This is a genomic window from Nocardia sp. NPDC051900 (assembly GCF_044452545.1).
GTDB lineage: Bacteria > Actinomycetota > Actinomycetes > Mycobacteriales > Mycobacteriaceae > Nocardia > Nocardia sichangensis.
In genome coordinates this window covers 56,466-113,420 of the sequence record NZ_JBITBU010000012.1, presented here as the reverse complement: position 1 = coordinate 113,420, position 56,955 = coordinate 56,466, and the positions used below count along the sequence as shown (strand labels likewise).

50 protein-coding genes and 1 pseudogene (1 of these 51 cut by a window edge) are annotated in these 56,955 nt (G+C 69.6%); 27 read left to right on the top strand and 24 right to left on the bottom strand.

The features are described from left to right. On the top strand, positions 1-2,049 hold the 3' portion of the coding sequence (locus ACIA5H_RS21725) for an ABC transporter permease (protein WP_397077166.1). It extends 480 nt beyond the left edge of the window; 2,049 of the gene's 2,529 nt are visible here — the last part of the coding sequence; its start codon lies beyond the left edge, outside the window; the stop codon is at positions 2,047-2,049. Positions 2,050-2,169: 120 nt separating this feature from the next. Here ACIA5H_RS21725 and ACIA5H_RS21720 read toward each other — a convergent pair. Beyond that, positions 2,170-2,421, bottom strand: a pseudogene (locus tag ACIA5H_RS21720) (NUDIX domain-containing protein); the annotation flags it as partial. A 564-nt stretch (positions 2,422-2,985) separates the two neighbouring features. On the opposite strand from ACIA5H_RS21720, the gene ACIA5H_RS21715 reads away from it, so the two are divergent. Beyond that, positions 2,986-3,687, top strand: coding sequence for a hypothetical protein (locus tag ACIA5H_RS21715; protein WP_397077165.1), 702 nt, complete (start codon positions 2,986-2,988; stop codon positions 3,685-3,687). Between the two features lie 188 nt (positions 3,688-3,875). Further along, complete coding sequence (locus tag ACIA5H_RS21710; RefSeq protein WP_397077164.1) at positions 3,876-4,151, top strand: hypothetical protein; 276 nt, start codon at positions 3,876-3,878, stop codon at positions 4,149-4,151. A gap of 416 nt (positions 4,152-4,567) precedes the next feature. Here the strand turns inward: ACIA5H_RS21710 and ACIA5H_RS21705 are convergent, their stop codons facing one another. Further along, entirely contained in the window at positions 4,568-4,777 is a 210-nt protein-coding gene (locus tag ACIA5H_RS21705; RefSeq protein WP_356967283.1) for a DUF397 domain-containing protein, read from the bottom strand. After that, positions 4,774-5,661 carry a helix-turn-helix transcriptional regulator gene (locus ACIA5H_RS21700; protein WP_356967285.1) on the bottom strand — a complete coding sequence of 296 codons (888 nt, stop codon included), beginning with the start codon at positions 5,659-5,661 and terminating at the stop codon, positions 4,774-4,776. Before ACIA5H_RS21700 ends, ACIA5H_RS21705 begins: the two co-directional genes overlap by 4 nt. A gap of 49 nt (positions 5,662-5,710) precedes the next feature. Between ACIA5H_RS21700 and ACIA5H_RS21695 the strand changes: the two genes are divergently transcribed. The 3 genes from ACIA5H_RS21695 (at position 5,711) to ACIA5H_RS21685 (ending at position 7,964) form a co-directional block, all read left to right on the top strand. Further along, positions 5,711-6,187: a hypothetical protein gene (locus ACIA5H_RS21695; protein ID WP_397077163.1), complete on the top strand. Its 477-nt coding sequence runs from the start codon at positions 5,711-5,713 to the stop codon at positions 6,185-6,187. Next, on the top strand, positions 6,187-6,531 hold the full coding sequence (locus ACIA5H_RS21690; RefSeq protein ID WP_397077162.1) for a hypothetical protein: 345 nt from the start codon (positions 6,187-6,189) through the stop codon (positions 6,529-6,531). Before ACIA5H_RS21695 ends, ACIA5H_RS21690 begins: the two co-directional genes overlap by 1 nt. A gap of 602 nt (positions 6,532-7,133) precedes the next feature. Next, positions 7,134-7,964, top strand: coding sequence for a phosphatase PAP2 family protein (locus ACIA5H_RS21685; protein WP_397077161.1), 831 nt, complete (start codon positions 7,134-7,136; stop codon positions 7,962-7,964). A 178-nt stretch (positions 7,965-8,142) separates the two neighbouring features. On the opposite strand, the gene ACIA5H_RS21680 is transcribed toward ACIA5H_RS21685, so the two are convergent. Beyond that, positions 8,143-8,295, bottom strand: a complete 153-nt coding sequence (locus ACIA5H_RS21680) for a hypothetical protein (RefSeq protein ID WP_397077160.1) — start codon at positions 8,293-8,295, stop codon at positions 8,143-8,145. A gap of 154 nt (positions 8,296-8,449) precedes the next feature. Here ACIA5H_RS21680 and ACIA5H_RS21675 point away from each other — a divergent pair, with 154 nt between their 5' ends. Next, a complete protein-coding gene (locus tag ACIA5H_RS21675; protein ID WP_397077159.1) occupies positions 8,450-9,664 on the top strand; it encodes an MFS transporter in 1,215 nt (404 codons plus the stop codon). Positions 9,665-9,669: 5 nt separating this feature from the next. Here ACIA5H_RS21675 and ACIA5H_RS21670 read toward each other — a convergent pair whose 3' ends face one another. Beyond that, positions 9,670-10,107: an SRPBCC family protein gene (locus ACIA5H_RS21670; RefSeq protein ID WP_397077158.1), complete on the bottom strand. Its 438-nt coding sequence runs from the start codon at positions 10,105-10,107 to the stop codon at positions 9,670-9,672. 122 nt (positions 10,108-10,229) lie between these two features. Between ACIA5H_RS21670 and ACIA5H_RS21665 the strand changes: the two genes are divergently transcribed. Then, positions 10,230-11,018, top strand: coding sequence for a helix-turn-helix domain-containing protein (locus tag ACIA5H_RS21665; RefSeq protein ID WP_397077157.1), 789 nt, complete (start codon positions 10,230-10,232; stop codon positions 11,016-11,018). Positions 11,019-11,271: 253 nt separating this feature from the next. On the opposite strand, the gene ACIA5H_RS21660 is transcribed toward ACIA5H_RS21665, so the two are convergent. The 5 genes from ACIA5H_RS21660 to ACIA5H_RS21640 form a co-directional block, all read right to left on the bottom strand. Beyond that, positions 11,272-12,429 (bottom strand): VWA domain-containing protein, encoded by a 1,158-nt coding sequence (locus tag ACIA5H_RS21660; protein ID WP_355077210.1) that lies wholly within the window; start codon positions 12,427-12,429, stop codon positions 11,272-11,274. Positions 12,430-12,487: 58 nt separating this feature from the next. Beyond that, positions 12,488-12,634 carry a hypothetical protein gene (locus ACIA5H_RS21655; protein WP_397077156.1) on the bottom strand — a complete coding sequence of 49 codons (147 nt, stop codon included), beginning with the start codon at positions 12,632-12,634 and terminating at the stop codon, positions 12,488-12,490. A 146-nt stretch (positions 12,635-12,780) separates the two neighbouring features. Further along, complete coding sequence (locus ACIA5H_RS21650; protein WP_397077155.1) at positions 12,781-15,231, bottom strand: DUF5682 family protein; 2,451 nt, start codon at positions 15,229-15,231, stop codon at positions 12,781-12,783. After that, on the bottom strand, positions 15,228-16,328 hold the full coding sequence (locus ACIA5H_RS21645) for an AAA family ATPase (RefSeq protein ID WP_397077154.1): 1,101 nt from the start codon (positions 16,326-16,328) through the stop codon (positions 15,228-15,230). The genes ACIA5H_RS21650 and ACIA5H_RS21645 overlap by 4 nt, the downstream gene beginning before the upstream one ends. Continuing rightward, positions 16,325-19,180, bottom strand: coding sequence for a DUF5691 domain-containing protein (locus ACIA5H_RS21640; protein WP_397077153.1), 2,856 nt, complete (start codon positions 19,178-19,180; stop codon positions 16,325-16,327). Before ACIA5H_RS21640 ends, ACIA5H_RS21645 begins: the two co-directional genes overlap by 4 nt. A gap of 438 nt (positions 19,181-19,618) precedes the next feature. Between ACIA5H_RS21640 and ACIA5H_RS21635 the strand changes: the two genes are divergently transcribed. The 4 genes from ACIA5H_RS21635 to ACIA5H_RS21620 are packed head-to-tail and all read left to right on the top strand — an operon-like array spanning position 19,619 to position 23,267. Continuing rightward, positions 19,619-22,063, top strand: coding sequence for an AAA family ATPase (locus tag ACIA5H_RS21635; protein WP_397077152.1), 2,445 nt, complete (start codon positions 19,619-19,621; stop codon positions 22,061-22,063). A gap of 7 nt (positions 22,064-22,070) precedes the next feature. After that, positions 22,071-22,562 carry a hypothetical protein gene (locus tag ACIA5H_RS21630; RefSeq protein ID WP_355077200.1) on the top strand — a complete coding sequence of 164 codons (492 nt, stop codon included), beginning with the start codon at positions 22,071-22,073 and terminating at the stop codon, positions 22,560-22,562. A gap of 21 nt (positions 22,563-22,583) precedes the next feature. After that, entirely contained in the window at positions 22,584-22,973 is a 390-nt protein-coding gene (locus ACIA5H_RS21625; RefSeq protein ID WP_356967304.1) for a YchJ family protein, read from the top strand. An 18-nt stretch (positions 22,974-22,991) separates the two neighbouring features. Beyond that, entirely contained in the window at positions 22,992-23,267 is a 276-nt protein-coding gene (locus tag ACIA5H_RS21620) for a SelT/SelW/SelH family protein (RefSeq protein WP_379254892.1), read from the top strand. A 15-nt stretch (positions 23,268-23,282) separates the two neighbouring features. On the opposite strand, the gene ACIA5H_RS21615 is transcribed toward ACIA5H_RS21620, so the two are convergent. Beyond that, entirely contained in the window at positions 23,283-23,510 is a 228-nt protein-coding gene (locus tag ACIA5H_RS21615) for a zinc ribbon domain-containing protein (RefSeq protein WP_379254894.1), read from the bottom strand. A 119-nt stretch (positions 23,511-23,629) separates the two neighbouring features. On the opposite strand from ACIA5H_RS21615, the gene ACIA5H_RS21610 reads away from it, so the two are divergent. The 7 genes from ACIA5H_RS21610 (at position 23,630) to ACIA5H_RS21580 (ending at position 34,495) form a co-directional block, all read left to right on the top strand. Continuing rightward, on the top strand, positions 23,630-24,766 hold the full coding sequence (locus ACIA5H_RS21610; protein WP_379254896.1) for an ROK family protein: 1,137 nt from the start codon (positions 23,630-23,632) through the stop codon (positions 24,764-24,766). Positions 24,767-24,934: 168 nt separating this feature from the next. Beyond that, a complete protein-coding gene (locus tag ACIA5H_RS21605; RefSeq protein ID WP_364432540.1) occupies positions 24,935-25,978 on the top strand; it encodes an ABC transporter substrate-binding protein in 1,044 nt (347 codons plus the stop codon). Between the two features lie 34 nt (positions 25,979-26,012). Then, on the top strand, positions 26,013-26,861 hold the full coding sequence (locus ACIA5H_RS21600) for an ABC transporter permease (RefSeq protein ID WP_355077189.1): 849 nt from the start codon (positions 26,013-26,015) through the stop codon (positions 26,859-26,861). Continuing rightward, on the top strand, positions 26,837-27,559 hold the full coding sequence (locus ACIA5H_RS21595; RefSeq protein WP_379254898.1) for an ABC transporter ATP-binding protein: 723 nt from the start codon (positions 26,837-26,839) through the stop codon (positions 27,557-27,559). Before ACIA5H_RS21600 ends, ACIA5H_RS21595 begins: the two co-directional genes overlap by 25 nt. 12 nt (positions 27,560-27,571) lie before the next feature. Then, positions 27,572-28,918, top strand: a complete 1,347-nt coding sequence (locus ACIA5H_RS21590) for an LLM class flavin-dependent oxidoreductase (RefSeq protein WP_355077185.1) — start codon at positions 27,572-27,574, stop codon at positions 28,916-28,918. After that, a complete protein-coding gene (locus tag ACIA5H_RS21585; protein ID WP_397077151.1) occupies positions 28,915-32,688 on the top strand; it encodes an ABC transporter ATP-binding protein in 3,774 nt (1,257 codons plus the stop codon). Before ACIA5H_RS21590 ends, ACIA5H_RS21585 begins: the two co-directional genes overlap by 4 nt. A gap of 211 nt (positions 32,689-32,899) precedes the next feature. Continuing rightward, entirely contained in the window at positions 32,900-34,495 is a 1,596-nt protein-coding gene (locus tag ACIA5H_RS21580) for a carboxylesterase/lipase family protein (RefSeq protein ID WP_397077150.1), read from the top strand. Positions 34,496-34,629: 134 nt separating this feature from the next. Here ACIA5H_RS21580 and ACIA5H_RS21575 read toward each other — a convergent pair whose 3' ends face one another. The 3 genes from ACIA5H_RS21575 to rfbD form a co-directional block, all read right to left on the bottom strand. Next, a complete protein-coding gene (locus ACIA5H_RS21575) occupies positions 34,630-35,709 on the bottom strand; it encodes an NDP-sugar synthase (protein ID WP_356967317.1) in 1,080 nt (359 codons plus the stop codon). Positions 35,710-35,753: 44 nt separating this feature from the next. After that, the gene (locus ACIA5H_RS21570) at positions 35,754-36,650 is read right to left on the bottom strand and encodes a glycosyltransferase family 2 protein (protein WP_355077177.1); all 897 of its coding nucleotides are present in this window, start codon (positions 36,648-36,650) and stop codon (positions 35,754-35,756) included. A gap of 433 nt (positions 36,651-37,083) precedes the next feature. Next, complete coding sequence (rfbD, locus tag ACIA5H_RS21565) at positions 37,084-37,902, bottom strand: dTDP-4-dehydrorhamnose reductase (RefSeq protein WP_355077381.1); 819 nt, start codon at positions 37,900-37,902, stop codon at positions 37,084-37,086. 162 nt (positions 37,903-38,064) lie between these two features. On the opposite strand from rfbD, the gene ACIA5H_RS21560 reads away from it, so the two are divergent. From ACIA5H_RS21560 to ACIA5H_RS21550, 3 genes are all read left to right on the top strand, one after another. Continuing rightward, positions 38,065-39,621, top strand: coding sequence for an LCP family protein (locus tag ACIA5H_RS21560; RefSeq protein WP_379254903.1), 1,557 nt, complete (start codon positions 38,065-38,067; stop codon positions 39,619-39,621). A 3-nt stretch (positions 39,622-39,624) separates the two neighbouring features. After that, positions 39,625-40,347 (top strand): TIGR03089 family protein, encoded by a 723-nt coding sequence (locus ACIA5H_RS21555; RefSeq protein WP_356967321.1) that lies wholly within the window; start codon positions 39,625-39,627, stop codon positions 40,345-40,347. A gap of 106 nt (positions 40,348-40,453) precedes the next feature. Further along, the gene (locus ACIA5H_RS21550) at positions 40,454-41,755 is read left to right on the top strand and encodes a cytochrome P450 (protein ID WP_379254906.1); all 1,302 of its coding nucleotides are present in this window, start codon (positions 40,454-40,456) and stop codon (positions 41,753-41,755) included. Here the strand turns inward: ACIA5H_RS21550 and ACIA5H_RS21545 are convergent, their stop codons facing one another. Continuing rightward, the gene (locus ACIA5H_RS21545; protein WP_379254908.1) at positions 41,756-42,457 is read right to left on the bottom strand and encodes a response regulator; all 702 of its coding nucleotides are present in this window, start codon (positions 42,455-42,457) and stop codon (positions 41,756-41,758) included. Continuing rightward, the gene (locus ACIA5H_RS21540) at positions 42,454-44,025 is read right to left on the bottom strand and encodes an ATP-binding protein (RefSeq protein WP_356967325.1); all 1,572 of its coding nucleotides are present in this window, start codon (positions 44,023-44,025) and stop codon (positions 42,454-42,456) included. Before ACIA5H_RS21540 ends, ACIA5H_RS21545 begins: the two co-directional genes overlap by 4 nt. A 122-nt stretch (positions 44,026-44,147) precedes the next feature. On the opposite strand from ACIA5H_RS21540, the gene ACIA5H_RS21535 reads away from it, so the two are divergent. Further along, positions 44,148-45,506 (top strand): cation:dicarboxylate symporter family transporter, encoded by a 1,359-nt coding sequence (locus ACIA5H_RS21535; RefSeq protein ID WP_355077168.1) that lies wholly within the window; start codon positions 44,148-44,150, stop codon positions 45,504-45,506. A 54-nt stretch (positions 45,507-45,560) separates the two neighbouring features. On the opposite strand, the gene ACIA5H_RS21530 is transcribed toward ACIA5H_RS21535, so the two are convergent. Next, entirely contained in the window at positions 45,561-45,776 is a 216-nt protein-coding gene (locus tag ACIA5H_RS21530) for a DUF4287 domain-containing protein (RefSeq protein WP_355077166.1), read from the bottom strand. 123 nt (positions 45,777-45,899) lie between these two features. On the opposite strand from ACIA5H_RS21530, the gene ACIA5H_RS21525 reads away from it, so the two are divergent. Next, on the top strand, positions 45,900-46,079 hold the full coding sequence (locus ACIA5H_RS21525; protein ID WP_379254911.1) for a hypothetical protein: 180 nt from the start codon (positions 45,900-45,902) through the stop codon (positions 46,077-46,079). Between the two features lie 39 nt (positions 46,080-46,118). Continuing rightward, complete coding sequence (locus ACIA5H_RS21520; protein WP_379254913.1) at positions 46,119-47,588, top strand: phytoene desaturase family protein; 1,470 nt, start codon at positions 46,119-46,121, stop codon at positions 47,586-47,588. Between the two features lie 23 nt (positions 47,589-47,611). Here the strand turns inward: ACIA5H_RS21520 and ACIA5H_RS21515 are convergent, their stop codons facing one another. The 7 genes from ACIA5H_RS21515 to ACIA5H_RS21485 all read right to left on the bottom strand — a co-directional run bounded on the left by ACIA5H_RS21515 (position 47,612) and on the right by ACIA5H_RS21485 (position 54,097). Next, entirely contained in the window at positions 47,612-48,538 is a 927-nt protein-coding gene (locus tag ACIA5H_RS21515) for a cation diffusion facilitator family transporter (protein WP_356967334.1), read from the bottom strand. Between the two features lie 74 nt (positions 48,539-48,612). Continuing rightward, positions 48,613-49,833 carry a mannose-6-phosphate isomerase, class I gene (manA, locus tag ACIA5H_RS21510; protein ID WP_379254915.1) on the bottom strand — a complete coding sequence of 407 codons (1,221 nt, stop codon included), beginning with the start codon at positions 49,831-49,833 and terminating at the stop codon, positions 48,613-48,615. Then, the gene (locus tag ACIA5H_RS21505; protein WP_355077157.1) at positions 49,833-51,035 is read right to left on the bottom strand and encodes a tobH protein; all 1,203 of its coding nucleotides are present in this window, start codon (positions 51,033-51,035) and stop codon (positions 49,833-49,835) included. Before ACIA5H_RS21505 ends, manA begins: the two co-directional genes overlap by 1 nt. Positions 51,036-51,153: 118 nt before the next feature. Beyond that, positions 51,154-52,530 carry a phosphomannomutase/phosphoglucomutase gene (locus tag ACIA5H_RS21500; RefSeq protein ID WP_355077155.1) on the bottom strand — a complete coding sequence of 459 codons (1,377 nt, stop codon included), beginning with the start codon at positions 52,528-52,530 and terminating at the stop codon, positions 51,154-51,156. 52 nt (positions 52,531-52,582) lie between these two features. Then, complete coding sequence (locus ACIA5H_RS21495) at positions 52,583-52,963, bottom strand: DUF3499 domain-containing protein (RefSeq protein ID WP_039800382.1); 381 nt, start codon at positions 52,961-52,963, stop codon at positions 52,583-52,585. A gap of 296 nt (positions 52,964-53,259) precedes the next feature. After that, the gene (locus ACIA5H_RS21490; protein WP_168434228.1) at positions 53,260-53,739 is read right to left on the bottom strand and encodes a metallopeptidase family protein; all 480 of its coding nucleotides are present in this window, start codon (positions 53,737-53,739) and stop codon (positions 53,260-53,262) included. A gap of 124 nt (positions 53,740-53,863) precedes the next feature. Further along, the gene (locus ACIA5H_RS21485; protein WP_029901515.1) at positions 53,864-54,097 is read right to left on the bottom strand and encodes a WhiB family transcriptional regulator; all 234 of its coding nucleotides are present in this window, start codon (positions 54,095-54,097) and stop codon (positions 53,864-53,866) included. 492 nt (positions 54,098-54,589) lie between these two features. On the opposite strand from ACIA5H_RS21485, the gene cofD reads away from it, so the two are divergent. Beyond that, positions 54,590-55,588 (top strand): 2-phospho-L-lactate transferase, encoded by a 999-nt coding sequence (gene cofD / locus ACIA5H_RS21480; RefSeq protein WP_397077149.1) that lies wholly within the window; start codon positions 54,590-54,592, stop codon positions 55,586-55,588. Next, on the top strand, positions 55,585-56,931 hold the full coding sequence (locus tag ACIA5H_RS21475; RefSeq protein ID WP_397077148.1) for a coenzyme F420-0:L-glutamate ligase: 1,347 nt from the start codon (positions 55,585-55,587) through the stop codon (positions 56,929-56,931). Before cofD ends, ACIA5H_RS21475 begins: the two co-directional genes overlap by 4 nt. Positions 56,932-56,955 lie beyond the last annotated feature (24 nt).

The window sequence follows — 56,955 nt, the reverse complement described above, 5'->3', positions numbered from 1 at the left end:
ATCGGTGACCGCACCAAGATCCTCATCCCCTCCCAGGCCGATCCGATCGACGTGACCCTCACCGGCATCTACGAGGTTCCCTCCGACACAGGTGGGTTCATCGGCGTGCTGTTCGACGACACGCAGGCGCGCAAGCTGTTCACCGACGGCCTGCACGTCGCCTACGTCGACTTGGCGGCCACCGGCATTCCCGGCGACGAGTTGCGCGACAACCTCGCCAAGGCACTGCCCGGCTACAAAGTGCAGAACAGCGATCAGGTGCGTGCCGACCTGAAGAAGGAAATCTCCAACGCGCTCAACTTCATCAACTACTTCCTGCTCGCCTTCGGCGCGATCGCGCTGATCGTCGGCACGTTCATCATCTACAACACGTTCTCGATGATCGTCGCGCAACGCCTGCGGGAGCTCGCGCTGCTGCGCGCGGTCGGCGCGAGCAGGCAGCAGGTCGGCACGTCGGTGGTGGCGGAGGCGTTCGTCATCGGGTTGATCGGCAGCGTGGTCGGCCTCGCGGGCGGCGTCGCCCTGGCGTTCGGATTGTCGGCGGTGCTCAACGCCTTCGATCTCGGCTTGCCGACCGGATCGATGGCGGTGCGGCCGCGCACCGTCGTGGTCGGGCTGCTGGTCGGCCTCGCGGTGACGATGGTCAGCGCCTACGCGCCCGCGCGCCGCGCCTCGCGCATCCCGCCCGTGCAGGCCATGCGCGAGGAATTCGCGTCCATCGGGGAGTCGCTGCGCCTGCGCACGATCTTCGGCGCGGTGCTCGCGGCGCTCGGCGCGGTCCTCGTCGTGCTGGGCGCGCAGCGCACCGGTGGCACGGCGGCCGCCACGGTCGGCGTCGGCGCGCTCGGGTTGATCTTCGCGGTGCTGCTGGCCGCGCCCGCGTTGTCGCGACCGCTGGTCGGCGGGCTCGGCGTGCTGGTGCGCCCGTTCGGGCCGATCGGTCGCATGGCGCGCAACAACGCGTCGCGCAATCCGCGCCGCACCGCCGCGACGGCCTTCGCGCTCACGCTGGGTCTGATGCTCGTCTCGGCGATCGGCATGCTGGGCGCTTCGGCGAAGGAGAGCGTCGGCGTGCTGGTCGACAAGGGCGTGCGGGCCGACTACGTGCTGGCGGGCCCGCAATTGCTCGGGGTGCCGTTCGGTGCCGCCGACGCCGCCCGGACGAAGGTGCCGAACGTGGCGCAGGTGGTCGGAATGCGGGGGGCCGCGTTCAAGCTCGGCGGCGATCAGGTGTTCGCGTCCTCTCCGGACGGTCCGCTGACCGGTGTGCTGAACTACGAGATCGTGCGCGGCAGCGACACTCTCGGCGCCAGGGACGTGCTCGTGTCCGAGGACGAAGCGAACGACCGCGGCTGGAAAGTCGGCGAAGAGGTGACCCCGACCAGCGTCGACGGCAAGAAGGTCCCGCTCACCGTCACCGGTGTGTACAAGAAGAACCCGCTGCTCGGCCCGATGGTGGTGTCGCAGACGGTCTACGACGAGGTGGTCCCGCTCAACTTCCGGACCAACTTCCTCGTGCTGATCAAGGCGCAACCGGGCGCGAATACCAGCGCGATGCGCGCCGACCTGGAGAAGGCCACCGAGCAATTCGTCGTGGTGCAGGTGCAGGACCGTGAGGAATTCAAGGGAGCGCAAGGCAAGCAGATCAACACCCTCTTGGCCATCCTCTACGGCCTGCTCGCCTTGGCGGTGGTGATCGCGATCCTTGGCATCGTCAATACTTTGGCGCTGTCGGTGGTGGAGCGCCGCCGGGAGATCGGCATGCTGCGCGCGGTCGGTATGCAGCGCGCCCAGGTGCGCCGCACGATCTATCTGGAGTCGATGCTGATCGCGGTGTTCGGCGCGGTCGTCGGCATGGTGCTCGGCCTGGGACTCGGCGTCGGATTCCTGCGCACGCTAAGGGATTTGGGTCTCGACCAGATCGCCATCCCGTGGAGCCAGCTGGTCCTGGTCCTGGTCAGCTCGGCGGTCGTCGGAGTACTGGCCGCGCTGTGGCCTGCGGTGCGGGCGGCGCGCACGCCACCATTGGCCGCGATCGCCGATCTCTGACAGGTCCGTGCGGCGCACAATCATTGTGCGCCGCACGGGACTGCGGCGTGTCCTCGCGGAAACTACTGCGAACTCTTGCCGGACCTCTCCGTCCGCGTGTTCGATCACGTGCTCAGGGTCGGTGTATATACCGAGCAAACCAGTGATCTCTATGTCTAACCCGGTCTCTTCGCGGGTCTCCCGAACTGCGCAATCCTCGAGGGTCTCGCCTACTTCCATGATTCCGCCGGGTAGAGACCAGTTACCCGAGTCGCCACGGCGTTGCATCAGCACGCGCCCGTGCTCGTCGGTCACCAACGCGGACGCTCCCGGCTTCAGCGAGTTCGGCCGTGGTGCGTTCGGATCTCGGTAGTAGTCACGCCGTGAGCCCATTGGCGAATCCTTGCGTCGTTGTGTACGGGGTGATCTTCACTTTCGCAGTTTTGGGCGAACGGGTGTTCGACGCGTACGGCGATGTTCTCGGCTACCGACTACGGGCGCGCGGCCAACCCCGCCGGACAGCGTGTAAAGAGTCTTTACAGTCCCGTACTCCACCGCTGACCACCCCGCCACGACCAGGAGAACCCGATCTGTAAGCGGCATGTCAGTTCATGTCGAGATGTCATGCCCCCGAGGCCATGCACTGGCGGATACCCAATGATGGGAAGTTGATCGAGGCCCGGACCCCTAGCCTCGGGACGAGACCGCGCCGGTCCCATCCATCATCGAAATCGAACGTTTCCGCGTTCCTCCAGAGGTTGTTGTATGACTCGCACTACGCCGCCACGTCCGGTCGATCTCGTGGCCGTCTTTCCTGAGCTGGCGCCACTGGCCCGCACCGTGACTCGGTTGCACCCCCGTCCGGGAACACCATCGGCGCACGACAGTTCGATCGGGGGGCCACTGTTGTGGCCGGCGAGCGAGCCATGGCCGTACTGCCACGCTGAGGACCACGATTTGGAACCGGAGTCCGACGGGTCGATTGCGATGGTGCCGGTCGCGCAGTTGTACGTCCGTGACGTGCCCGGTTTGTCTCCGCCCGAGGGGGCGGACCTGCTGCAAGTGTTGTGGTGCCCCTTCGAGCACGACGACGATGGTATGCCCAAGACCGCACTGTTCTGGCGGTTGGCAGCGGCGATCACCGACGTTCTGATGGATCCTCCGGAACCCGCGGAGTACGAGGAAGACCTGGTGCCCGAACCGTGCATGATCGATCCGGAACAAGTGATCGAATACCCGCACTCAGGGGAGCTCGAGGGGGAGCTTCGGCAACGAGTGGACCAGTGGACCATGGCCCAGATTCCCGGAGTCGAGTTCGGCGGTCTCGAAGACGACGATCACCCTTACAACTTCTTGTGTATCGCACCCGGATGGAAGATCGGCGGCTTTATCAGATGGGGCATGCAAGATCCCTATCCGAATCCTTGCCCCACCTGCGGCACCCCGACCGAGCCGCTACTGACGATCGCCAGCCGCGAGTGGCGATCCGACATCCACCACTGGATTCCGTATGAGGACCAAGCCGCCAACATCTCATGGGGCGCTTACCAAGGCGGGCCGAGCACGCCGACCCAGATCTGCGTCTCCGACGTCAACGACCAGATCATCCGAATCTGCCCGGTGTCACATGAGCACCCGCCCATCCAGATGATGCAATAACCAATTACACGCTGAACGTTCACTTCCACGCCTGCGGTGTAACCGTGCTCGGCATTACCGAGCACTATGGTTCAGGATAGTCAGGTAGGTCTGAGCGACCGGAATGGCAGCTGACGTGTGACAGCCGGTGACCTTGTCGGCGTGTCGGGGAATCGGCGGCGGGTGTGTGGGGTGATGATCGGCGGTTTGTGTCGATTCCTGCGGTACCGAAGTCGTTGCAGCCCTTGCTGGATGCGTTCCGGCCGTGTTTCACCACCTCCACCTTCACCACGTTCGTCGCCCTGACGGTCGGGGTGATCGCCGCGCCCACGCGGCGGACGGTGTGCGGCATGCTCACCGCCGCCCGGCTCGGCGGGACGTGGCATCACAGCGCGGGCGACGGGGCCGGCCCCGCACCCGCGGCGAAAGTATCGGCACCCCGGCCGATCTCGCCGCCACCACACCCGGACAGCAGGTCACGGTGACCCGCTACGGTCGCACCGCCACCGTGACCGTGCACGAACGCCGCTGCCTGTGGTACGGCGCGTTCCGATCCCAGCCGGTGCGGGTGCTGGTCGTGCGCGAACCTCGCCGATCCGGTCTGGCGCTGCTGACCACATCCCCAGCTATCCGGACATGCTCGCCAAGCTGCGCCGCACGCTGATCGCTGCCCAATATTGTGCCGACCTACCTGGCGACCCCACCCCTGAACAAATTCACACCATTCGCCTGGCCTGGGCAAACACCGGCACCTGATCGCGAAACACGAGGGGTGATGGTGCCCCAGATCTGTTCGAACTGGTCGGCGAACGACTCGAATATCCCGTGCTGCGACAACCGGCGCACAATCATTGTGCGCCGCACGTGACTGCGGCGTGTCCTCGCGGGAGCTGTTGCGGGCTCAGGCTGCGCCGGTGGAACCGTCGAGTCGAACGGAATTGGTGAATGTGTCCCACTGGCCCGGAGCGAACACCAGGGCGGGACCGTTGGGGTTCTTGCTGTCGCGAACTCCCACCATGCCCCGCTCCAAGAAGGCGACCTCAACGCAATCTTGGCCCATCGAGCTACGGGTGCTCTTGAACCACTCGGCTCCGGATAGGTCGATGTTCACGCCAAGTACTCCTTCATTCTTTGCCGAAGCAGCCTCCTGCTCGCGACTGCGTCCAGCGCGGTATGTCGAATGATCGTGAGGGCCTCGCGATACCGCCGAAGATCCGACTCTCCCTCAAAGTACATCGCACCAGTGAAGCCCTCAACGTAGACAACTGTCGGTTCCGCGACGCCACCTGCGGCGTCGAGGCCGTAGTCGAGGATCGAAAATGGTCCGACGGGTCCGCCGACCGGAAAGCCCGCACCGAACGGAAGAACTCGAATCGTGACGTTCGGGCACGTGCTCAGCTCCGCAAGGTGACGATGTTGCGCGGACATGATCTTGGGATTGCCGACGACCGCGTGCAGGACGGCTTCGCCGAGAATGACGTCGATCGTCGCCGGGTTCGCCTTGCGCGTGATGATCGCTTGACGCTTGGTCTTCAGTTCGATGCGGCGTCGGCGTTCTTCCTCGGAGTCTTTCGGAAAGTAGATCCGGTCGAGCGTCGCCGCGTAGTCGTTGGTCTGCAACAGCCCGGGAATGATGTCGGGTCGAAAGATCTCGATCTGCCGAGCGCTGGCTTCCAAACCGATGTAGACATTGAACGTCTCAGGAATGAGATCGCCGAAGCTATGCCACCAGCTCTTCTCGGCTCCCTGCCTGAACAGGCCGACCATCGCGGCGCTCTTCTCGTGATCCAGACCTAAATTCTGGCAGAGCAATTCGATGTCACGTGCGCGCAGCCGGCCGACATCTCCCCGCTCCAGCCTGGACTGGGTACTCACACTCCAATCCATGATGGTGGCTACCTGTCCCTGCGTCAGGTTCTGCTCCTCGCGCGATTCACGCAGGTAGCGACCCATCTGCCGGCGCGGCAGCGACGCGCTTGTGCCTTGCTTCCCCATTCCGACCCCCTGGTAGGCATTATCAGTTCGATCGCCTTTCACTCTCAGTTTGGCGGTGATCCAGGGGATTTGGGCCAAATTGCTGAAATTTTCTGTTAGACAGCGGCAGCCTGCTCAGGCGGTGGTGTGCTTCCAGTACTCCGACCAGCTTCGAGGGGAATCAATGACCTACGCGAACGCAATCGAGCCGCCCATCGCGGGCAGGCCGAAATCATTGGGATTCATTCGGAATGACCTGTCCGGCATCCATGCCCCACGTCATGCCGCCGAGGTGTGGCGGCATGCTCTCGGACTGGGGCACCACTACGTGTACACCGTTCGTCCACCGGTCGATGTGGACAGTCCGATCGAGTATGTGCTCGGCCTCGCGGCCGGGCTCGGTGTCGATGTGATCGTCGTGTTCGAGTTGGGGCATGTGGATGATCGACCGGCCTTGATCTGCGACAGGGGATTCGATCTCGAGACCGTCAGCCCGCAGGGCACATGGACGCGCTCGTCCGGGCTCGTGCCCGGCGAGGGGGCGTGATGGGGGTCGAGACCGTTGTCGAGCCACCGCTGATCTGCGGTGACGTGGACGTGGAAATCGCTCATCACATCATGCGGCGGCATCGCGCATGCCGCATCGACCGGTGCGCATGGAAACGTCTGGCGTATTACACGCTTGTCGTGCGTGGCCGGATCGTGCCGCAAACGCTCAGTCCGCGTGAGCGTGCCGCCGAGAGGAACATCCCGTTCCCTCCGATGGACGATGTTCGCGCCTCGACCGAGGTCGGTGTGGCGCCGCGAACGTTGCGGCACGTGTTGGACATGCTGAATCAGTCCTTGCTACCGCCAGGACGGGAGGTCGTGCCGCCGCTCGAAGGGGCGTGATGCCTTGAGTGTGTGGGATCTGGTGTGCAGTGCCGCCGCGACTGTCGGCGGCGGATCGTGTGTCGCGCTCGCGTTGGCCTGTCTGTGGCCGACCGGTTCGCCGGGACGCTCCGATGGGCGTCGCCGCCTCCCGGACGCCGCGAAGCGGGTGGCGTTCCGGTGGCCTGCGGAATGGACCTGCACGGCACCGCCGGAGCCCTTCACGGTCGCCGAAGCCCATGTCGCCATGCAGTGGCATCGCGAACACGGGTGTGCCCGCAAAACGCGCCGCCTGGGGTGTGCTGGTGGCCGCAGGGTGGGCCCTCTGCGGCCACATTCGCCCACCGGTTGAGGCAAGCGCGGATCGCGCGTGGAACGGCTGGAGCCGGTGGCCGCACCAGGTCGTCAGCCATGCGTCTGGCGTGCTCGGCGGCGCGGTCGATGGGTAGCGAAAATCGCGAGATCGCCTGTCTTGCAAGCAAACTCGAATTGGCGACAGGCGGCTGTATACCCCGTCACATCTTGCTGAAGTTGTCCGTTCGGTAGTGCTAGTTTAAACGGAGGTTACCACTCCACTTAATTCTCGGTAAACGGCCTGATTCAACGGGGAAGGAGGCCGCGCGATGGTCGCTGTGGACTTCGGGGGTCCGGGCGCCGGGCTCGAGCTCGCGTCGGGCGGAGTCGTCGAACGGGTGCGCGCGGCCGTGCGCGGTCGCGGGGGCGAGGCGGTCGGGCAGCTTCTTCTCATCACCGTGCTCTACCTCGGCTATCGCGCGGGCCGTCTGATCACCGCCGACGACACGGGGCGTGCCCTGGTCAACGCGCACCGCCTGCTCGGACTCGAAGACCGGCTCGGCCTGCTGGACGAGCAGACGGTGCAGTCGTTGTTCCTGAACCGCGAATTCCTCGCGGTTCCGGCCAACTTCTACTACGCCAGCGCGCATTTCACCTTGGCCGTCGGAGTCCTGCTGTGGCTGTGGACGTTCCGGCCGGAGCACTATCGCTGGACCAGGAACCTCATGGTGGCGCTGACGGGAGCCGCGCTCGCGGTGCACATCCTGATCCCGCTCGCGCCGCCGCGCATGCTGCCCGACCAGGGTTTCGTCGATCTGGCCGTGCGATACGGCCAATCCGTCTACGGCGCGGCGGATTCCGGCGGTCTGTCCAATCAGTTCGCGGCCATGCCCTCGCTGCACGTCGGTTGGGCGTTGCTGCTCGGTGTTGCCGTCGTCGCCGCGACTCGCACACCGTGGCGCTGGCTCGCCTTGGCCCATCCGGCGCTGACCACGCTCGTGGTGGTGGGCACCGCCAATCACTACTGGCTGGACACCATTGTCGCTGTCATGTTGCTCGCGGTGGCCGCCGTACTGCATCCCCTCGTGGTGCCCGCGGCGGCCACGGCGTGGGGCGTGATGGGTCCCGTTCCGTCGAAACCCATGCTGACCAGCTCCTGACAGTCCATCACGCACCCGGCGGCGCTGACCGGAAAAGCGCTCCGTCGCGCGTACGATCGCAGAGCCGTCCTGTTCGCCCATCCGGACAAGGAGTTGCCATGGAACCGATGACCATCGCGGATCTGCTGTCTTCGCTTGCCATCCAGGTGTTCGCCCTGTTGGGCGGATTCCCTGGGGGTTACCCCGGCTGATCCATTGCCGCTGCTTCCGCGCCGCTCTTCATCGCGGCGAGTGTCTCCCGCATGAGCGCGGGCATGGTCCGGCCGACGAGGGCCGATACCAGTGGTCGCAACAGGGCCGCGGTGAGCTGGAACGAGTAGGTCCAGGTCACCGCGGCCCGGCCGTTTTGATCGCGGAACGCGAAAGCGCCGTCATGGGACGTTCCCCGCCGACTTGCTGTCGCGAATACATGCGCGGCCGGGAACGGGACGGTGTTGTCTATTTCTCGCCGGAACCCGGATGCCGGGATTCCTACCGTCGATGCAATGGAAAGCGAACGGATCCCGGATGCCGGGAATGCTGAGTTGCGGACGCCTGTCGTGTGGTTCATGGCGCTGGCGGCCGCGCTCGGGACGGCGAGTGTCTACCTACTGCAACCGGCCGTCGCGGAGGTTGCCGGTTCACTGCACGCCTCTACGGCGGCGACCGGCACCGCTTTGGCGTGCGGGCCGGTCGGCTATCTGGTGGGGTTGGTTCTGCTGGTGCCGCTGGTCGACCGGTTCGCGCCACGGGCCGTGGTGGCGGCCCAGTTCGTGGCGCTGGCGGTTGCCTCCGCCGCTGGTGCGGTAGCGGGATCGCCTTGGGGCCTTGGATTCGTCATGGGCCTGGTCGGGGCGGGGTCGGCGGTCGGGGCCCAGCTGAGTTCGGTGGCGGGGCGTTTCGCGCAGCGTCGTCGGCGGGCCACGGTCTTGGGTATCGTGACCGCGGGCATATCTGCCGGGATCCTCGCCGGGCGCATCATCGGCGGCTGGCTCGCCGACGTGATCGGTTGGCGAGCAATGCTTTTCGTATTCGCTGTGCCGTGTGTCGTGGTCGCGGCGGTGTCCTTGTCCACCCTGCCGACCGCATGGGGTCGCACGTATGCCGGATATCTGGATACGGTGCGCGGAATTCCCGGGCTCTTCGCCCGCTTCGCCGCACTGCGCCGGGCGGCGGCACGGGGAGCGCTGTGGTTCTTCGCGTTCTGTGCGATCTGGGCAGGTCTCGCGGTGGCGTTGTCGCAGCCTCCGTACTCATATTCACCCGAACGGATCGGGCTGTACGCCTGCGCCGGACTCGCCGGTGTCCTCGCGACCCGGATCGCCGGCGGATGGACCGACCGGGTCGGCCCGCGAAACGTGATCCTGGTGGGGCTCGCGCTCGCCCTTGTCGCGACGGTTGTCCTGGGCGTTGCCCTCTCCAACACTGTGGTGACCCTGGCCTGCCTCGGGCTCTTCGATGCCGGACTGTTCGCGGCCCAGGTGGCCAACCAGAGTACGGTCCTGGCCATCGACCCGTCCGCGCCTGCCCGCTTCAACAGTGCGTATATGTCTGTGTACTTCGTCGGAGGCAGCCTGGGAACCGCATTCGGCGCCGCCGCCGTCGGCTGGTTCGGCTGGCCCGGTCTGGTCGCCCTCGCTGCGGTCGCCACGGCCGCGGCGGGCGGAGTCACCCTGGCCGACCGGCCGCGGCGGCACGCGGCCACGCAGCCTGCCCGATGAGCGCCCTACGGTGCGAGTTCGCTGCCACCCGGCTCCTGGGATCCCCCTGCCTCCAGGGTCCGGCGCATGACAGCCGATGCCTGTTCGACGAACTCGGCTATCGGCACAGTGAGAGCCTCGGGCAGGACATCGGTATGCCACACGACCAGGGTCCCGCCGTCCTCGCCGGGCAGCGCCTGCATCGAAGCGTGGTGATGGGAGGAATGCAGACTGCCTCCGACGATCGAGTACGCGATACGCCGGCTCACCGGGTCGAGGTCGATGAGCCGTTCCACGACCACGGTGCCGTTGGCGAAGGTGACGGTGCGGGTGTCCGCGTCGAGCCGTGCGTCGGTGACGAGACCCGGGCCGAGCCGCTCGTGCACCGCGCCGAAATCGCTGACAGCGTCCCATACCTGCTCGGGCGTGGCGTGGATGTCGAATTCTTTGTGAACGGATGCCATGGGGTCCTCCTGGTCGGCCGCGGTGATTCGGTTGCCGTCTCAGCATTCCCGCCGGCCCACCCACGGGTCTTGAAGATCCTTGCGCGGCGTTTTTCGTCGTACCCTCGGCGTACGGTCCGCAGGTGCTGTCCACGACAACCGTTGCCGCCCGGCCCGAGTTCACCGTCACCACGGTGACCTGCCGCTCCGACCACACCCACTTCTCGGACCCGGAGGTCCGCGACGACCATCGCCTCGTGCTCGTGCGCCGTGGCCGGTTCCAGCGACAGTCCGACGGTGACCGGGCCGACCTGGATCCGACAGTCGGCTACCTGGGCGTACCGGGCGAAGAGGAACGGTTCGCCCATCCCGTCGGCGGCGACGTCTGCACCGTGGTGACCGTCGCGCCCGGCCGCTGGGAAGGGGCCGTCGATCCGCGTGCGGTGTACCTCGATGCCCGTATCGATCTCGCGCACCACCGTGTTCTCGCTGCCGTCCGAGGTGGCGACATCGACTACGCGTTGACCGAGGAGCTGGTCCGGCTCGTCGCACTCGCCGCCGGATGGCCGATCCCTCGGTCGCGGCCCATCGACCGGGCGCTGGTTACCGCGGCCCGCGAGGCGATCATCAACGGCGCACCGGAATCGGTGGGCCTGCAATCTCTGGCCGCATCGCTGAAGGTCTCGCCGTACCGGCTGAGCCGGGTGTTCTCGCAGCACATGGGGCTGTCGCTGACCCGCTACCGCAACCGAGTACGGGTCGGCCGGACCATCGACCGGCTCACCGACGGAGAAACCGGCCTCGCCGACCTCGCCGCGCACCTCGGTTTCGCCGACCAGGCACACCTGACCCGTACCGTCCGCGAACACCTCGGCCACACCCCCACGGCGCTGCGCCGTCTACTCACCGAAACCACTCAACCGAGCCGCTGAGATAGGGCGCGGAATCAGCCTGCGCCGCTGCGCTTTCCCAGGCCTCGCGCTTCCAGCCCGGGCGACGGTAGCCCTCGCGCCTGGCCGCCACGGTCGGTGGTGTTCTCGGCGCCGATTCGGGGCTACCGTGGCGGACTTGGTTCGGTCGCGCCGAATCGGGCCAGGTAGTGCCACACCTTCTCGAGGTCTTGTGGGTCGTAACGACGGATCCAGCACCAAGTCGTCGCGCGTGGCAGACCCCGAGGGATTCGCGTCAGTGCTGGGCGGCGTTGGCGTGGGCCCAGGACTGGACGTCGCCGCGGTCGAGGGCCAGTGCCAAGAGTTCCGGGAACTTGTCGGGGGTGCAGGCGAAGGCCGGGATGCCCAGTGCGGCGAGGGCTGCGGCGTTGTCGTGGTCGAAGGCGGGGGCGCCGTCGTCGGAGAGGGCGAGCAGCACGACGACCTGCACGCCGGAATCCTGTAGCGAGCGGACGCGGCGCAGCATCTCGTCGCGGATGCCGCCCTCGTAGAGGTCGGAGATCAGGACGAACAACGTATCGGCCGGGCGGGTGACCAGGGACTGGCAGTAGGCGAGGGCCCGGTTGATGTCGGTGCCGCCGCCGAGTTGCGTGCCGAACAGCACCTCTACCGGGTCGTCGAGTTTGTCGGTGAGGTCGACGATCTCGGTGTCGAAGACCACCAGCGAGGTGCGCAGCGACCGCATCGAGGCGAGCACCGCGCCGAACACCGACGCGTACACGACGCTGGCGGCCATCGAACCGGACTGGTCGATGGCCAGCACCACGTCCCGCCGGACCGCCTGGGCCTTGCGGCCGTAGCCGACCAGGCGTTCGGGGACCACGGTGCGATGCTCGGGCAGATAGGTGGCGAGGTTCTTGCGAATGGTGCGGTCCCAGTCGATATCCCGCAATTTCGGCCGGGTGACCCGGGCGGCGCGGTTCAGCGCACCGGACACCGCGGCGACGGTCTGCGCCGCGATGCGCTGCTCGATCTCCCGCACCACCTTCTCCACCACCATGCGCGCGGTGGCCTTGGTGGTCTCGGGCATCACCCGGTTCAAGCTCAGCAGGGTGCCGACCAGGTGCACGTCCGGTTCCACCGCCTCGAGCAGTTCCGGCTCCAGCAGCAATTGGGTGAGATCGAGCCGCTCCACGGCGTCGCGTTGCATGACCTCGACGACGGAGGCGGGGAAGTAGCTGCGGATATCGCCGAGCCAGCGGGCCACGCGCGGCGCCGAGCCCTGCAAACCACCGGTGCGCTTGCCGGGCGAGGTCTCCTCATCGGTGTTGTACAGCGCCGACAGCGCCCGGTCCATCGCCGCGTCGGCGCCGGAGCCCAGCCCGCCCAGTCCTTCCTCCGCGGCCGCGCCGAGCACTAATCGCCAACGCCGAGACTGTGCTTCGTCGGTCACGGCTTGTCCTCCTCGGTACGGGCGAGAGCGCCTGTGCAGGCTCGCCGCGTCTGACCGCTCATGCGGCGTCCTCCTCGAGCATGAGTACGGCTCCGCTGGTTATGCGGCGCTGCCGCTTTCGCGCCTGACCGCTCGTGCTGTGCCGGTTGTCGGCATGGGTGGTGGTCTGCGTCGTTACGCTGGGCGTTTGCCTCGGGTCACTCATGGTGTCTCCGATTGGGGCGTCAGCGTTGCTCACAGCGGTTACGCTGCGCCGCCGACTTCGGGCTCGAGCGCATATGTACTGCCCGATTTCAGCAGGAGCCGGGTCTTGTGCGGTTACGCATCGCCGTTGTCTCCGAGTCCGACCGCTCATACCGTAACCCCCAGGATCTCCGCCGCGGTGCGCACCGCGGTCATGGCTCGATCGGCGTCGATGCCCGCGAAGGCCGCGACCGGTGATACCGATCCGCCGTCGCGGACCGCCTGCCCGATCGCGCGGCGTTCACCCGATTCGAACGCGCCGAAGGTACGGCGCAGCAGCGGCAGCGTCTCGACGAACGTGTCGTCGCCGAGTCCGCGCAGCCAATCGTCGATGAGCCGCAACAACTCCCGATCGTGCACCAGAAGCAGGCCGCGACCGCCGAGGAATCCGTCTATCCACGCCGCCTTGGCCGCGGCGGTGGCGCCCACCGAGAGGGCGGCGGACAGTCTGCGCGCGGATTCGGCGTCATCGATGCGACCCGCGTCGGCGAGCAAACGGACCGCACGACCGACCAGCGCGCCGTGTACGTCGTCGCGGTCGGCGACCCGGCGCAATGCGGCGAGCCACTCACCGGTGGCCCAGCCGTCGTCCCTGGTGTGGATGGCGGTGTGCGCCGCGTCCAGCAGACCGCGCAGATCGGTGGCGGCGTCGGTGTCCAATCCGGTGACCGCCGCGGGCAGGCCGGCGCAGATACGCACCAGCAACCCGTCGGCCACGTGGGCCAGCGCCTTGGTGTCGGTGCCGCGCACGTCGCCGTAACGCAGTGTGCGGATCAGGCCGGGCAGCGCGGCCAGCAGGTGGGTGACGTCGTGGTCGAGCGCCGCGGTGGATTCCAGCCGGGCGATCAATCCGTCGGTGGCGCCGCCGAGGTCGGCCAGCAGCGCGATTTCCAGCGCGGCGGTCAATTCACCGACCGAGCGGTCGGCGCGGCTCGCGGCGTCGAGAATCTTCGCCTCCGCCGCGGTGCGGATGGTGGTGCCCCAGCGGGAGGCCTCGATGATGGAGATCGCGTACTCGGGCTGCCATCGCAGCGTCCAGGTTTCCCGGAAGGTGCCCGTGCTGCGCACGTCGCTGGTGGTGAGCGTGCCCCACTCGATGTCGAGCACCCGCAGCCGGTGCAGCAGGCGCGACCGCCGCACCTCGCGATCCTTACGCAGATCCAGGTCGACGGTACGGATCGAGGGCTCCTGCTTCATCCGCAGCGACCGGATGGTGGCGCGCAGGTCCGCGTCCAGCGGCACGGTCGGCGTCTGCTCCGGAACGGCCCCGAGCGCCTCGCCGACGACGAGTTCGCCGATCACCAACCGCAGCATCGTCTCGTCGCCGCCGCACAGCACCGACCGCGTGGCCTCGGTCACCTCCGACAGACCGGGGAGCGGGCGACCGCGCAGCGCGGCGAGGGTGTCGGCGAGCCGGACGGCCTCGATGACGTGGGCGCTGGAGACGGGCAGATCGTGGGCGCGCAGCACACCGGCGACCTTGGTCAGCCAGCGGGCGATCGGCCGCTCGGTGGCGGTGAACAGGTGGTGGTACCAGCCCGGTGAGGTGACGCCCGCGCCGTAGCCGGAGGTCGTGGACAGCCGCGAATGCGTCCACGGCACCCAGGTGAGCCTGGTTTTGATCTTCGGAAGGCCCTTGAGCATCCGTGCGTCCGGCGCGGCGGGACCGAGCGCGCCGGCGAGCGCGGGCGCGTGCCACGCCCCGCACACCACCGCCAGCCGCATCGCACCGTCTTTGAGGGCCTTGCGCATCGTCTGGCGCATATAAGCCTCGCGCCGGAGGGTGTGAGCGTCGACCACGAGTGGTTCGGGCGGTGGTTCCGGCACGAGGGCCGATTCGGCTACTGCCTCCGCGACCGAATCCAACTCCGACGTGGAGGCCACGGTGGATCGATCCTGCGCCGGTTGCACGGTCGAGAGTTGCTCGCCTTCAGGGCGATCGCGTCCCGATTCGGCGGTCGGTCGGTCATCAGCCGGTTCGGTGCCCGCAGGCCCCTGGCGCGCCGGGCCGTCTTGCGCGGCCGACGTCGGGTCGCCGTGCGTGGCGTCGCGCTCGGCGCCTTCCCGCAGCGCGCCCATCGCCTCGGTGATCGCGTCGAACGCGTCTGCGTCCGGCACGGTTTCGACGACGGCGTCCCACCAGCGTTCGGCGTCGTCGTAGCCGCCCGCTGCGGCGAGCGCGGCGAGCGGATCGAACCGGTCGCCGGGCTCGTCCTCGGTCGCGAGCGTGACGCTCGCGGGCAGATCGCAGAACCGTACGGGCACCGCGTTGTCCGTGGCGTACCGCAGCGCCTGCCACTCGGGGGAGAACACCGCGTACGGCCAGAACGCGGCCGTGGCGGGGGCGTCGGGCACGTACGCCAGCAGCGCGACCGGAGGGGCCATTCCTTCGGCGGCGACGAAGCCCACCAGCGGATCGGCGTCCGCGGGCCCCTCGATGAGGATCATGTCGGGCCGGAAATCCGCCAGGGCCATCCGCAGCGAGCGCGCCGAGCCGGGACCATGGTGGCGGATGCCGAATACCCTGGTCACAGGGGCGGTCTCGACACCGGAGGTCACCCGGTGACCTCGCGGCAGGCGCGGTAGAAATCCGCCCAATCCGGTCGCTCGCGGACCACGGCCTCCAAGTACTCCGTCCACACCACCGTGTCGGCCACCGGGTCCTTGATCACCGAGCCGAGCACCGCGCCCGCGATGTCGGAGGCGCGCAGCACGCCGTCGCCGAAGTGCGCCGAGAGCGCGATTCCGTTGGTGATCACCGAGATCGCCTCGGCCGTGGACAGTGTTCCGGACGGCGACTTGAGCTTGGTCCGGCCGTCGGCCGTACTGCCGGAGCGCAGCTCGCGGAAGACCCGCACCACCCGCCGCACCTCTTCGGCCGCCGCGGGCACGGTCGGCAGTTCCAGCGCGGAGCCGAGCTGCTCGACCCGCCTGCTGACGATGGCGACCTCCTCGTCCTCGCTCGCGGGCAGCGGCAGCACGACCGTGTTGAACCGGCGGCGCAATGCGGAGGACAACTCGTTCACCCCGCGGTCGCGATCGTTGGCGGTGGCGATCACGTTGAAGCCCTTCGCGGCCTGCACCTCCGTGCGCAGTTCGGGCACCGGCAGCGTCTTCTCGGACAAGACGGTGATCAGCGCGTCCTGCACGTCCGACGGGATGCGGGTGAGCTCTTCTATGCGGGCGATGGAGCCCGTCCGCATGGCCGTGAGCACCGGCGACGGCACCAGCGCCGCATCGCTCGGTCCCTCGGCGAGCAACCGCGCGTAGTTCCAGCCGTAGCGGATCGCCTCCTCGGCGGTGCCCGAGGTGCCCTGCACCAACAGCGTCGACGCACCGCTGATGGCGGCGGAGAGATGCTCGGACACCCAGGTCTTGGCGGTGCCCGGCACCCCGAGCAGCAGCAGTGCGCGGTCGGTGGCCAGCGTCGCGACCGCGACCTCCATGAGCCTGCGCGGGCCGACGTACTTCGGGGTGATCACGGTGCCGTCGGGGAGGGTGCCGCCGAGCAGGTAGGTGACCACCGCCCAGGGCGACAGCCGCCACGACGGCGGGCGGGGCCGGTCGTCGGCGGCGGCGAGGGCGCGCAGCTCGTCGGCGTACGCCTGTTCGGCATGGGGGCGCAGCAGATCCGGCGTCGGGTCGGTGGTGGTCATCGCAACTCCTCGAGCATCATCGAGCGGTTGTTGAGGTCATGGGCGAGCTGGTCGAAGGCCCGCTGCCAGGCGGGATCGTCGCATTTGCGGGCCACGGCGGACAGTGTGGCGGCGGCGGCGACGGGGAGGTGGACCGAGGCCGCGGCGAGCAGCGAGCGGTGCGCGTTCGGTGACGCGCCGTGCGTCTCGGGGCGCCGCGCCGCCGCCCGCGCCCGCTCGAACAGCAGCAGCACCACGTGCTGGGCCAGCGCTTCTGGCCACGGATGGCCCATCGCGGGCAGCAGCGCCTCGATCTCCGACAGCCAGGAGCCGTCCAGCCGCACCAGGTGCGCGGTCCGATCCGGCAGCGGTAGCAGCGCGAACAGCTCCCGTCTGCGCAGCATCGCCAGATCGGTGGGCACGCCCGCCTCGAACAATGCCCGCGCCCACGTCGAATCGTGTTGAGCCAGTGCGGCGTCCACCCAGCCGTCGAAGATGGGCTGCCGGAACCGGTCTTCGATCGTGGCGCGCACCGCCTGTTGCGGTGTGCCGAGCACACCGGTCCAGTGCGCCAGCGGCGTCGCGGCGACCACCTGCCGGAGCCGGGCCGCGGACACGTCGGGCGCGCCGTTCCAGCGGTAGGCGAATTCGATGGTGCGGTCGGTGATCCCGTCGCGCTGCGCGGCGGCGTCGGGCCGGTCGGGCAGCGTGAGAACCACGTTCGTGTGCAGCATTCGGTGCTCGGCGCGGATCCACGCGCTCGCTCGGGCGCGCATCCGCTGCGAGAACGCCGATTCCGGCAGTAGTGCGAGCAGTCCGGCGGCGGTGCGGCGCACGTCCGCGCGCCGGTCGTCCAGCGCCGTTTCCAGCAGGGGCTCGTCGTCCGGGCCGAGCCCGTCGGCGAGCACGGCCAGCAGTTCGGCCTTCAGCGGCCCGGATTCCTTCGGCCACGCCGCGGTGAGCTCCGCCCTGGCCGCGCCCGCGTCGCCGCGCCGGAGGTCGGCGAGCCAGTCGCGCCGCTCGGGTGGCCGACCGAACAGCCAAGTGTCCGTGGACCGTTCGACGGGCAGCCGCACCAAGTCGCGCAGATCCGGATGCCGGGCCGCCAGCCAGCTGCCGCGAGTGCCCGCGAGGCGTAACAGCGGCTCGCGCAAACCGGCATTGATCTTCGCGTGCTCGAGCAGTTGCTCGCACAGCGCGCCCGGCGCCCGGTAATCGTGCGGCCGCGCCGCGTCGAACCATTCGGGCAGGAATGCCGAGCGTTCCCGCAGCATGCGTGCCAGGCGCACGGCAGCAGGGCGCGGCAGCGACGGACGGGGATCGTCCGCCGCGGGTTCCGGTGCCGCGGCAGTGGCGGGCACGACCCCGCCCCGAGTGAAAAGGTCTTGTAGGGCGGCTGTTTCGAGCAGTCGCAACGCGGGATCGTGGGGCAACCGGTCGGCCGCGCGTGCGATCGCGGGCGCGAGTGCGGCGAGATCCGGGGCGCGGCGCGCGGTGCCGAGCAGCGCGACGGAGGTGAGGTCGGCACTCCCGGTCGGCCCGGCGGGCGGAGTCGCGTCGGGCACGAAGGTCTCCGTAGGTGCCAGATCGATCACCTCCCCCGCGGTGAACACCGAAATCGGCTCCCATCCGTCGGCGCTCCACTCGCCGGCCACCGTCACCGGATGACCGCCCGAGACGGCCAGCAGCGTCCACGGTTGTTCGCCCGGCCGGATCGGCAGCGCGCTGCCGCCGGATTCGGTGAGGTACCAGCCCTCTTCGGTGCGGGTGGGTATCACATCGGCCAGCAGCATCGGCCACGAGCGCAGCCACGGATCGGCGCCGAGCGCGGACGCGTGCGCGGCGAGCGCGGCGGCGATGGTGGCGGGGTGGTTCGCGTCGGCGGGCAACGTGGTGAACGGTTCGACCGTGCCGTGCCGCTCGCCCCACAGCGCGCGCAGCGGCGCGGCGCCCGGGTAGAAATGCAACTCCGCGTCGGCCAGTTGACCCAGCGCGGGAACGTCGGCGGGGAAGCCGGGGGAGCCGAAGGAATGGTCGACCACCAGCGCCCAGCGCCTGCTCTCCCGCCCGTACAGCCAGGTGCGCCGGGTGTAGAGGCGCTCGTCCTCGGTGATCCGCGAGCCGAACACCATCCACCGATCACGCACCGGAGCCTCGGCGCGCACCGCCTCGGCCGGATTGGGGTAGCCGACATGGGTGCGGATGCTGGCGCGCAGCGCGGGCGATACCGCGTCGAGCTGCCGGTGCGCGGCGATCAACAGGTGCATGCGCGCGTACTCGCGCAGCACCACGTCGGGCCAGTCGGTTCTGGTGGCCACGGCGGCCGGAAGCCTGCGCAGAGCGGAGGCGAGGCCGGGGGCCTGCGCGTCGACCATCCTGGCGGCCACGGCCTCGAAGGCGCGATACGAGCGATCGGCCTGCGCGAGCCCGGTGCGTACCTGATCACCGAGCCAGACGTCGAGTTCCTCCAGCCCCGCCGTCACCCGCACCCGGCGCTGTTCGGCGGTGGCCGGATTCGGGGTGCGGGGCCGCTCCGCGGTCGCGGCCCGCGCCGTACGGCCGCCGATCCACGCCGCCGCGTAGTCCGCCATCTGCGGCGCGACGGCGACCTCGCCCGCGGACCAGCGTAGCAACAACGACAGCGCGTGTTTACAAGGAAACTTGCGGCTCGGGCAGGAGCAGCGGTACGCCGGACCGGACAGGTCGACGATCGTCTGATAAGGCGTGGCGCCGCTGCCCTGGCACCGGCCCCACAGCGCCGTGCCGTGCTGCCCGCACTCGCGCCAGCGACCCACCAGCTTGCGGGCCGCCGAGAGCGAATTCGCATCCGGCGCCAACGCCGTGACCTGGGCTTCGGTCCACGGCGTCGTCATCGGCTCGCTCCGGCTCGCTGCTGCCTCATCGCCTTCCTTCATTGCTCGGTTGACCGGATTTCTACCCCAGCGCACCGACAAGTACCGCCGCCGGCGCCGCGCCGCCCTCGGAACCGCTTGTCCCGGTGCCGCATTCGTCTTTCGAACGAATCTTGCGCCGATCGGCGCGCTCTGGCATTCTGTCCTGTTCGGCTCGACCGAGCCACCCGGACCGGGTGTAGACACCATCGAGGCTGCCCGCCGGGGTTGGCGCGAGGGGTGGACATCGAGACATGGCGCAGGCGTTTCGATGACCATATATCCATCCCCGCGGGCAGATTCGCTCGGGCGCGGTGGGCGATTCCGGCGTGATCGGGTAGCGTTCCGCACAGCTTCGACAAGGCGCCGTGCACGGGGTCGGAGGACGTGTTGCGGCTCGATGGTGGAGGGGTTTTTCGCATGCGCCTGGATCCCGACGCTGTCGACGCCGCCGGTTCCACGGACGCGCCGCCCCGGCTGTCGGAGGTGGTGACGAGGCGTCTGGCCGAGGATCCCGCGGTCACGCCGTCGGTAGCGCGGACCGTGTTGCGCGCCATCGGCGCCGCCGAAACAGAGGACGCGTCAACGGCATTCGATCACTCCGGGATCTTCCTCAGCGCCATCCGGGTGTGCGGTTTCCGGGGTATCGGCCCCGAGACGACGCTGCAACTGCCGCCCGGGCCCGGCCTCACGCTCGTGGTCGGCCGCAACGGCAGCGGCAAATCCAGTTTCGCCGAGGCCGCGGAGTTGGCGATGACCGGAGGGAACCGCCGGTGGGACGGTCGCTCGGCGGCGTGGCGGGAGGGCTGGCGCAACCTGCACGACGGCACGGCAGCCCGCATCGAGCTGGAGTTGCTCACCGCCGGTGCCGCGCCGCGCCTCACCATCGCCAAGGAATGGGCGGCCGACGCGGACCTGCCGGACGCGCACTGGACCCAGCGGTATCCGCCCGCGCCGCCGACGGGATTCGACACCGACCGGTGGGCGGCCCAGCTCGAGCTCTACCGCCCCTTCCTGTCCTACAGCGAACTCGGCGCGCTGGTGGACGGGAAACCGAGCGACCTGTTCGACGCGCTGCACCAGCTGCTCGGTCTCGACGAACTCACCCTGGCGCAGGAACGGATCCGGATGCGCCGCCTGGAGCTGGAACGCGCCGTGCGGGATTCGCGTCAGGAACGCCTGGAACTGCTGGAGCTGCTCGCGTCGGTGGCCGACGACCGCGCGGTCCGGGTCGCCGGGCTGCTGCGGCCCGCCCAACCGGATCTCGCCGCGGTGGGCCGGGAAGTGCTCGGCGCGGTGGACGACCCGACCGGACCGGACGGCCTGCGCGCCATCGTGCGGCTGGCGCTGCCCGAGGACGCCGAAGTGGAGGCGGTGGCCACCCGGCTCGAGGAATGGGGCGCGGCGCTGGCCGCGGGAGCCACCGCCGACGCCGAAGCCGATCTGCGCCTGCTGGAACTGCTGCGCAAGGCGCGGGAACACCATGCCGCGAGCGGGCCGTGTCCGTGCCCTGTGTGCGGCCGCGGCGCGCTCGACGACGCGTGGGCGCGCGAGACCGATGCCGCCATCGAGCGGCTGACCGCCCGAGTCGACGCGCTCACCACCGCGCGGATCGAACTCGGCAGCGCGGTGCGGGCCGCTCGGGCGCTTCCCGACCTCGTTCCCGCCGAATTGGATTTCGATCCGCGCAACCCGCCGTCGGTCGACACCACGGCGGTGCGCGAGGCCTGGGCCGAATGGGCCGCGCTGACCAACACCGAATACGCCCCGGACCTGCCCGCCCGGCTGCGCGCCGCCCACGCGCGACTGGTCGACGAACTCGACCTGTTGCAGAAGGGCACCCGCAAGGAACTCGACCGCTTGGACGAGGTGTGGACGCCGCTGGTGCCACGGATCGTGGCCTGGCTGGAGGGCGCGCGCGAGGTGGCCGCGCACGCCGCGGAGCTGCGCACCGTGAAGAAGGCCGAGGACTGGCTGAAGTCGGCCACCGCGGGTCTGCGCGGCGAGCGCATGACGCCGCTGGAGACGACGGCGCGGTGGGTGTGGCGCACGCTGCGGCAGCAGAGCAACGTCGAGCTGGGCGCGATCCGTTTGCAGGGCAACGCGGGCACCGCGCGCCGCGTGCTGCTCGACGTGACCGTCGACGAGGTGGACGGCGCCGCGCTGGGCGTGATGAGCCAGGGTGAGCTGCACGCGCTCGGTCTCTCGCTGTTCCTGCCGCGCGCCACGGTGGAGCAGAGCCCGTTCCGTTTCGTCATGATCGACGACCCGGTGCAGGCGATGGACCCGGCCAAGGTGGACGGCCTGGCCCAAGTACTCGCCACGGTCGCCTGGACCAGGCAGGTGGTGGTCTTCACCCATGACGAGCGCCTCGCCGAGGCGGTGCGGCGGATGCAGCTCGACGCGACCGTGCTGGAAGTGCAGCGCCGCGACCGCTCGGTGGTCGAGGTGCGGGTGTCCAGCGACCCGATCCGCCGCTATCTCGACGATGCCCGCGCATTGGTGCGCACCCCGCAGTTGCCCGCGGCGATCGCCGACGAACTGGTGGCCACGTGCTGCCGTTCCGCGGTGGAGGCGTCCAGTCTGGCCAGGGCGCGGCGCACCCTGCTCGCCGCGGGCATGGATCACGCGGAAGTGGAACGCCACATCGATGCCGCGCATTCGACCCGGGCGAAAGTGGCGCTCGCGGTCTTCGGGGTCGGCAGCAAGGTCGACGACTTGAACAAGAACCTCATCGCGCGCGAAGGACGGTGGGTGGTGGACGCATTGCGCGACGTCACGGCGGGCGCGCACGTGCCGATCGGGCGCGATATGCGTGAGCTGATCGGTGAGACCGAGAAGTTCGTCGCGTGGCTGGCCAGGTGAGGCGCCGATGAGCGGTCGGCGTCGGCCGGTCGGCGCACGTCGTGGACCCGCGGGCGGCGGACGCGCGGCCAGGCACGGGCAGCGTGGGCCGAACAACGGCGCGCAACGCTCGCGCGCGAATCGGCCGTCGGTCGCCGAGCGGCTGGAAACCGTGGATCTGTTGCTCGCCGGATCGGTGACCGCCGCGGGCGGGCTGTGGTCCCGCGCGACGGCCTGGATTCTGCGGATCGCTCTGGAGCAGGCCGTCGACGAACTGTGGCTGCGGCTGGCGCCCCCGCTGGTCCGCTGTCCGATGCGGGCACAGCTCATCGCGCTGCGCGCCTTCGCGGGACCGGACGTGGCGGCGCGCGTGGCCGTGCTCTGGGCGGCGTTGTCGCGCGCCGCGCACCATCACGACTACGAACTCGCGCCGAGCGTCACCGATCTGCGGCGCTGGCGGGAGCAGACCGTAGCCTTGGCCGAGGACCTGGCGGCGGTGCGGGCGCGCCGGGATTCCTGACACAGGTCGGAAGGGCGCGGAATGAACAAGGCACGGCGCTGCCCGTGTGGGCGTGGCGAGGCATTCGAGGACTGCTGCGGTCCGGTGTTGAGCGGCGAGCGTCCCGCTCCCACCGCCGAAGCCCTGATGCGGTCGCGCTACACCGCGTTCGCGGTGGGCGATGTCGACTATCTGCTGCGTTCGTGGCATCCGCGCACTCGCCCGGCCGCCTTGACCCTCGATCCCGCCCAGCGCTGGTTGTTCCTGGAAATCACCCGGACCGATCGAGGTGGACTGTTCGACGACACCGGCACGGTGGAGTTCGTCGCGCACTACCGCGACGCGGGCGGTCGCGGCGCACTGCACGAGACCAGCCGGTTCGCCCGATCCGACGGCGCCTGGGTCTACCTGGACGGCACGCACGACGACTGAGCGGTAGCGTCAGCGGGCATGGCACGCGTCGCGATCGAGTACTGCACCCAATGCCGCTGGCTGCTGCGGGCGAGCTGGATGGCGCAGGAATTGCTCAGCACCTTCGCCACCGACCTGGACGAAGTCGCGCTGCTGCCGGGTTCGGGCGGGGTCTTCCGGATCACCGTGGACGGCGAACAGATCTGGGAGCGCAAGGCCGACGGCGGATTTCCCGACATCACGGTGCTGAAGCAGCGGGTGCGCGACCGGGTCGCACCCGAGCGCGACCTCGGTCATGTCGACCGGCGCGAGTGAGACCGCGCCGGGAACTCAGCCGCAGCAGCCGCCACCGCAGCAGCCGCCGCCCGCCGGGGGCGCCGCCGGGGTTGGTGCGGGCGCGCCCGCGCCGCCTCGGGAGACGGTGGCGAAGGTGGTCAGCAACTTGACCGTGTCGTCGTGGCCGATCGGGCAGGTCGCCGGCGCGGCCGACTCCGCCATCGGACGGGTCACCTCGAACGTGTCACCGCAGCTGCGGCACCGATAGCTGTAACTCGGCATCCGCTCAGTTTAGGGCCTGTGCCGCCGGTGTGTTCGGATCGGCCTGCGCCAAATGCTTCGCAGCCGCGGGCCGCGTCCGTAGCGTGGCTGGGCAGCGCGGCGATGAAGAGGTGACGGCGATGGCGGACGGCAGCGCGGGAGCGGTACTTCGAGCGTTGCTCGAGCTGGGTCCGGCTCCGCGCAGTTCGATCGCCAGACACGCGGGAATCTCACCCGCCACGGTGACGTGGCAGACTCGCGCGCTGCTGGAGGCGGGGTTGATCGTCGAGCTGCCCGAAACCGCCGGCGCGTCCGGGATCGGCCGACCGCACAGCCCGCTGGCGCTCGACACCGCCGACAACGTGGCCATAGCGGTGCACATCGCGGCCACCCACACCACCGTCGCGCTGGTGGACATCGGCGGCACGCTCCGGCACAGCACGAAGGTGCCGCACCGCACGCACGCCCCGTACGACATCCTGGCCACCGCCGCCGCCGAGGTGTGCCGGGTCCGCGACGAGTCCGGCGGCCTGCGGATCGTGGGTCTGGGCGTCGCTACCGGCGGCCGGGTCGACCGAACGGCGGGGTCGGTGGTGGACCATTCCTTCCTGCGCTGGCGTGACGTTCCGGTGCGGGAGTATCTCGCCGCGCGCACCGGATTGCCGACCCAGCTCGACAGTCACACCAGAGCGCTGATGCACGCCGAGCAGCTGTTCGGCCGCATGGGCGCGACGGCGAGCTCGGTGGTGCTGTTCGTCGGCAACGTGATCGATGTGGCCATCGCGGTGCACGGGCAGGTGCACTATGGGCCGAGGTCCGGAGCCGGATCGATCGAGTCGCTGCTCGGCCTGGGCGCGGGAAAGAGCGCGGGCCCGCAGGGGGGCTCCTCGCTCGACGACTACTACTCCGATCATGCGCTGCTCGAGCGCTGCGGCGTGGCGTCGACCATGCCCGAGTTGGTGGCGGTGGCGGCCGAAGGCGCGCCCGTGCGCGGGCTGTTCCTGGAGCGCGCCCGCGTGCTCGGCCGGGTCGTCGCGGCGCTGATCGATCTGCTCGATCCCGAATCGGTGGTAGTGGTCGACCGCGGCCGTCGCGTCGGCGGCGTGTGGGAGGCGTATCTCGCGGCCGTTCGCGAACATTCGCTGTTGTGTACCGACCCGGCCGAACTGGTGGTCGGTTCGTCGTTCGAGGGACGAGTCCTGGAGATGTCCGCGGGCGCGGTGGTGCTGCACAGCCTGTTCCACACTCCGCTGCGCGCGCTGGAGGCGGCCGTTTGACTCCGACTTATTTTAAGTAGAACGAATATTGACGTGCGGCACGGTTATTCGGGAAAGTTCTTTCATGAAAGAAATGCACCGAGCCATTGCCGGGACCGGATCGCAACTGCGGTGTTGTCCGGGAGCGAGATATTCCCGAGAACACCGGATTCGACCCAGGAAATCACCGTGCGCAATTCTCTCCGGCGATTAGCACTCGTCACCTCCGCCACCGCTCTGCTCGCCGTCTCGTGCGCCACCGATGAGGGCGGCGACACCGATCTGAAATCCGCTCTGCCGACCACCGTTCCGGCAGGCACCTCGTTGTCGGTGGCGGTCAACACCACCCGCGTCGCGCTGGAAACCTCCGGTGAGATCGGCAAGCTGCCGTTCACCGTGTCGGCTTGGCCCGCCGTCTCCGCGGGCCCCGACGTCATCCAGGCCTTCCGTGGCGGTTCGGTGGATATCGCGACGAACGCGGGCATCCCGCCCATCCACGCCCACGCGACCGGTCTCGACGCCAAGATCGTCGGCGTCAAAGTCCGTGACATCCCGAACTATCAGCTGGCCACCGCACCCGGCGTGACCGTCAACTCGATCCAGGAATTGCGCGGCAAGAAGATCGGCTTCTCGCCTGGCCAGGCCCAGGGCGTGGTGGTGCTGCGCACCCTGCGCGCCGCGGGCATCGGCCTGAACGAAGTGCAGCTGGTGGAACTCAACAGCCCGCAGTTCCTTACCGCGTTGCAGGGCAAGCAGATCGACGTCGCCCCGCTGGGGGAGCCGACGCTGACCAAATACCTGGACAAATACCGCGGGCAAGGCGCCACGGCGGTGGCCACGCCCGCGGTGGACGCGCTGACCGTGCTGTGGGCGCCGACCGCGGTCCTGCGCGACTCGGCCAAACTCGCGGCCGTCCGGCAATTCGTCGAGTTCTGGGCGCGCGGCGATGTCTGGGCCTGGGAGCACCAGGAGCAATGGATCTCCTCTTACTACGTGAAAGACCAGGAAGTCTCCGCGGCGGACGGCAGGCGAATTCTGGATACGACACCGCGCCCCTATTTCCCGGACAATTGGGACAAAGCGATCGCATGGGAGCAGGACACCGTCGACTTGCTCACCGGTTCGGGCTATTTCGGCAAGCGGTTCGACGCGAACGAACTTTTCGACCGCCGCTTCGAACGAGTCGCCGCCGAGGCGGTGACCGCGAACTACCGCACCCAGGACACCCGGTGAACCGCTCGAGCGCCCGCACAACACAGGAGTCGCCATGACCATCGCACTGACTCGCACCGTAGCGGCGCCGCCGTCGCGGACCGACGGATTCGTCGAACGCAGGCAATTGCGCAGGCTCGGGCTGCGCAAGTCCGTTCCGTTCGCCCGGATGCTCGGCGTCCTAGTAGTGCTCGGCCTCTGGGCGGCAGGCGCGCACTTCGGCTGGCTCGACGAACGCAAGCTGTCGGCGCCGTGGACCGTGCTGGAAACGGGCTGGGACCTGCTCGTCAACGGTTCCCTGGCGGCGAACGTGTCCGCCTCGCTGCAGCGCGCGGGCATCGGCCTCGGCATCGGCGTGCTGGTCGGCACGACGCTCGCCCTGATCGCGGGCCTGTCCCGATTCGGTGAGTCGCTGGTGGACGGCCCGATCCAAGTGAAGCGGGCGATCCCAAGCCTCGGCCTGATTCCGCTGATGATCCTCTGGCTCGGCATCGGCGAATCGTTCAAGATCGTGCTGATCACCCTCGGCGTGGTGATCACCATGTATATCCAGACGCACGCCTCGCTCACCACCATCGATCAGCGGCTGGTGGAACTGTCGGAGGTGCAGCGGGTTTCGCGGGCCACGTTCATCAGGAAGGTCGTGGTACCCGGTTCGCTGCCCGGCTTCTTCCTCGGCCTGCGACTCTCGGTGACCGGCGCGTGGCTGGCGCTGATCGTCGTCGAATCCGTCAACGCCATCGACGGGTTGGGCAAGATGATGCAGAACGCCCAGAACTACGGCCAGGCCGACGTGATCCTGGTGGGCCTCGCGGTCTACGGCACGTTCGGACTGTTGTCCGACGGTGTCATCCGGCTGGTCGAGCGGAAGGTGCTGTCGTGGCGACGGACGATCGCGGGGTAGGCGTACAGGTCCGCGGACTGACCCGCGGTTTCGGGGAACGCACGGTGCTGGACGGCATCACGCTGACGATCCCGGCCGGGCAGTTCGTCGCCCTGCTCGGCCGCAGCGGGTCGGGCAAGAGCACGCTGCTGCGCGCGCTGGCCGGACTCGACTACGACGTGGCCGGGTCGGGCACGCTGCGGGTGCCCGCCAAGACGTCGGTGGTTTTCCAGGACTCCCGCCTGCTGCCATGGCAACGGGTGCTGGCCAACGTGCTCTACGGCCAGCCGCGCTCGCGCAAGGCCGCGGCGGTGCGGGTACTCACCGAGGTCGGTCTCGCCGGACGCGAACGGGCGTGGCCCAACCAGCTCTCCGGCGGCGAGCAGCAACGGGTTTCGCTGGCCCGCTCCCTGGTGGGCGAGCCGGACCTGCTGCTGGCCGACGAACCCTTCGGCGCGCTGGACGCGCTGACCAGGATCAAGATGCACGAGCTGCTGCGGCAACTGATCCGGCGCCGCCGCCCGACCGTGCTGCTGGTCACCCACGACGTGGACGAGGCGATCGCGCTCGCCGACCGGGTGCTCGTGCTCGACGAGGGGCGCATCACGGTCGACGTGCCGGTGGACCTGCCCGCCGAGCGCGACCCGAGTCTGCCCGAATTCCAGCGCGTCCGTCGCGCATTGCTCGCTTCGCTGGGCGTCGCCCCGGCCGCTGTCTGAAAGGACCCGACCATGTCCGGTAAACAACTGCACCTCAACGCCTTCCTGATGTCGGTGGGACACCACGAGGCGGCCTGGCGGCTGCCGGAAAGCGATCCGTACGCGCACACCGACATCAACTACTACGTCGAGCTGGCCCGCACCGCCGAGCGCGGCAAGCTGGACTCGATCTTCTTCGCCGACAGCCCGGTGCTGATGGGCGATCCCGGCCGCAGGCCGAGCGGCAAGCTGGAGCCGACCGTGATCCTCACCGCGGTGGCCGTGCAGACCAGCCGGATCGGCCTGATCGCCACCGCGTCCACCAGCTACAACGATCCCTACAACCTGGCACGCCGGTTCTCCTCGGTGGACTGGGTGAGCAACGGCCGGGTCGGCTGGAACATCGTCACCACCGCGGGCGCCGACGCCGCGCGCAACTTCGGTCTGGACGACACCCCGGACCACCAGCTGCGTTACGAGAAAGCCGCCGAGTTCGTCGACGTGGCCACCAAGCTGTGGGACAGCTGGGACGACGACGCGATCGTCGCGGACAAGGGCCTCGGCATCCACACCGACGCGAGCAAGGTTCGCAAGATCGGCCACCACGGCGAGTTCTTCAAGGTCGACGGTCCGTTGAACGTGCCGCGCTCGCCGCAGGGCTACCCGGTGCTGGTGCAGGCGGGCTCCTCGGAGGACGGCAAGAACTTCGCCGCCCGCTACGCGGAAGCGGTGTTCACCGCGCAGCAGACGCTCGAGGACGGCAAGGCGTTCTACACCGATCTCAAGCAGCGCGCGGTCGCGCTGGGCCGTGACCCGGAGACGATCAAGATCCTGCCCGGGATCGTCCCCGTCATCGGCGACACCGAGGAACAGGCACGCGAACTCGACGCCGAACTCGAGCGCCTGATCTCGCCGGAGTACGCGCGCCGCCAGCTGGCCGCGCACTTCAAACTTCCGATCGAGCAACTCGACCTGGACAGCGAACTGCCCGAGGATCTGCCCACCGAGGACGAGATCCAGGGCGCCAAGAGCCGGTTCACGCTCATCGTGAACCTCGCCCGGCGCGAACGACTCACGCTGCGCCAGCTGATCGGGCGGCTCGGCGGCGGCCGCGGGCACCGCACCTTCGCGGGCACGCCCGAGCAGGTGGCCGACACCATCGAGCACTGGTTCCGGGAGGGCGCCGCCGACGGGTTCAACATCATGCCTGCCGTGCTGCCCTCCGGACTGGAGCGCTTCGTCGACCAAGTGGTGCCGATCCTGCAGCAGCGCGGGCTGTTCCGCACCGAGTACACCGAGACCACCCTGCGTGGGCACTACGGCCTGGACCGGCCGGCCAACCAGTACGACACCGCGGACGCGCTCGTGGTCGCCCGATGAGCTCGGTTCAACCGGATCCGTCCCAGCCGGGATGGATCCGGTACCTGACGCGCCGCTGTCTCGAGCACCGCCGCCTGGTCGTGGCCGCGGGCGCCGGTGCGCTCGCGGCGGCGCTGCTGACGGCGGTGCTGCCCCTCATCGTGCGGCACGTGGTGGACACGCTCACCACCACCGCGGCGTCGGTGGCGCCGTGGGCGGCGCTGCTGCTGCTCGTCGGCGCGGCGCGATTCGGGTCATCGTTCACGCGCCGGGTGGCGTCGTCCCAGCTGTCGCTGGGTGTGCAGCACGATCTGCGCCGGGACCTGTTCGCCGCGCTGCTGCGGCTGGACGGCCGCGAGCAGGCGGACCTGCGGACCGGTCAGGTGGTCAGCCGGGCGATCACCGACGTCACGCTGATCCAGATGTTCGTGCAGCTCATTCCCATGGTGGCGGGCAATGTGGTGCTGCTCGCCGGTGCGCTGACCCTGATGACTCTGATGTCGCCCGCCCTGACCGTGATCGCGCTGCTCGTGGTTCCCGCCTTGTGGATCATCACCCGGCGCAGCCAGCGCAAACTCTTCCCGGCCAACTGGGACGCGCAGGCCCGCGCCGCCGAGGTGGCGATGCGGGTGGAGGCCGCGGTCGCCGGGGTGCGAGTGGTGAAGGGGTTCGGCCAGGAACGGCACGAACTCGACGGATTGGCCGCGAAGGCGCGGGAGCTGTACCGCTCCCGGCTGCGCGTCGCGCGCATCACCAGCCGGTTCACCCCGGCGATGCAGGCCGTGCCCGCGGCGGGACAGGCGCTGATCCTGATCGCGGGCGGGCTGCTGGCGCTGTCGCAGTCCATCACGCTGGGCACCTTCTTGGCGTTCATGACCTATCTCGGCTCGTTCGTCAGCCCGATCCGGCAGTTCGCCATGCTGCTGACGGTCAGCCAGCAGGGCAAGGCGTCGCTGGACCGGGTGCGCGAGGTGATCGAGGCGCCGGCGCCGGTGGAACGTCCCCAGGTCGAGACGGTGCGCGGCAGTACGCCCCCGCGCGTCGAGTTCCGCGGCGTCGGTTTCGGTTTCGACCGCACCCGGGTGCTCGACGGGCTGGAACTGACCGTCGAGCCGGGCGAGACCATGGCGATCGCGGGCGGTGCGGGCAGCGGCAAATCGATACTGGTGCAATTGCTTCCGCGTCTGGTCGACCCGGACGCCGGGGCCGTCCTGTTCGACGGCGTCGACATCCGCTACCTGTCCGACGCCCGCGACCAAGTGGCGATGGTGTTCGAGGACACCCACCTGATGGCCGACAGCATCCGGGCCAACGTGGCATATGGACGTCCGGCGGCCACGGACGAAGAGGTCTGGCACGCTTTGTATCTCGCCGCGGCCGACGGGTTCGTGCAGACGCTGCCCGAGGGACTGGATACCAGGATCGGCGAGCGCGGGCAGCGGCTGTCCGGCGGGCAGCGGCAGCGCATCGCGCTGGCCCGCGCGCTGCTCACCGACGCGCCCATCCTGGTTCTCGACGACGCCACCTCGGCCATCGACGCGCAGGTCGAGGAACAGATCTACGCCAGGATCGCGGCCGAGGTGCGCGGGCGTACCACCATCGTCGTCGCGCATCGCCTGTCCACCCTGGCGCTCGCCGACCGGGTGGCCGTGCTCGACGACGGACGGGTGGCGGAACTGGGCACGCTGCGCGATCTGCAACACTCCGGCGAGTTGTTCCGCGCGCTGTTCACCCCGCCGGAGGTGACGGGAATCGGCGTGGACGCCGGGCTCGCTCGGCCCGAGGCGCCGACCTCCCCGCTGTGGGTCGAGCCCGCCGGGGACGATGATGACGGCGCACGCACCCTGGAGCAGGTGGCGAAGGCGTTCTCCCAGCGTGCCGCCGGTGCTCCTGCCGGAGCGGGCCGGGCGGCGGGGCCGGGGATGCTCGCCGCCGCGCCGCCCAGCGGTGACGTGCAGGAGCTGATCGACCGCCTTCCCGCGCTGACCGGCGAACCGGAGGTCTCCGAATCCTTCTCGCACACACCGGATCCGGAGTTCTCGCTGCCGCGGCTGCTGCGGCCGTTCGCGGCGCCGTTGCTGGCCGGGCTCGGTCTGGTGGGGCTCGACGCCCTGGCGCAGGTGCTGATTCCCTTCCTGGTGCGTTACGGCATCGACCACGGCGTCCTGGCCGGCGCGCGCGACGTGCTGCTGGTCGCGGCGGCGCTCGCGCTGCTCGTGGTCGCGGTGGACTGGGCGATCAGCGTCGCACAGGTACGGGTCACCGGGCGCGCGGGCGAGCGGCTGCTGTACGGCCTGCGGGTGAAGACCTTCGCGCAGTTGCAACGGCTCGGCTTGCAGTACTACGAGCGCGAACTCGGCGGCCGGATCATGACCAGGATGACCACCGACGTCGACGGGCTCTCCGCGTTCCTGCAAACCGGCCTGGCCACCGCGCTCACCAGCACGGTGACCATCGCGGGCGTGGTGATCGCACTGCTGGTCATCGACGCGCGGCTGGCGCTGGTGGTACTCGCGCTACTCCCGCTGCTGGTGATCTCGACGGCGGCGTTCCGGCGCGCGTCGGTGCCCGCCTACAACCTCGCACGCGAGCGGGTCAGCATCGTCAACGCCTACCTGCAGGAGAACGTCGACAACATCAAGGTCACCCAGGCCTACCGGCGCGAGGAGCGCAATCGGGCCGAGTTCGAGCGGCGGTCCTGGGACTATCGCGACGCGCGCCTGCGCAGCCAGATCCTGATGGCCGTGTTCTTCCCGTTCATCGAGTTCATGTCCGTGGTGGCCACGGCTGCGGTGCTCGCGGTGGGCGTGCACCAGGTGCGCGAGGCCGTGCTCACCGCGGGCACGCTCATCGCCTTCCTGCTCTACGTGGATCTGCTGTTCGCGCCGATCCAGCAGCTGTCCCAGGTCTTCGACAGCTACCAGCAGGCCGTGGTCGGCGTCGATCGGCTCGGCGAACTGCTGCGCACGCCGGTCGCCACCCCGGACGCCGCCGACGCGCGTGCGGTGTCCCGCCTGAACGGTGCGATCGAGTTGCGCGGAGTCGGATTCACCTACGAGACCCGCGCCGAGCCGGTGCTCTCCGGCATCGATCTGCGCATCGAGCCGGGGCAGAAGGTGGCGCTGGTCGGCGAGACGGGCGCGGGCAAGTCGACGCTGGTGAAGCTGCTGGCCAGGTTCTACGACCCGACCGAGGGCGCGGTGCTGGTCGACGGCGTCGACGTGCGCGACTATCGCTTGCGCGAGTATCGCAAGCGGCTCGGCGTGGTCCCGCAGGAACCGTTCCTGTTCGGCGACACCGTGCGCGCGGCAATCTCCTACGGCAAGCCGGAGGCCACGCCCGCCGACATCGAGTGGGCGGCGCGGGCGGTGGGCGCGCACGAGATGATCGCCGCGCTGGAGCACGGGTACTACCAGCCCACCGGCGACCACGGACGCAGCATGTCGGCGGGCCAGCGCCAGCTGCTCGCGCTCGCGCGGGCCCAGCTCGTCGAGCCGGACATCCTGATCCTGGACGAGGCCACCGCCTCGCTGGATCTGGCGACCGAGGCCAGGGTGCGGGCCGCGGTGGACGTGCTCACCGCCGGGCGCACCACCATCGTGGTCGCGCACCGGCTCGCCACCGCCGCGGACGCGGATCTCATCGCGGTGGTGGGCGAGGGGCGGCTGTTGCAGACCGGCACGCACGCGCAACTGCTCGGCGAGGACGGGCCGTATCGCCGCTTGTGGGCGGCGTATGTCGGCGACGACACGGCGTCGGTCGGTGACCGGGAACCGGAGGCCGCGACCTGATCCCGCGCCACCGTGACAGCAGGAGCATTCTCCTGGCTATCCCCAGGTGGCGGTGGGCGCCTGCGCTCGCGTGACCGATTCGACACCGCGGCGCCGGCCAGGGGCCTGAACAGCGGATGAATGGGAGTCGACGCGGCAATGTCACGGCATCGCGACGCTCTCGTACTGATCTTCGACGTACTCTCGAAAAAGAAGTATGAGGAGGTCTGCGATGCGCGCTCAGTTCTCCGAGGCGGTGCCCGGTCCCGACGGTTCGGCCGAGCCCATCGCGCGAACGGCCTACGGCGACGTGCGTGGTGTGCGCGAAGGGCCGGTGTCGGTCTGGCGCAGCATCCCCTACGCGGCGGCTCCCACCGGTCCGGCCAGATTCGCTCCGCCACGGGCCCCGCAGCCTTGGGACGGGGTGCGCGACTGCACCGTTTTCGGGCAGATCGCGCCGCAGACGATGGGCACCATGGTTCCCGTCGACTCCGGCCTGACCATGGGCGAGGACTGTCTGTGGCTCAACGTCTGGTCACCGCGGCCGGAGACGGGCGATCCCACCCGTGGCCCGGACTCCGAGCCGCGCCCGGTGCTGGTCTGGCTGCACGGCGGCGCGTACTGCCTGGGCACCGCCGCGCAGCAGATCTACGACGGGCGCAAGCTGGCCGCGGCCGGTGACGTCGTGGTCGTCGGGGTCAACTATCGGCTCGGTGCGCTCGGCTTCCTCGACCTCTCCTCGCTCGGCGACGACTTCGCGCCGAACCTCGGTCTGCACGACCAGATCGCCGCACTGGAATGGGTACGCGACAACATCGCCGCGTTCGGCGGCGATCCCGGCAACGTCACGCTCTTCGGCGAGTCCTCCGGCGCGGGTTGCGTCACCGCGCTGCTGACCGCCCCCCGCGCCGCCGGGCTGTTCCACCGGGCGATCGCGCAGAGCCCGCCCGCCACGACGGTGTTCGGACAGGAACGGGCCGCGACGGTGGCGCAGCGGTTCCTCGAGCTGATCGAGCTGCCCGCGACCAGGGCCGAAGAGCTGCTGGACTGCCCGATCGAGCGGATCGTGGCGGCGGCGGGCGTCCTGCTCGACGAGATACCGCTGAAGGAGCCGGGCCGGCTTGCGGCCGCGCCCGTGGTCGACGGCGATCTGCTGCCGACCTACCCGATCGACCGGTTCCAGCGCGGACAGTCGCACCGGGTGCCGTTGATCATCGGCACCAACAAGGACGAGGCGTCGCTGTTCCGGCTGCTGCGCTCGCCGATCATGCCGGTGACGCCGGACGCGGTGAACGCGATGCTGCGCGACGTCGCGGCGAGCCACCCGGAGATGTCCGCGGAGCGCATCGCCGAGATCACCTCGGCCTACCCGGACCTGAAAAAGGCGCGCGGGGCGCTGGCGATGTCGACCGACGCGGCGTTCCGGATGCCGGCGCACTGGGTGGCCGACGGTCACGCCGAGCACTCGCCCACGTGGATGTACCGCTTCGACTACGCGACCCCGATGCTGAGGGCCGCCCGCGTCGGCGCCGGTCACGCCACCGAATTGCCTTACGTCTTCGGCAATTTCGGGACGCTGAACCTCGATCCGACCTTCTGGCTCGGCGGCCGCAAAGCGGCCATGGACGTCTCCGGGCGCGTGATGCGCCGCTGGCTGGCCTTCGCCGCGCACGGCGTCCCCGCCGCGCTCGACGGCTCCAAGCACTGGCGGCCGTATCGCCTGGGCGCCCGCGCCACACTGCTCATCGACGGCGTCGATCGCGTGGTCGACGACCCCGACCGCGACCTGCACACCGCCTGGGGACAGCAAGCCGTCGGGTTCTCCTAGCAGACGTTCTTCGCGCAGCACGCGATTCGGGTCGTCCGCGCCGTCGGCAGGCGCCGGAAGTGGCGGCAACACCAGCCCGATCGCGCCGCCGCCGGATGCCTGGTCGATCGCGGCACCCGGCGAGCGTGAGCGCCTCAGACGTCGGTGGAGAAGCGGATGCCGCCGTCGGGAATCTCCACGCCGGGCCAGACGCGAGCGCCGCGCAGCAGTTCGCAGCGGGCGCCGATATTCGCGCCGTCTCCGATGACGCCGTCGCGGACCAGCGCGCGGGGGCCGATGCGCGCCCCGAAGCCGATGATGGTGCGCTCCACCGTCGCGCCCGCCTCGATCACCGCGCCGTCGAAGACGACCGCGCCGTCCAGGCGCGCGCCCGCGCCGATCTCGGCGCCGCGGCCGACGACCGTGCCGCCGATGAGCACCGCACCCGGAGCGACACCCGCGCCGGGATGCACCAGCGATTCACCGCGCTGCCCCGGCAGGGCGGGGGAGGGCGCGATGCCGCGCACCAGATCGGCGGAGCCACGCACGAAGTCCTCGGGCGTGCCCATGTCGCGCCAGTAGGAAGCGTCGACGTACCCCTGGACGCGGGCGCCCTCGGTCAACAGCGCAGGGAACACCTCGCGCTCCACGGACACCGGACGCCCCGCCGGGATCTTCTCGATGTACTCCCGGCGGAAGACGTAGCACCCGGCGTTGATCTGATCGGTCGGCGGATCCTGGGTCTTCTCCAGGAACGCGGTGACCCGGCCGTCCTCGTCGGTGGGCACGCAACCGAACGCGCGCGGGTCGCTGACCCGGACCAGGTGCAGCGTCACGTCGGCGCGGGTCGACTCGTGGGTGTCGAGCACCGCGCCGAGGTCGGTTCCGCCGAGCACGTCGCCGTTGAACACCATCACGTTGTCCGCGCGCAGCTTGGGCAGCACGTTGCGGATCGCGCCGCCGGTGCCGAGCGGCTCGGTCTCGGTGACGTACTCGATCTCCAAGCCCAGCTCGGAGCCGTCGCCGAAGTGCTCCTCGAACACTTCGGCCTTGAACGACGTGCCCAGCACCACGTGCGTGATCCCGGCCTCGGCGATACGGGCGAGCAGATGGGTCAGGAACGGGAGCCCGGCCGTCGGCAGCATCGGCTTGGGCGCCGAAAGGGTCAGCGGCCGCAGCCGCGTGCCCTGCCCGCCGACCAGGATCACCGCGTCGGTGCCTGTATTTCCTGCCATCAAGCTCCCCTGTTCACAAGGTCGTTTCTCGCCGCCGTCGCCGGTTACCCGGCGTCGCGCGCCTGCTGGCGCAGGGCAGATCGAACCGCAATCCGCGAGCGGACCGCAAGTCCGGCCCGCAGCGCCAACCGCAGCGGAGCCTGCCACCAGTGCGGATGCCGGTCGGCCTGGAACCGGTAGGCGCTGGCATGGTGGGCGGGCAGCATCACTTCGGGATGGCGGCCCGCTGCGTGACCTTTGGCATGGGTTACCTCGGCGTCCGGCACGAAAACGTTGTGCCAACCCGCCTTGCCCATCCGGTCGCCGAAGTCGACGTCCTCCATGTACATGAAGTAGCGCGAGTCGAAACCGTCGATCGAGTCGAACGCCGCGCGCCGCACCAGCAGGCACGACCCCGACAGCCAGCCGACGGCTCGCTCGGAGATCTCCTCGTTCTCCTGCCGGTACCTGCGGGTCCATGGGTTGGACTTCCACACCGTGCCCAGGATCGCGTGTCCGGCGCCGTCGAGCAGGCCGGGCACCCGGCGGGCCGACGGGTACACGCTGCCGTCCGGCTCCAGCACCAGCGGACCGAGCGCGCCCGCGCGCGGCCAGCGCTTGGCGGCGGCGAGCAGTTTGTCGATGGAATCGGTGCCCCAGCGGATATCCGGGTTGGCGATCACGACGAATTCGATCGCCGGATCGATCTCCGCGACCGCCCGGTTGATCGCGCCGCCGTAACCGATGTTGCCGCCGGTGCGCAGCAGCCGCACGTGCGAATTGGCCTCGGCGACCAGCTCCGGCACACCGTCGACCGACCCGTTGTCGGCGAGGATCACCTGAGGTTTCTCGGCGGTGGCCCCGGCTAGAGTGCTGATGAAGTGCTCTAGGTGCTCACCCGGCGAGTAGGTCACCGTGACGACGGCCAGGCCCGCGGGCGCGGCGGATTCGGAATCACTCACGACAGCCAACCTTAACGGGCGCAACCGCAAGCCGTCCGTCGATGGCTCGCGCTCGTCCGCAGCCGAGGTGGAGGATGCCGGACAGGCGCGCGCGCGTCGTGTGTCGAGCGGAGGCCCGCCCGGCTGGCGCAGCGGGACATCCTCGGGGCGATACCTTGCGCGTGGCCGGAACGAAAGCGCAGTACGCCTGACGGGCGCTGCGGGAGACAATCTGCGCATGACCGGGGTGCGAGAGTACGCCCGACGGGCGCAGCCGGACATCGTCGGTCGACAGCCTGCGCGTGATCGGAGTGACAGCGGAGGTAGGCCCAACGCGCGCAGCTCGACCCCTCCGTCGATGGCTCGGCATGCCGCGAAGGCAAGGTACGCCTGGCGGACGGAGCCAGCTGTCGTCCATCAGCCCGCATGACCGGAATGAATGCGGAGGTACGCCTCAATCGGCCTGCCGCGCCAGCGCATCTCCCAACGCGGTCCGCCAATCCCGCAGCGGCGTGAGCCCGGCGTCGTTCCAGGCCCGCGGCGAGAGCACCGAAAACGCCGGGCGGCGTGCGGGTCTGGGGAACGCGGAGGAGTCGCACGGACGGACGCGCCCCGGATCGGCGCCGACACCGGCGAACACCGCTCGGGCGAGCTCGAATCGGCTGGCCCGCCCGGCGTTGGTGGCGTGCAGCACCCGCGGCGCGTCCGGCCTGCCCGCCAATTCCAGCAGCGCGACGGCCAGGTCGGCGGCGTAGGTGGGCGAGCCGACCTCGTCGTCGACGACGTCGACCGTGTCGCGTTCGCGCTCCAGCCGCAGCATCGTGGCGACGAAATCGCCGCCGCGCCCGGTGTATACCCACGCGGTGCGCACCACGTGCGCGTCCGGGCAGCGGCTCAGCACCGCCTGTTCCCCGGCGAGCTTGGACGCCCCGTAGACCGACGTCGGTCCGGTCACATCGGCTGTGTCGTACGGCCGATCCTGGGTACCTGGGAAGACGTAATCGGTGGACAGATGGATCAGCCGGGCACCGAGGTCGGCGCAGACGTCGGCGAGCACGGCCGGTCCGGTGGCGTTGCCCGCGTACGCCGCCTCGGTTTCGGTTTCGGCCAGGTCGACGGCGGTATAGGCGGCGCAGTTCAGCACCACGTCGCCGGGCGTGAGCACCGCGCGCACGGCGGCGGGGTCGGTGATGTCGAGTTCGGCGCGCCCGTAGCCGCTGGCGGCCGGAGCGAGACGACGCAGTTCCCGGCCTACCTGCCCGTGCGCGCCCATGACGACGAGGCGAGCGGACGCGGTGGAGTCGGGCGCGGTGGGGTCGGTCACGGGCGCAAGTCTGGCACGCCGCCACGTCCTCGGTTGCGGCCGTTCGCGCCCGCCGTTCGATAGCCTTGCGCTATCGGGGGATCCCGAAACCGGGCGGGGCGAGCGGTAACCATGGTGGCGGATCGGTTGCGCACGCGTCGCCAGGACACCGAGTTTCGGCGAGAGGATGCGGACTTGTCGCAGCGGAGGGGCACATCGGCGGCGTCGCGGGCGACCGGGCCCGGCGACCGGGCCTTCGGGCCGCTGCGCTCGCTCGCCGTGGCCGCCGCCGTGATCGTGCTGGTGCTCACCGGTTTCGCCTGGCACAGCGTCGACGGGCTGGTGGCCGACATCGAGCGTCTCGGCGATCTGGGCCTCGGCGGCGGTCGCGACGGCGCGGTGGACATCCTGCTGGTCGGTGTGGACAGTCGTACCGACGCGCACGGCAACCCGCTGTCGGACGCCGAGCGCGCGATGCTGCACGCGGGCGACGAGGTCGGCACCAACACCGACACCATTGTGCTGCTGCGCGTGCCGAACGACGGACGCTCGGCCACCGCGATCTCGATCCCGCGCGATTCCTACGTCGGCATTCCCGGCCTCGGCATGGGCAAGATCAATTCCGCCTACGGCGCGACCAAGGCGGCACAGTTCCAGAAGCTCCTCGACCAGGGCGTCTCGAACGTCGACGCGGAGCGGCAGTCCACCCAGGCGGGCAGGCAGGCGCTGATCAAAACGGTGGCCGGGCTCACCGGTATCACCGTCGATCACTACGCCGAGGTGAGCCTGCTCGGCTTCGCGCTGCTCACCGATGCCGTCGGCGGCGTCGAGGTATGTCTGCGGAACCCGGTCGACGAGTGGATGTCCGGCGCCAAGTTCCCCGCCGGACGCCAGCGCCTGGACGGGCCGCGGGCGTTGAGTTTCGTGCGCCAACGCCACGATCTGCCGCGCGGCGACATCGACCGCATCGTGCGCCAGCAGGTGTTCATGGCACAGCTGGTGCAGCAATTGCTCAGCGCGAAGATGCTCGGCAACCCGGCCAAGCTCCAGCAACTCAGCGACGCGGTGGGCCGGACGATCGTGCTGGACGAGGACTGGGACGTGCTGGCGTTCCTGCAGCGGTTGAAGGATCTGTCCGGCGGGCAGGTGAAATTCGAGACCATTCCGGTCGCCGATCTCAACGGCGAGACCGGCAACGGTGAATCCGTGGTCAAGGTTGAGCCCAAGGCGGTCAAGTCCTACGTCGCCTCGCTGGTCGGCGGCGACCCGGCCCCGCGCAACGCCGAGCCGGGGTTCGATCCCGCGACCGTGACGGTCAGCGTCTACAACGCGGGCGGCATCGGCGGACTCGCGGCCGAGGTCGCGCAGGCCTTGAGCGCCAAGGGCTTCCGTCAAGGCACGGTGTCCAACTACAGCGGCGGCCACGTCACCGGCAGCCGCGTGCTCGCGGCGGACACCTCCAGTCCGAAGGCGCAGGCGGTCGCCAAGGCGCTCGGCGGGCTGACGGTGCTCGCCGATCCGGCTCTGTCCCCGGATTCGGTGAGTGTCGTGCTGGCGAGCGACTATTCTGGTCCGGGCTCGTCGGCGAGCCGGATGTTCGACCTGTCCGGAACGTCGACCGCGGCCACACCAGTCCCGCCCGCTCCACCGATCGACGCAGGCCAGAACGGACCGAAATGCGTGAACTGAACCATGCGTGACATCGACCAGGCACATACTCTCACCGAAGCGGTGCTCGATCCCATCCTCGCCCGCGAACCCGCGGGTCCGCGCGTCACCTACTACGACGACGCCACCGGCGCCCGCATCGAGCTGTCCGGCGCGACGCTGGCGAATTGGGCGGCCAAGACCGCCAACTTGATTCGCGACGAGTTCGGCCTGAGCCCGGGCGCGCGGGTCGCCGTCCTGCTCCCCGCGCACTGGCAGACCGCCGCGGTGCTGCTGGGCTGCTGGTGGGCGGGCACCGAGGTGGTGTTGCATCCGGACCGGGACGCCGATCTGGCCCTGGTCACCCCGGACCGCCTGGACGACGCCGACGGAGCGGGCGAGGTCGCGGCCCTGTCGCTGGACGCCATGGGCTCGCCGGTGCGCGACCTGCCGGTGGGCGTCACCGACTTCGCCACCTCGGTGCGCGTGCACGGCGACCAGTTCCTGCCCCGCGGCGCCGGCGTCGCGCTGGACGGCATGCCGGTCGCCGAGGTGCTCGCCGAGGCACGGAAATCGGCGATGCGCCAGGGCTTCGCCGAAGGCGACCGAGTGCTGTCGAGCACGCCGTGGGACACCCCGGCCGAACTGATCGACGGATATCTCGCGGTGCTGGCCGCGGGCGCTTCGCTGGTGCAGGTGGTCAACCCGGATCCCGCGCTGCGCGAGCGGCGCGTCGCCTCGGAGCGGGTGACCGCGCAGCGCGGCTGAGCGGCTCCTACCACGGTATAAGCGCCGAATCCGACCTGAGGACGTTCCACAAGCGGGCCGGGTTCCGTACGGTGGACTCATCGGCGACGACGACGGGGTTGGACTTATGAAGCCACATTATTGGTTCCGCTGGTTGTCCGTGCAGGGCGCGCCTCGTCTCGTCCTGCGCCTGCAGGCGCGTCGCGGTGACCCATTCGCCGAACTGATGGGCGGACCGGCCGGCTTCGACGACCCCTATCCGCTGATCGAACGTCTGCGCGGCGAGACGAGGCTGTTGCGCACCTCGATCGCGTGGGCGACCTTCGACCACGAGCTGTGCCGCTCCATCCTGCGTGACAGCCGCTTCGGGGTGCGCACCACGGAGAGCTTCAACATTCCCAAGCCGCTGCAGAAGCTCGCCGAGCGCTTCCCCCTGCCCCCGAATCCGGTCGAGCCGCCGTCGATGCTGGTCATCGATCCGCCGGAGCACACAGCCATGCGCAAACCGGTGGCCTCGGCCTTCACTCCGCGCGCGATCCGCAGGCTGCGCGACCGCGTCGAGTCGGTCACCGAGGAACTGCTGGACGATCTGCCCGCGCACGGTTCGGCGGACCTGATCCGCTCGTTCGCCGCCCAGGTGCCGATAGCGATCATCTCGGAGATGCTCGGTTTCCCGGACGAGGACAAGGCGCTGTTCCTGGACTGGGGCGATCAGATGACGCCCCTGCTGGACGTCGGCATCCCCTGGCACGCGCACCGGAAAGCGATGCGGGCCATGGAGGTGATGAACGACTACCTCGACCAGCACATCGAACGGTTGCGTCGCGCGCCGGGCGAGGACATCCTCAGCAGCCTGGTCGCCGCGGGCGAACTGGACTCCTACGCGCTCAAGGCCACCGCGAGCCTGCTCATGGGCGCGGGCTTCGAGACGACGGTCAACCTGATCGGCAACGGCGTCGCGCAGTTGCTGGCCCATCCGGATCAGCTGGAGCGGCTGCGCGAGGAGCCGGAGCTGTGGCCGAACGCCGTCGAGGAGATCCTGCGTTTCGACTCCCCGGTGCAGACCACCGCGCGGACCGCGCTGACCGACGTCGAGATCGACGGCGTCCGGGTGCGCGAGGGCAACACAGTGGTGCTGTCGCTGGCGGGCGCCAACCGCGATCCCGCGGTCTTCGCCGATCCAGGGCGTTTCGACGTCGGGCGCGACAACGCCAAGGACCACCTGTCGTTCAGCAGCGGCGTGCACGTCTGCCTGGGCGCGAGTTTGGCCAGGATGGAAGGCGTCTACGCCCTGCAAGCCCTGTTCGAGCGGTTCCCCGACCTGCGGCTGGACGGTCCGCTGCGGCGGCGCGCGCTGTTCACCCTGCACGGGTACGAGCGCATGCCGGTGCACCTCGGCCAGCGCGCGCAGGCCCCGGAGCCGGTCTGATCAGCCCGTGGTCTTCCAGACGTAGCGGGTCTTCGGGCGCCCGGCCCGGCCGTAGTCGGAGCGGCGGACGACCAATCCGTCGTCGGCCAGCTTCTCCAGATAACGCCATGCGGTGATGCGCGAGACGCCGATCGAGGTCGCGGTGTCCGCGGCCGTCACACCTTCGGCCTCGGCCGCGCGCACGGTGCGGGAGATCTCGTCGAGGGTCTGCGGCGCGACGCCCTTGGGAGTCGTCGCGCGCTGGTCGGGGGTGCGCAGGGCGCTCAACGCCCGGTCGATGTCGTGCTGGGAGATGGCGCTCTCCCCGGCAGGGAGCGCGGTGCGGAACTCGCGATAGCGGTCCAGTTTGTCGCGAAACGCGGCGAAGGTGAACGGCTTCAGCAGATACAGCACGACGCCGTGCGACACCGCGGTGCGCACCATGGCCAGGTCCCGCGCGGACGTGATGGCGATGACGTCCGGGCGCGGCGCCAGGCCGGTCAGTGCGGCGGCGACGTCGAGGCCGCTGGCGTCCGGAAGACCGATGTCCATCAGCACCAAATCGATCGGCGTGCCCTCGGCCGCGGCGTCGGCCGCCGCGCGCATCGCCTCGCGTCCGGTGTGGGCGATGCCGACGGGTGTGAATCCGGCGATGCGCTCCACGTAGGCGCGGTGTGCTTCGGCGATCAGCGGCTCGTCCTCGACGATCAGCACGCGGATCATCGTGCCTCCTTTCGTGGGATCGTCACGGTGACCGCGCTTTCGGGATCCCGTTCGGTATGGATGCTTCCCCCGTGACGGGCCACCAGCCGGTGGACCAGCGCGAGACCGAGCCCGTGGTGGTCGGCTTTGGTCGAATAACCGCGCTGGGACGCGCGGGCGAACGTCTCCGCCGACATGCCGGGGCCGCTGTCGGCGACCCGGATGTAGAGCGTGGACTCGTCCGGGGCGTCCGCCCATTGGTGGCGCAGCGTGACCTCCACCCAGCCGGAGGTGCTGTCCGCCGCCGCATCGATCGCGTTGTCGACGAGGTTGCCCACCAGCGTGACGGTTTCGTGCGGGGACAGCGGGTCCACCGAGTCGAGCGCGGTGTCGTCGGTGATCGTCAGCTCGATGCCGCGTTCGGCGGCCTGGTTCACCTTGCCGAGCAGCAGAGCGGCCAGGGCAGGCGCGCCCACCGCGGCGAACAACCGATCGATCAGCGACTGGGACAGCTCCAGTTCCGCCGTGGCGAACTCGACGGCCTCGCGGTGGCGACCCAGTTCGACCATGGTGACCACAGTGTGCAACCGGTTGGCCGACTCGTGCGCCTGCGCCTGCAACGACGCCGCGAAGCTGCGCACGGAATCGAGTTCGCCCATCACCGCCTGCAACTCGGTGTGGTCGCGGATGGTCATCACCGTGCCGATCGCCCGGCCTTCCCACTCCACGGTGTCCTGGTTGACCAGCAGGATCCGGTCGGTGGTGACGTGCATCTCGTCGCGGACGGTGCCCCAGCTCATCCGTTGCAGCGACAGCGGGAGGTCGCTGCGCCGCACGTCGCCCGCGGGCAGGTCGAGCAGGCGGCGCGCCTCGTCGTTGACCACCTCGGCATCCTCGCCGGACGCGCCGAACACCACCAGGCCCTCGTGCACCGAATGCAGGACGGCGTCGTGGTGCTCGTACATCGCGCGCAACTCGTCCGGCGCCAGGCCGTGGGTCTGCCTGCGCAGCCTGCGGCTCAGCAGGAACGATCCGCCCGCGGCCAGCGCCAGCCCGGCCGCGGCGACGCCGAGGATCAGCGGGAACTGAGTGGCGACCTGGTCGCCGATCTTCGCGCGGGTCACGCCAGCGGAGACCAGGGCGACGATCCGCCCGTGGTCGTGGACCGGAGTCACCGCCCGGATGGAGGGGCCGAGCGTGCCGGTGAAGGTCTCGGTGAACGTCTCGCCCGCCAGCGCGCGATCGATGGTGCCGCTGAACGGCAGTCCGATCATCGCGGGGTTGGTGTGCGTGTAGCGGGTCCGATCCAGCGCCATGACCACGATGAAATCCATGCCGGTCTCGCGCCGGATCTCCTCGGTCACCGGCTGCAACAGCGCCGTCGGATCCGCGCTGTGCAGCGCGTCGATGGTCGAGGGCGCGTCGGCCACGCTCACCGCGACGTCGGTGACCTCCCTGGTGGTGGTGACGTCGCTGTCGTGCCTGGCGTCCAGGACCGCGAGCACCACGCCGATCCCGATCATCACCGCCAACACGACCAACTGGAAGACGAACGCCTGCCCGGCGAGGGAGAGCCGACCGCGTCTCACAAGCTCTGCCTCCGCTGAACGTAATGCACCAAACAGTGACCGGGATCACCCGGCCGACCATCATTCTGCCTGGAAGGCGTGAGCCACTTCGCGTCGGTACCTTTCGAAGGGAAATCCTCGCTATGAGCGACACGACTCGAACGCGGCGCGACCGCACCCATTGGCTCTATCTGTCCGTCATCGTGGCGGTGGTCGCGGGCGTCCTCGTCGGCTGGCTGGCGCCGGGCGCCGCGCAGTCGTTCGCCCCGCTGGGAACCATTTTCGTCAATCTCATCAAGATGATGATCGCTCCCGTCATCTTCTGCACCATCGTCCTCGGGATCGGCTCGGTGCGCGCGGCGGCCACCGTCGGCAAGGTCGGCGGACTGGCCATCGGCTACTTCCTGGTCATGTCGACCATCGCGCTCGGCATCGGTCTGGTCGTCGGCAACCTGCTGCAACCCGGCGCGGGATTGAACATCGCCACTTCGGCCAAAGCCGGTCACAACCTCGCTGATACCGCGCACAGCGCGGGCGGTACCTGGGAATTCGTCCAGAACATCGTGCCGTCCACGCTGCTGTCCTCGCTCACCACCGGCAACGTGCTGCAGGCGCTGTTCGTCGCGCTGCTGGTCGGATTCGCGGTGCAGGCCATGGGCACGACGGGCGAGCCGATCCTGCGCGGCGTGGCGCTGCTGCAGAAACTCGTGTTCCGCATCCTGGTGATGATCCTGTGGCTCGCGCCGATCGGCGCGTTCGGCGCGATCGCCAACGTGGTCGGCAAGACCGGCTTGGACGCCGTGGCGAAGCTGGGCACGCTGATGCTCGCGTTCTACCTCACCTGCGTGGTCTTCGTCTTCGGCGTGCTCGGTCTGCTGCTGTGGAGCGTGTCGCGGGTGTCGATCTTCAAGCTGGTCCGCTACCTCGCGCGGGAGTACCTGCTGATCGTCGCGACCTCGTCGTCGGAATCGGCGCTGCCACGGCTGATCGCGAAGATGGACCACATGGGCGTCGAGCGCACCACCGTGGGCGTCGTTGTGCCCACCGGCTATTCGTTCAACCTGGACGGCACCGCCATCTACCTGACCATGGCATCGCTGTTCATCGCGGAGGCGATGGGCAAGCCGCTGTCCATCGGCGAGCAACTCGGGCTGCTGGTCTTCATGATCATCGCGTCCAAGGGCGCGGCGGGCGTCACCGGCGCGGGGCTGGCCACGCTGGCGGGCGGATTGCAGAGTCATCGGCCCGAGTTGCTCGACGGTGTCGGCTTGATCGTCGGCATCGACCGCTTCATGTCCGAGGCGCGGGCGCTGACCAACTTCTCCGGCAACGCGGTCGCCACGGTGCTGATCGGCACCTGGACCAAGACCGTCGACGTGGATCGGGTGCGCGAAGTGCTCGATCGCAAGTTGCCGTTCGACGAGCGGACCATGGTCGACGACGACCACGGGACGCCCGCGCAGGCGCAGGAATCCGAGGCCAAGGATCTGGTCCAGGCATAGCGCGCGCACGACGAAGGGTCCGCAGGATCTGCGGGCCCTTCGTGGCGTCCGGGATCAGGCCTCCCACTTCTCCGGGTGCAGATGGTGCTGGGTGAGGGCGTTGGCGTGGCCGTGCCCGAAACCGTGCTCGGTCTTCAGCCACTCGACGAGTTCCTTGTGTGCGGCCAAACCGGTCTCGCGCATGGCGGCCTTCCACTCTTCGATGGTGCGGCCGTACTTGGCCTCGATGGAGGGGAAGTAGGACGCGGGGCCGTGCGGCTTGGTCGCCATGGTCGATCTCCTTGCTCGTGCGTTCGATGGTGCAGACGGGGCGGCCGCCGGAAAATCATCGCACCGGCCCGTCATGCCGCCGCGGACTCGCCGCTGCGGGCGGCCTTCGGCGAGCTGGAAGCCATGTTCCGGCCCTTCGTCGATGCGCCCGACCTCGGCGCCCGCACGGAGGTCGCCTGGAGCTCACTGCACGGCCTGGCCACGCTGGGCGGGGGTGGACGGCTGCGGCCGGAACTGCGCGATCGACGCCTGGCCTTGCTGGTGGCGGAACGGCTCGCCGCCGTGGGCGCGGCGCGGGCCTGACGTCCGTGTCGGCATGCCCGTCGCCGGTAGCGTGGGGGTATGGCTGATGTGGTGGTGGTCGGCTCCGGACCGAACGGCCTCGCCGCCGCGGTGATCCTGGCTCGGGCGGGGCTCGCCGTGGAGGTGTACGAGGCCGAGGCGACGGCCGGAGGTGGGTCCCGTACGGCGGAACTCACTCTGCCCGGCTACCGGCATGATCTGTGCGCGGGCGCGCATCCGATGGCGGCGGCCGCGCCGCTGTTCCGCGCGTTCGACCTGACCGCGCACGGTGTCGAGTTGCTCGCACCGGAGGTCTCCTACGCGCATCCGCTCGACGGCGGTGTGGCCGGACTGGCCTGGCGAGATCTGGATCGGACGGTCGACGACCTCGGTGCCGACGGCCCGGCGTGGCGCAAACTGTTCGCTCCGCTGGTGCGGCACTGGCCGGACGTGGTCGACATCGCGATGTCGGATCTGCGCCGCATCCCGTCCGGGCTCGCGACCTCGATCCGTTTCGGCCTGCGCACCCTGGAGCAGGGCTCGCCGCTGTGGGACATGAGGTTTCGCGACCAGGTCGCGCCCGCCCTGCTGACCGGCATCGCCACCCACGCGATCATTCCCCCGCGCGCCGTCACCGCCGCGGGCGCGGCGCTGTTGCTCGGCACGCTGGCCCACGTCGAAGGCTGGGTGATTCCGCGCGGCGGCAGTCAGGCGATTCCCGACGCCCTCATCGCCGAACTCGAACGTCTCGGCGGACGGGTGCACACCGGCCACCGGGTCGACTCGATCGACGAGTTCGCCGGCGCCCGCGCCGTTCTGCTCGACCTCGCCCCGGCCGAACTGCTGCGTATCGCCGGGCATCGGTTGCCCGCGCGGTACGCGAAGCGCCTGGGGCGTTTCCGGTACGGCGGCGCGGCCTGCAAGATCGACTTCGCCCTTTCCGGGCCGGTGCCGTGGCGAGCCGAGGGCTGCGCGCTGGCCGGAACGGTGCACGTGATCGGCACCCGCGCCGAGGCCATGGCCGCCGAGCACGCCGTGGCGATGGGACGACACGCCGACCGGCCCTACGTGCTGTCCATCCAGCCGGGCGTGGTCGATCCCACTCGCGCGCCCGAGGGCGGCCACACGTTCTACACCTACGCACACGTGCCCAACGGCTCCACCCGCGATGTCAGCGAGGAAGTGATCGGCCAGGTCGAGCGGTTCGCGCCGGGTTTCCGCGATCTGATCGTCGCCAAGAACGTGATCACCGCCACCGAAATGCCCGCGCACAACGCCAACTACATCGGCGGCGACATCTCGGCGGGCGCGATGACCCTGCGCCAGTTCGCCTTCCGCCCCGCTCCGCGCTGGAACCCATACGCCACACCGATTCCCGGTGTCTATCTCTGCTCGTCCGCGACGCCCCCGGGCCCCGGGGTACACGGTATGTGCGGGCTGCACGCCGCGCGCCACGCCCTGCGCGACCGCTTCGACATCCGCACCGATCCGCTCGACCTCTTACGCACCCCGGCTTTCCAGCATCGCTGAGGACTGCCCCGATCGCCGAGTCGCTAACTCGTGGCGGGCTCGGTGCGGTAGAGATCGGGTTCGAGGTAGATGACGCGCGCCGCGGGTACCGCCGCGCGGACGCGGGACTCGGCCTCATCGATGGCACCGGCGATCGCCGCGATGTCGAGTCCGGGAACGACGCCGACCTTCGCGGCCACGAGCAGTTCCTCCGGGCCGAGGTACTGCGTCTTGAGGTGGATCACCCGGTCGATGCGGGTCCGGTCGACCAGGTTCGCGCGGATCAGCCGGTTCTCCTGCGGAGTGGCGCCCTCGCCGATCAGCAGGCTCTGCATCTCCACGATCAGCACGATCGCGATGACGCCGAGCAGCCCGCCGATGGCCAGCGTGCCGACGCCGTCCCAGACCGGGTCGTCGGTGAGCATGGTCAGGCCGACGCCCGCGAACGCGAAGACCAAGCCGATCAGCGCGCCGGTGTCCTCCAGCAGCACCACCGGCAGCTCGGGGCTGCGCGAATTGCGGATGAACCGCCACCAGCTCGCGTCACCCTTGAGCGGCGCGGACTCGCGCACCGCGGTGGTGAAGCTGTATGACTCCAACGCGATCGCGATCACCAGGATGATCACCGCCACGATCGGCGAACTCAGCTCCTCCGGATGCTGGATCTTGTGGATGCCCTCGTAGATGGCGTAGCCGGACCCGAGGGTGAACAGCACGAGCGCAACGATGAACGAATAGAAGTAGCGGTTGCGCGCGTAGCCGAAGGGGTGCAGCTCGTCGGCTTCCTTCGCGGCGCGCTGCTGGCCGAGCAGCAGCAGTGCCTGGTTGCCCGTGTCGGCCACGGAGTGTACGGCCTCGGCGAGCATCGATCCCGAGCCCGTGATCGCCGCACCGACGAACTTCGCCGCGGCGATCCCCGCGTTCGCGGACAACGCCGCGATGATCGCCTTCTTGCCACCGCCAGCCGACATGGAAGCATGTCCTCTCTGTTTTCGAGATACCCGCGAACAGACTAGGACACCTGGAATCCGGCGTTCCGGATCGGTCAGCCGGTCGCGCCGACGGACGCGCAGAACAGCTGGACGTCGCCGTCCACCGCTTGGGCGCGAATATCGGTGTCCACGGCGGAGATCCACGCCGCGCCGCCGCGGGTGAGCTCCAGCGACGAGTCGTTGCGGAACAGCCGCACCGTCCCCGCGGTGCACAGCACGATGCCCGGTCCCGCCGCGGTCAGCGGCACCCGGGCGGAACCCGCGACCAGGTCGAAGCGGCGCAGCGCGAACTCCGGTGCGGGCGTGCGATAGCGCACCGACCCGTCACCGGCGGGCTCGGGCAACACGGCAGGCAAGTCGATCGGCTCGAAATCCAGCACCCGCAACAGCTCCGGCACGTCGACGTGCTTGGGGGTGAGCCCGCCGCGCAGCACGTTGTCGGAGTTGGCCATGATCTCCACGCCCACCCCGCGCAGGTAGGCGTGCAGATTGCCGGCCGCGAGGAACAATCCTTGGCCCGGCTCCAGGGTCACCCGGTTCAGCAGCAGCACCGCCAGCACACCCGCGTCGCCCGGATAGGCCTCGGCCAATTCGAGGGTCGTGCGCGCCTCGGCCGTGAACTCACGGGCGCCCTTGCCCGACAGATACCGCACGCAGCCGTCGAGCACCTCGGGCAGCAGCGTGGTCAGCACGTGGTGCGGCAGCGTGATCCAGGTGGTGAACAGCGTGCGCAGGCCCGCCTTGTCCGGTTGCGCGGCAAGCAGTTCGCAGTACGGGCGCAAGCCGTCCACCGCCAGTGCGCGCAGCAGTGCGACGGTGCGGTGCGGATCGCGGAAACCGGCCAGCGCCTCGAACCGGTCCAGCGCGACGACCAGCTCGGGCTTGTGGTTCTCGTCGCGGTAGTTGCGCAGTGGGGAGTCCAGCGGCACCTTCGCCTGGTTCTCTCGCGCGAACCCGGCCCGCGCCTGCTCCGTGCTCGGGTGCGCCTGCAGCGACAGCGGCTCCTCTGCGGCCAGGATCTTGAGCAGGAACGGCAGCTTCTCGTCGAATCGTGCTGCGGCCGAGCCCAGTTCCCGGCTCGGGTCGGCGGCGATCAGTTCCAGCAGCGAGGTGGTGCGGTCACCGGATTTCACGTGCGCCGGATCGGCCGGGTGGGCGCCGAACCACAGTTCGGCCTCTGGATGCGCCGACGGCACCGGCCTGCCGCACAGCTGAGCGAGCGCGGTGCGCGAGCCCCAGGCATACGAGCGCAGCGCACCAACGAGTTCGTGCACTAGTAGCTTCCCCCGTACTGCCCCTGGCTGTCGGCCGGAGCCGTCCGCGAGCCGAGCAACCGCAGGTAGGCGGCGGCCATCTCCAGTCGCAGCGCGAGCACCGCGAGCTGTTCGAGTTCGGTGCCGTTCGCCTGCGCGGACTCCTCGGCATGGGTCTGCGCGGGCGCGGCGGGGTCGGTCATCTCGGTGTGCAGCAGGTCGACGTCGGCGTTCACCAGATCGGCGTCCACCAGGTTCCCGCCCTCGCCACCGAACACCGCGATGCGACGGCGTGCCGCCGCCCGATCGCGATCGGCGCTGAGCACGAACACCCGGACGCGCTCGACCGGCGCGGGCCCGTCCAACTCCTCGTCGTGGAACATCGGGTCGAAGTCGGGCGCGGATTCGCCTGCCGCTTCGGCCATCCGGGTCCGCGCGGCCACGGCCTCGGCCAGATCCACCGCGGTGGCGACCTTGCCCGCGGACTGCAACAGCACCTCGGCGCCGTGCTCGGCCAGTTCGGCGGCGGCGGGCGAGTCGCCCGCGAGCACGATGCCCCGCTGCTGCATCCGGGCGGCCAGCGTCTTGGCGGGGTTGTGGAAGACCTCGTTGTGCGGGCCGTCGCGTAGCGCCTCCGCGTCCAGCACGTCGGCCAGGTCGGCGAGTTCCGGGACCGCGGCGCCGGTGCGCTGGGGGTCGACCGCGCGCAGGACCGCGATTCCGGCGGCCAGGAAGCGCAACAGGCGGTTGTACCCGAGAACTTGGACCCTGGGTTCCAGGACGGCGGCGCGTCCGGCAGCGGCGGCGCGCAGCGGACCCTCGTGCGGCGCGGCGACGACCACCTCGGCGCCGCGACGCAGCGCCCGGTCGACGGCGTCGATCAGGCGCGGATCACCCGCGTCGTCGCCGGAGACCAGGACGACGTCCAGCGGCCCCACCCACGGCGGCAGGGCGGCGGCGGGCACGACGGGTAGGCCCGCGCGGTCGCCGAGCGCGGCGACGAGCAGTCCGGCGGCACGTGCGGCGCGTCCGGAACCGGAGACCAGCACCACGCTGCGCGGTCGCAGATCGGCCAGCCGGGCCAGCGCGTCCTCACCGACGGCCGCCGCGGTGGCACGCACCTGGGCGCCGCCAGAGGCGGCCGAGCGAAGGGCGCCGCCTGCGTCGGCGGCTTCGAGTGAAGCGGCATCGTCGAGGTCGAGCACCGGTGTTCCAGCGATCATCGGGCGTTCCACCTCCCCTCATCGCGCTGTGTCTTTTCCGCCCCCGCGCCCACCCGGTCCAGCTGCCACACCGAGACCGAGTCGGGCGAATCCAAGGCCTGTGATTCCACTATTCCAGTCAGGACCGCACGATGCTCAGGATCTCGGTCACGAGTGCGTCTACTTCCTCCGCCGATCGGGCCTCGACGTTCAGCCGGAGCAACGGCTCGGTGTTCGACGCGCGCAGGTTGAACCAGGCGTTGTCGGCCAATTGCACGGTCACCCCGTCCAGCCGGTCCACCGAGTGCGCCCGGTCGGCGAAGGCGTCCACCACGGCCAGCGTCCGCTCCTCGGCGTCGGCGACGGTGGAGTTGATCTCGCCGGAGGCCGCGTAGGTGGCGTAGGACGCCATCAGTTCCGACACCGGCCGGTCCTTCTCGCCCAGCGCGGCCAGCACGTGCAACGCCGCGAGCATTCCGGAGTCGGCGCCCCAGAAGTCGCGGAAGTAGTAGTGCGCGGAGTGTTCGCCGCCGAACACCGCTCCGGTGGCGGCCATCTCCTGCTTGATGAAGGAATGGCCGACCCGGGTGCGTACCGGCGTTCCGCCCAGTTCGTGCACCAGCTCCGGTACCGCGCGGGAGGTGATCAGGTTGTGGATGATCACCGCGCCGGGCTCCTTGGCCAGTTCGCGCTCGGCGACCAGGGCGGTGATCGCCGACGGCGCCACCGGGTCGCCGTTCTCGTCCACCACGAAGCAACGGTCGGCGTCGCCGTCGAAGGCGAGGCCGATGTCCGCGCCGGACTCGCGGACCAGCTTCTGCAGGTCCACCAGGTTCGCCGGGTCCAGCGGGTTGGCCTCGTGGTTCGGGAAGGTGCCGTCCAGCTCGAAGTACAGCGGCACGATCGTCACCTGGGGCAGCGTGCCCAGCACCGCGGGCACCGTGTACCCGCCCATGCCGTTGCCCGCGTCCACCGCGATGGTGAGCGGGCGGATATCGTCCAGATCGACCAGGCCGCGCAGGAAGTCGGCGTACTCGGTGAGCAGGTTCGATTCGGTCGCGCTGCCGCGCTCGCCCGGGTACGCGGGCACGCCGTCGACGAGCTCGTTCTTGATGGCGGCCAGGCCGGTGTCCTGCCCGACCGGAAGGGCCTTGGCGCGGCACAGCTTGATGCCGTTGTAGCGGGCCGGGTTGTGGCTGGCGGTGAACATGGCGCCCGGGCAGTCCAGGCGGCCGGAGGCGAAGTACAGCTGGTCGGTCGAGGCGAGACCGATGTGCACCACGTCGAGGCCCTGGCCGAGCACGCCGTCGGCGAAGGCGGCGGACAGCTCGGGGGAGGAATCCCGCATGTCGTGACCGATGACGATCCGGTTCGCGCCCTCGGCGCGCATCAGCCGTGCGAAGGAGGCGCCGACGTCCCTGACGAATTCCGCGTCGATCTGATCACCGACCACACCGCGAACGTCGTAGGCCTTGATCACCGCGTTCACGAATTCGGCAGAGCGGGCGACTGTCATGCCCAATACCCTAGTGGTTGCGCCGGACCGGTCCGACACCGTCCTCGTCCGATCAGGACGGCGGGTCGGGCAGCACCCGCAGATGGCCGCGGCGACCCGTTCGCGTGGTGCGCGGCGGCGGGGGAGCGTAGTCGCGATAGCCACGCTGTTCGCGCTCCGGTGGGCGGCGGCGCAACCCCGCCTCCCGCACCGCCTCCGCCAGCGCGGTCAGGTCGTCGTCGTCCGGTGTGCTGGAGGAGAATCCGCCTTCGTGGCGAACCAGTTCCCAACCCTTCGGAGCGGTGATGCGTGAGCCGTGCGTTTCGCAGAGATCCCAGGAGTGCGGTTCGGCGACCGTCGCGAGTGGTCCGACCACCGCCGTCGAGTCCGAGTACACATAGGTGAGCGTCGCGACGGCCGGATTCTTGCAGCCTGGTCGGCAGCAACGACGCATGGGAATCACGCCGATGAGAGTAACCCCCCTGGCGCGTCGATGGGGACAGACACGCTTGAAGAATCTCGGTCCGTGCGTCGCGGAAGGAGGGCAGCACGACGTCCCACAGGGCCGTGACGGGCCCCGCGGTGATCTGGACGACTTCGCCGTACGCGCGGGCGACGGTGTCGTCGGTGCGCGACATCGGTGTGCGTCGTGGCGTGGGTTCACGGAGTACCCAGCCGGTGACCGGCCTACACGCCCGCGCCTGCCCCGCAACGGCATTCGGGAGCCGCCGCCACCCGGATGGGTGCGATTCACTCCGCTTCCGGGTCGATCACGTCCGGATCGACGCCGAGGTAGGTCGCGACCTGCTGGACCAGGACTTCGCGCAATAGATCCACCAGGTCGTCGGGATCGCTGGCGCGCAGCTCGAGCGGCTTGCGGAACAGCACCACCCGCGCCCTGGTCGCCGCCCCGTGCCGGTCGACGCCCGCCGGGATGAGCCGGGAGAGGGGAACCGGGCCGTCGGCCACGACCTCGTCCGGCCAGGTGACCGAATCGGGATGCAGCGGACGGATTTTCGGAACGTCGTCGACCGCGATGTCGAGCTTGGTGAGCCGGTCGTGCCAGCGGGAGTCCAAGGGGGCGAACGCCTCCAGCACCAGCCGGTCGAACTTCTGGCCTCGGGTCCGCCAAGCGGGCACGGTGGGTGGCAGCATCGGCCCGCGCACTCCGCGGCCGCGGCGGATCACCGACCGCGCGGTCGGCGGTCGACGCTTACGGGAACGTGCCATGAGAGAAAATCTAGGCCAGTCGGCTCCGGTCGTCCGCATCGAGGCGGTCGGGAACTGTCCGGTCGTGTCGCGCGTGCCCGGAGCGCCACGGTGGACGGGCGGCTCCGGGCATCGCGGATGTCTGTCAGCCGATGCCGCGCTTGAGGCGGCGGCGCTCCCGCTCGGAGAGGCCGCCCCAGATGCCGAAGCGCTCATCGTGCGCGAGCGCGTACTCCAGGCACTCGTCGCGTACCTCGCAACCCATGCAGATCCGCTTGGCCTCGCGGGTCGAGCCGCCCTTCTCGGGGAAGAACGCCTCCGGATCGGTCTGCGCGCACAGGGCGCGCTCCTGCCACTGCTCTTCGATGGATTCGAACATCTCGTCGAAGCCGGTCACGACCAGGCTGAGCCGGGGCGCCGTGACTCCGTCACCCCCCTCTTGGTCCTTCCAGCCGCCGTTATCTGCGCAGACGCCACGTGCTGCGCCTGCTGTGGAATCGGTCGGCGAGACCATCTCGTTGGCCATCGCTCCGCCTCCTCACTGTGTGTTAGCGCAGAATGATTCTTTCCGTCGGACCAACACGCATACCGACGGCCATACCCCGCGACGTTGTCCCGCGGACGTCCCCGAGCTTGTCACACCGATGCGAACACTTGTTCGAAATGCCGTTCGCGCGTTGATCTCTCGCGCGAACCCGGAATGACATGTCTGTGATTAGACACGCCGGACGCTGCGATGGTCAAGCCGCCGTCGCTATTCCGTTACTATCCGCAGCCGCATTCCGAGTCCCTCTTGTGATCTGCGATAGCAAATGTATAGCAAATTTGCCGCGAACGGGAGCCTTCGCGTCAGCGCATAGGCTGTGCGGATGTGACTGGACAACAAGCGGACGCCACGCTCGCGAACGGACCCCGGATCGCCGTGCTGGTCGGCGGTGTCGGTGGCGCGCGTTTCCTTCAGGGCGTCAGGGAGCTGCTGCCCGAGGCGGACGTCTCCGCGATCGTTAACGTCGGCGACGACGTCTGGATGCATGGGCTCAAGATCTGCCCCGACCTCGACACCTGCATGTATACCCTCGGCGGCGGCATCGATACGGAGCGCGGCTGGGGCCGGGTCGGCGAGACCTGGCACGCCAAGGAGGAGCTCGCGAAATATCATGCCCAGCCGGACTGGTTCGGCTTGGGGGACCGCGATATCGCCACGCATCTGATCCGCACCGAAATGTTACGCGCCGGATACCGGCTCTCCACGGTCACCGAGGCGCTGTGCAGCCGGTGGCAGCCGGGCGTGAAACTGATCCCGGCAACCGACGATCGCTGTGAAACGCATGTCGTGGTGACGGATCCGGACAAGCCTGGCGAACGGCGCGCGATCCATTTTCAAGAGTGGTGGGTTCGCTACCGCGCGAACATCGACACCCATGGATTCGCCACAATTGGCGCCGATGAAGCCAAACCTGCCCCAAATGTGATCAATATCATAGAATCCGCCGACGTGGTCCTCCTCGCGCCGTCGAACCCCGTCGTGAGCATCGGCGCCATCCTCGCCGTGCCCGGCATCCGGGGCGCGCTGCGCACCACCCCGGCGAAGGTGATCGGCGTGTCCGGGGTGATCGACGGCAAGCCGCTGCGCGGTATGGCCGACGAGTGCCTGTCGGTCATCGGCGTGGAGACGACGGCCGAGGCGATCGGCCGGCACTACGGCGCACGCTCCGCCACCGGCATCCTGGACGGCTGGCTGATCCACAGCACCGACACCGCCGAAGTGCCAGGGGTCGAGGTGCGTAGCGTGCCGTTGTTGATGACCGACCCGCCGACCACCGCCGAAATGGTGCGTCAGGCGCTGGATCTCGCTGGAGTCGCCCTGTGAGCACACCGACCGACCACGCGGCCGGAGAGCTGCGCATCCTGCCCGTCACCGGGCTGCCCGAATTCCGGCCCGGCGACGACCTCGCCGAGCACATCGCCCGCTGCGCGCCCTGGCTGGCCCACGGTGACGTGCTGGTGGTCACCAGCAAGATCGTCGCCAAGGTCGAGGGACGCATCGTGGAAGCGCCGCTGGACCCCGATGAGCGCGACGCGGCCCGGCGCAGGCTCGTCGACCAGGAGGCGGTGCGGGTGCTCGCCCGCAAGGGCCGCACCCTGATCACCGAGAACAAGCTGGGCATCGTGCAGGCGGCCTCCGGTGTCGACGGCTCGAACGTGGAGAAGGGCGAGCTCGTACTGCTGCCCACCGACCCGGACGCCAGCGCCAAGGCGCTGCGCGCCGCGCTCGCCGAACGGCTGGGCGTGACGGTCGCGGTGCTCGTCACCGACACGATGGGCCGAGCCTGGCGCAACGGGCAGACCGACGCGGCCATCGGCGCCGCGGGCTTGCGGGTGCTGCACGACTACGCGGGCGCGGTCGACGGCCAGGGCAACGAGCTTTTCGTCACCCAGGTGGCCGTGGCGGACGAGCTGGCCGCCGCCGCGGACCTGGTCAAGGGCAAACTCGGGGGTGTCCCGGTCGCCGTGGTGCGCGGGCTGCCGATCGTCGACGACGGATCGGGCGCCGCCGATCTCCTGCGCGGCGGCACCGACGACCTGTTCTGGCTGGGCACCGCGGAGGCCATCGAACGCGGTCGCAAGGAGGCGATTCTCCTGCGTCGCTCGATTCGCCAGTTCGCCGACGTGCCGGTCGATCCCGAACGGATCCGCTCGGCCGTGTCGGTCGCGCTGACCGCGCCCGCTCCGCACCACACCCGCCCCGTGCGGTTCGTGTGGCTGCGCACGCCGGAGTTGCGCGCTCGTCTGCTCGAGGCGATGGCGGAGAAATGGCGCACCGATCTGACCGCGGACGGCCTGCCGCCGGAGCGGATCGAGCGCAGGGTCGCGCGAGGGCGCATTCTGTTCGACGCACCCGAGGTGATCATTCCGTTCTGTGTGCCGGACGGCGCGCACGACTATCCGGACGAGCGCAGGCGAGCGAACGAACGCACCATGTTCACCGTCGCGGTGGGCGCGGCGGTGCAGGGCCTGCTGGTCGCCTTGGCCACCGAGGGCATCGGCAGCTGCTGGATCGGGTCGACGATCTTCGCCCCCGAGGTCACCCGGGACGTGCTGGGCGTGGCCGAGGACTGGAGTCCGCTGGGCGCCATCGCCATCGGTCATCCGCTCGAAGAGCCGACCCCGCGGCAGCCCGCGGGCGCGGGGTCCGGGCTGGTCGAGCTGTGAAGCGCCTCGATTCCGCAGTGCGAG

Excerpts from the sequence above, each read along its gene's own strand:
- ACIA5H_RS21700 (WP_356967285.1), bottom strand. The coding sequence starts at position 5,661 with ATGGGGAAGCAAGGCACAAGCGCGTCGCTGCCGCGCCGGCAGATGGGT.
- ACIA5H_RS21690 (WP_397077162.1), top strand. The coding sequence starts at position 6,187 with ATGGGGGTCGAGACCGTTGTCGAGCCACCGCTGATCTGCGGTGACGTG.
- ACIA5H_RS21685 (WP_397077161.1), top strand. The coding sequence starts at position 7,134 with ATGGTCGCTGTGGACTTCGGGGGTCCGGGCGCCGGGCTCGAGCTCGCG.
- ACIA5H_RS21675 (WP_397077159.1), top strand. The coding sequence starts at position 8,450 with ATGGAAAGCGAACGGATCCCGGATGCCGGGAATGCTGAGTTGCGGACG.
- ACIA5H_RS21670 (WP_397077158.1), bottom strand. The coding sequence starts at position 10,107 with ATGGCATCCGTTCACAAAGAATTCGACATCCACGCCACGCCCGAGCAG.
- ACIA5H_RS21655 (WP_397077156.1), bottom strand. The coding sequence starts at position 12,634 with ATGAGTGACCCGAGGCAAACGCCCAGCGTAACGACGCAGACCACCACC.
- ACIA5H_RS21645 (WP_397077154.1), bottom strand. The coding sequence starts at position 16,328 with ATGACCACCACCGACCCGACGCCGGATCTGCTGCGCCCCCATGCCGAA.
- ACIA5H_RS21640 (WP_397077153.1), bottom strand. The coding sequence starts at position 19,180 with ATGACGACGCCGTGGACCGAAGCCCAGGTCACGGCGTTGGCGCCGGAT.
- ACIA5H_RS21635 (WP_397077152.1), top strand. The coding sequence starts at position 19,619 with ATGCGCCTGGATCCCGACGCTGTCGACGCCGCCGGTTCCACGGACGCG.
- ACIA5H_RS21630 (WP_355077200.1), top strand. The coding sequence starts at position 22,071 with ATGAGCGGTCGGCGTCGGCCGGTCGGCGCACGTCGTGGACCCGCGGGC.
- ACIA5H_RS21625 (WP_356967304.1), top strand. The coding sequence starts at position 22,584 with ATGAACAAGGCACGGCGCTGCCCGTGTGGGCGTGGCGAGGCATTCGAG.
- ACIA5H_RS21620 (WP_379254892.1), top strand. The coding sequence starts at position 22,992 with ATGGCACGCGTCGCGATCGAGTACTGCACCCAATGCCGCTGGCTGCTG.
- ACIA5H_RS21615 (WP_379254894.1), bottom strand. The coding sequence starts at position 23,510 with ATGCCGAGTTACAGCTATCGGTGCCGCAGCTGCGGTGACACGTTCGAG.
- ACIA5H_RS21610 (WP_379254896.1), top strand. The coding sequence starts at position 23,630 with ATGGCGGACGGCAGCGCGGGAGCGGTACTTCGAGCGTTGCTCGAGCTG.
- ACIA5H_RS21600 (WP_355077189.1), top strand. The coding sequence starts at position 26,013 with ATGACCATCGCACTGACTCGCACCGTAGCGGCGCCGCCGTCGCGGACC.
- ACIA5H_RS21590 (WP_355077185.1), top strand. The coding sequence starts at position 27,572 with ATGTCCGGTAAACAACTGCACCTCAACGCCTTCCTGATGTCGGTGGGA.
- ACIA5H_RS21585 (WP_397077151.1), top strand. The coding sequence starts at position 28,915 with ATGAGCTCGGTTCAACCGGATCCGTCCCAGCCGGGATGGATCCGGTAC.
- ACIA5H_RS21580 (WP_397077150.1), top strand. The coding sequence starts at position 32,900 with ATGCGCGCTCAGTTCTCCGAGGCGGTGCCCGGTCCCGACGGTTCGGCC.
- ACIA5H_RS21575 (WP_356967317.1), bottom strand. The coding sequence starts at position 35,709 with ATGGCAGGAAATACAGGCACCGACGCGGTGATCCTGGTCGGCGGGCAG.
- rfbD (WP_355077381.1), bottom strand. The coding sequence starts at position 37,902 with ATGGGCGCGCACGGGCAGGTAGGCCGGGAACTGCGTCGTCTCGCTCCG.
- ACIA5H_RS21560 (WP_379254903.1), top strand. The coding sequence starts at position 38,065 with ATGGTGGCGGATCGGTTGCGCACGCGTCGCCAGGACACCGAGTTTCGG.
- ACIA5H_RS21555 (WP_356967321.1), top strand. The coding sequence starts at position 39,625 with ATGCGTGACATCGACCAGGCACATACTCTCACCGAAGCGGTGCTCGAT.
- ACIA5H_RS21550 (WP_379254906.1), top strand. The coding sequence starts at position 40,454 with ATGAAGCCACATTATTGGTTCCGCTGGTTGTCCGTGCAGGGCGCGCCT.
- ACIA5H_RS21545 (WP_379254908.1), bottom strand. The coding sequence starts at position 42,457 with ATGATCCGCGTGCTGATCGTCGAGGACGAGCCGCTGATCGCCGAAGCA.
- ACIA5H_RS21535 (WP_355077168.1), top strand. The coding sequence starts at position 44,148 with ATGAGCGACACGACTCGAACGCGGCGCGACCGCACCCATTGGCTCTAT.
- ACIA5H_RS21530 (WP_355077166.1), bottom strand. The coding sequence starts at position 45,776 with ATGGCGACCAAGCCGCACGGCCCCGCGTCCTACTTCCCCTCCATCGAG.
- ACIA5H_RS21525 (WP_379254911.1), top strand. The coding sequence starts at position 45,900 with ATGTTCCGGCCCTTCGTCGATGCGCCCGACCTCGGCGCCCGCACGGAG.
- ACIA5H_RS21520 (WP_379254913.1), top strand. The coding sequence starts at position 46,119 with ATGGCTGATGTGGTGGTGGTCGGCTCCGGACCGAACGGCCTCGCCGCC.
- ACIA5H_RS21515 (WP_356967334.1), bottom strand. The coding sequence starts at position 48,538 with ATGTCGGCTGGCGGTGGCAAGAAGGCGATCATCGCGGCGTTGTCCGCG.
- ACIA5H_RS21505 (WP_355077157.1), bottom strand. The coding sequence starts at position 51,035 with ATGATCGCTGGAACACCGGTGCTCGACCTCGACGATGCCGCTTCACTC.
- ACIA5H_RS21500 (WP_355077155.1), bottom strand. The coding sequence starts at position 52,530 with ATGACAGTCGCCCGCTCTGCCGAATTCGTGAACGCGGTGATCAAGGCC.
- ACIA5H_RS21495 (WP_039800382.1), bottom strand. The coding sequence starts at position 52,963 with ATGCGTCGTTGCTGCCGACCAGGCTGCAAGAATCCGGCCGTCGCGACG.
- ACIA5H_RS21490 (WP_168434228.1), bottom strand. The coding sequence starts at position 53,739 with ATGGCACGTTCCCGTAAGCGTCGACCGCCGACCGCGCGGTCGGTGATC.
- ACIA5H_RS21485 (WP_029901515.1), bottom strand. The coding sequence starts at position 54,097 with ATGTTCGAATCCATCGAAGAGCAGTGGCAGGAGCGCGCCCTGTGCGCG.